The sequence below is a fragment of the Sneathiella sp. genome (assembly GCF_041689005.1).
Lineage (GTDB): Bacteria > Pseudomonadota > Alphaproteobacteria > Sneathiellales > Sneathiellaceae > Sneathiella.
Genome location: NZ_JBDNHC010000139.1, coordinates 1 through 57,477, shown reverse-complemented (window position 1 = coordinate 57,477; position 57,477 = coordinate 1). Strand labels below are relative to the sequence as shown.

At 59.2% G+C, this 57,477-nt stretch carries 51 protein-coding genes, 1 tRNA gene and 1 riboswitch (1 of these 53 only partly in view); of the genes, 27 read left to right on the top strand and 25 right to left on the bottom strand.

Annotated elements, in window-relative coordinates; translation table 11 throughout:
* Window positions 1-168: the 3' portion of an adenosylcobalamin-dependent ribonucleoside-diphosphate reductase gene (locus ACESNI_RS15685; protein WP_373088673.1), read on the top strand. It extends 2,145 nt beyond the left edge of the window; the window shows 168 of its 2,313 coding nt (coding positions 2,146-2,313); its start codon lies off the left edge, out of view; the stop codon is at window positions 166-168.
* Between the two features lie 8 nt (window positions 169-176).
* On the opposite strand, the gene ACESNI_RS15680 is transcribed toward ACESNI_RS15685, so the two are convergent.
* Together ACESNI_RS15680 and ACESNI_RS15675 are read right to left on the bottom strand one after the other, a co-directional pair.
* A complete protein-coding gene (locus ACESNI_RS15680; protein ID WP_373088671.1) occupies window positions 177-779 on the bottom strand; it encodes a gamma-glutamylcyclotransferase in 603 nt (200 codons plus the stop codon).
* Window positions 776-1,684 (bottom strand): DMT family transporter, encoded by a 909-nt coding sequence (locus ACESNI_RS15675; RefSeq protein WP_373088669.1) that lies wholly within the window; start codon window positions 1,682-1,684, stop codon window positions 776-778. Before ACESNI_RS15675 ends, ACESNI_RS15680 begins: the two co-directional genes overlap by 4 nt.
* A gap of 102 nt (window positions 1,685-1,786) precedes the next feature.
* Here ACESNI_RS15675 and ACESNI_RS15670 point away from each other — a divergent pair, with 102 nt between their 5' ends.
* The gene (locus tag ACESNI_RS15670; protein ID WP_373088667.1) at window positions 1,787-2,830 is read left to right on the top strand and encodes a DUF2125 domain-containing protein; all 1,044 of its coding nucleotides are present in this window, start codon (window positions 1,787-1,789) and stop codon (window positions 2,828-2,830) included.
* Window positions 2,831-2,840: 10 nt separating this feature from the next.
* On the opposite strand, the gene ACESNI_RS15665 is transcribed toward ACESNI_RS15670, so the two are convergent.
* From ACESNI_RS15665 to ACESNI_RS15655, 3 genes are read right to left on the bottom strand one after another with little or no spacing between them, the layout of a single operon-like run.
* Window positions 2,841-3,782 carry a prephenate/arogenate dehydrogenase family protein gene (locus tag ACESNI_RS15665; protein ID WP_373088664.1) on the bottom strand — a complete coding sequence of 314 codons (942 nt, stop codon included), beginning with the start codon at window positions 3,780-3,782 and terminating at the stop codon, window positions 2,841-2,843.
* Between the two features lies 1 nt (window position 3,783).
* On the bottom strand, window positions 3,784-4,872 hold the full coding sequence (hisC, locus tag ACESNI_RS15660) for a histidinol-phosphate transaminase (protein WP_373088662.1): 1,089 nt from the start codon (window positions 4,870-4,872) through the stop codon (window positions 3,784-3,786).
* 31 nt (window positions 4,873-4,903) lie between these two features.
* Window positions 4,904-5,758 carry a chorismate mutase gene (locus ACESNI_RS15655; RefSeq protein ID WP_373088659.1) on the bottom strand — a complete coding sequence of 285 codons (855 nt, stop codon included), beginning with the start codon at window positions 5,756-5,758 and terminating at the stop codon, window positions 4,904-4,906.
* Between the two features lie 163 nt (window positions 5,759-5,921).
* Here ACESNI_RS15655 and ACESNI_RS15650 point away from each other — a divergent pair, with 163 nt between their 5' ends.
* Complete coding sequence (locus ACESNI_RS15650) at window positions 5,922-7,070, top strand: homoserine O-acetyltransferase (protein WP_373088656.1); 1,149 nt, start codon at window positions 5,922-5,924, stop codon at window positions 7,068-7,070.
* Window positions 7,063-7,704, top strand: coding sequence for a methionine biosynthesis protein MetW (gene metW / locus ACESNI_RS15645; RefSeq protein WP_373088654.1), 642 nt, complete (start codon window positions 7,063-7,065; stop codon window positions 7,702-7,704). The genes ACESNI_RS15650 and metW overlap by 8 nt, the downstream gene beginning before the upstream one ends.
* A gap of 10 nt (window positions 7,705-7,714) precedes the next feature.
* Here metW and ACESNI_RS15640 read toward each other — a convergent pair whose 3' ends face one another.
* Window positions 7,715-8,674, bottom strand: coding sequence for a zinc ABC transporter substrate-binding protein (locus tag ACESNI_RS15640; RefSeq protein WP_373088652.1), 960 nt, complete (start codon window positions 8,672-8,674; stop codon window positions 7,715-7,717).
* 98 nt (window positions 8,675-8,772) lie between these two features.
* Here ACESNI_RS15640 and ACESNI_RS15635 point away from each other — a divergent pair, with 98 nt between their 5' ends.
* The 6 genes from ACESNI_RS15635 to ACESNI_RS15610 all read left to right on the top strand — a co-directional run bounded on the left by ACESNI_RS15635 (window position 8,773) and on the right by ACESNI_RS15610 (window position 14,528).
* Window positions 8,773-9,237 carry a Fur family transcriptional regulator gene (locus ACESNI_RS15635; protein WP_373088649.1) on the top strand — a complete coding sequence of 155 codons (465 nt, stop codon included), beginning with the start codon at window positions 8,773-8,775 and terminating at the stop codon, window positions 9,235-9,237.
* A 3-nt stretch (window positions 9,238-9,240) separates the two neighbouring features.
* On the top strand, window positions 9,241-10,065 hold the full coding sequence (locus ACESNI_RS15630) for an ATP-binding cassette domain-containing protein (RefSeq protein ID WP_373088647.1): 825 nt from the start codon (window positions 9,241-9,243) through the stop codon (window positions 10,063-10,065).
* A complete protein-coding gene (locus ACESNI_RS15625; RefSeq protein WP_373088644.1) occupies window positions 10,058-10,867 on the top strand; it encodes an iron chelate uptake ABC transporter family permease subunit in 810 nt (269 codons plus the stop codon). The genes ACESNI_RS15630 and ACESNI_RS15625 overlap by 8 nt, the downstream gene beginning before the upstream one ends.
* Before the next feature lie 81 nt (window positions 10,868-10,948).
* Window positions 10,949-12,637 carry a thiamine pyrophosphate-binding protein gene (locus tag ACESNI_RS15620; RefSeq protein ID WP_373088642.1) on the top strand — a complete coding sequence of 563 codons (1,689 nt, stop codon included), beginning with the start codon at window positions 10,949-10,951 and terminating at the stop codon, window positions 12,635-12,637.
* 38 nt (window positions 12,638-12,675) lie between these two features.
* Window positions 12,676-13,311 (top strand): glutathione S-transferase family protein, encoded by a 636-nt coding sequence (locus tag ACESNI_RS15615; RefSeq protein ID WP_373088639.1) that lies wholly within the window; start codon window positions 12,676-12,678, stop codon window positions 13,309-13,311.
* A gap of 134 nt (window positions 13,312-13,445) precedes the next feature.
* Complete coding sequence (locus tag ACESNI_RS15610; protein ID WP_373088637.1) at window positions 13,446-14,528, top strand: formyltransferase family protein; 1,083 nt, start codon at window positions 13,446-13,448, stop codon at window positions 14,526-14,528.
* Here the strand turns inward: ACESNI_RS15610 and ACESNI_RS15605 are convergent.
* Window positions 14,487-14,870: a hypothetical protein gene (locus tag ACESNI_RS15605; protein ID WP_373088635.1), complete on the bottom strand. Its 384-nt coding sequence runs from the start codon at window positions 14,868-14,870 to the stop codon at window positions 14,487-14,489. The two genes, ACESNI_RS15610 and ACESNI_RS15605, sit on opposite strands and share 42 nt — an antisense overlap.
* Before the next feature lie 33 nt (window positions 14,871-14,903).
* Between ACESNI_RS15605 and ACESNI_RS15600 the strand changes: the two genes are divergently transcribed.
* Entirely contained in the window at window positions 14,904-17,948 is a 3,045-nt protein-coding gene (locus ACESNI_RS15600; protein ID WP_373088633.1) for a MupA/Atu3671 family FMN-dependent luciferase-like monooxygenase, read from the top strand.
* A 73-nt stretch (window positions 17,949-18,021) separates the two neighbouring features.
* Window positions 18,022-24,207 (top strand): SDR family NAD(P)-dependent oxidoreductase, encoded by a 6,186-nt coding sequence (locus ACESNI_RS15595; RefSeq protein WP_373088630.1) that lies wholly within the window; start codon window positions 18,022-18,024, stop codon window positions 24,205-24,207.
* Between the two features lie 14 nt (window positions 24,208-24,221).
* Here ACESNI_RS15595 and ACESNI_RS15590 read toward each other — a convergent pair whose 3' ends face one another.
* From ACESNI_RS15590 to ACESNI_RS15580, 3 genes are all read right to left on the bottom strand, one after another.
* Window positions 24,222-25,064 carry an alpha/beta hydrolase gene (locus tag ACESNI_RS15590; RefSeq protein ID WP_373088627.1) on the bottom strand — a complete coding sequence of 281 codons (843 nt, stop codon included), beginning with the start codon at window positions 25,062-25,064 and terminating at the stop codon, window positions 24,222-24,224.
* A gap of 205 nt (window positions 25,065-25,269) precedes the next feature.
* Complete coding sequence (locus ACESNI_RS15585; protein ID WP_373088624.1) at window positions 25,270-26,382, bottom strand: TRAP transporter substrate-binding protein; 1,113 nt, start codon at window positions 26,380-26,382, stop codon at window positions 25,270-25,272.
* Window positions 26,383-26,408: 26 nt separating this feature from the next.
* A complete protein-coding gene (locus ACESNI_RS15580; protein WP_373088622.1) occupies window positions 26,409-27,131 on the bottom strand; it encodes a hydroxyethylthiazole kinase in 723 nt (240 codons plus the stop codon).
* 52 nt (window positions 27,132-27,183) lie between these two features.
* Window positions 27,184-27,288: riboswitch (TPP riboswitch) on the bottom strand.
* A 149-nt stretch (window positions 27,289-27,437) separates the two neighbouring features.
* On the opposite strand from ACESNI_RS15580, the gene ACESNI_RS15575 reads away from it, so the two are divergent.
* From ACESNI_RS15575 to ACESNI_RS15565, 3 genes are all read left to right on the top strand, one after another.
* Complete coding sequence (locus ACESNI_RS15575) at window positions 27,438-28,655, top strand: MFS transporter (RefSeq protein WP_373088621.1); 1,218 nt, start codon at window positions 27,438-27,440, stop codon at window positions 28,653-28,655.
* 67 nt (window positions 28,656-28,722) lie between these two features.
* Window positions 28,723-29,685 (top strand): hypothetical protein, encoded by a 963-nt coding sequence (locus ACESNI_RS15570; RefSeq protein ID WP_373088620.1) that lies wholly within the window; start codon window positions 28,723-28,725, stop codon window positions 29,683-29,685.
* Entirely contained in the window at window positions 29,682-30,032 is a 351-nt protein-coding gene (locus ACESNI_RS15565; protein WP_373088618.1) for a VOC family protein, read from the top strand. Before ACESNI_RS15570 ends, ACESNI_RS15565 begins: the two co-directional genes overlap by 4 nt.
* 90 nt (window positions 30,033-30,122) lie before the next feature.
* Here ACESNI_RS15565 and ACESNI_RS15560 read toward each other — a convergent pair whose 3' ends face one another.
* Window positions 30,123-30,905, bottom strand: a complete 783-nt coding sequence (locus ACESNI_RS15560) for a hypothetical protein (RefSeq protein WP_373088617.1) — start codon at window positions 30,903-30,905, stop codon at window positions 30,123-30,125.
* Window positions 30,906-31,258: 353 nt separating this feature from the next.
* Here ACESNI_RS15560 and ACESNI_RS15555 point away from each other — a divergent pair, with 353 nt between their 5' ends.
* Window positions 31,259-33,844 carry a CHASE2 domain-containing protein gene (locus tag ACESNI_RS15555; RefSeq protein ID WP_373088616.1) on the top strand — a complete coding sequence of 862 codons (2,586 nt, stop codon included), beginning with the start codon at window positions 31,259-31,261 and terminating at the stop codon, window positions 33,842-33,844.
* Between the two features lie 155 nt (window positions 33,845-33,999).
* On the opposite strand, the gene ACESNI_RS15550 is transcribed toward ACESNI_RS15555, so the two are convergent.
* Window positions 34,000-35,022 (bottom strand): fumarylacetoacetate hydrolase family protein, encoded by a 1,023-nt coding sequence (locus tag ACESNI_RS15550; protein WP_373088614.1) that lies wholly within the window; start codon window positions 35,020-35,022, stop codon window positions 34,000-34,002.
* A complete protein-coding gene (gene hmgA, locus ACESNI_RS15545) occupies window positions 35,019-36,344 on the bottom strand; it encodes a homogentisate 1,2-dioxygenase (RefSeq protein ID WP_373088613.1) in 1,326 nt (441 codons plus the stop codon). Before hmgA ends, ACESNI_RS15550 begins: the two co-directional genes overlap by 4 nt.
* Before the next feature lie 79 nt (window positions 36,345-36,423).
* Between hmgA and ACESNI_RS15540 the strand changes: the two genes are divergently transcribed.
* Complete coding sequence (locus tag ACESNI_RS15540; RefSeq protein ID WP_373088612.1) at window positions 36,424-36,912, top strand: MarR family transcriptional regulator; 489 nt, start codon at window positions 36,424-36,426, stop codon at window positions 36,910-36,912.
* Here the strand turns inward: ACESNI_RS15540 and ACESNI_RS15535 are convergent.
* Window positions 36,886-37,698 (bottom strand): phytanoyl-CoA dioxygenase family protein, encoded by an 813-nt coding sequence (locus tag ACESNI_RS15535; RefSeq protein WP_373088611.1) that lies wholly within the window; start codon window positions 37,696-37,698, stop codon window positions 36,886-36,888. The genes ACESNI_RS15540 and ACESNI_RS15535 overlap by 27 nt on opposite strands.
* 90 nt (window positions 37,699-37,788) lie before the next feature.
* On the opposite strand from ACESNI_RS15535, the gene ACESNI_RS15530 reads away from it, so the two are divergent.
* Window positions 37,789-38,424 carry a hypothetical protein gene (locus ACESNI_RS15530; RefSeq protein WP_373088609.1) on the top strand — a complete coding sequence of 212 codons (636 nt, stop codon included), beginning with the start codon at window positions 37,789-37,791 and terminating at the stop codon, window positions 38,422-38,424.
* Here ACESNI_RS15530 and ACESNI_RS15525 read toward each other — a convergent pair.
* Window positions 38,415-39,020, bottom strand: a complete 606-nt coding sequence (locus ACESNI_RS15525) for a carboxymuconolactone decarboxylase family protein (protein WP_373088607.1) — start codon at window positions 39,018-39,020, stop codon at window positions 38,415-38,417. The two genes, ACESNI_RS15530 and ACESNI_RS15525, sit on opposite strands and share 10 nt — an antisense overlap.
* Window positions 39,021-39,227: 207 nt before the next feature.
* Between ACESNI_RS15525 and nthA the strand changes: the two genes are divergently transcribed.
* From nthA to ACESNI_RS15505, 4 genes are all read left to right on the top strand, one after another.
* Window positions 39,228-39,848, top strand: coding sequence for a nitrile hydratase subunit alpha (nthA, locus tag ACESNI_RS15520; protein WP_373088606.1), 621 nt, complete (start codon window positions 39,228-39,230; stop codon window positions 39,846-39,848).
* A 1-nt stretch (window position 39,849) separates the two neighbouring features.
* Complete coding sequence (nthB, locus tag ACESNI_RS15515) at window positions 39,850-40,506, top strand: nitrile hydratase subunit beta (protein ID WP_373088603.1); 657 nt, start codon at window positions 39,850-39,852, stop codon at window positions 40,504-40,506.
* Window positions 40,503-40,871 (top strand): nitrile hydratase accessory protein, encoded by a 369-nt coding sequence (locus ACESNI_RS15510; RefSeq protein WP_373088602.1) that lies wholly within the window; start codon window positions 40,503-40,505, stop codon window positions 40,869-40,871. Before nthB ends, ACESNI_RS15510 begins: the two co-directional genes overlap by 4 nt.
* A gap of 66 nt (window positions 40,872-40,937) precedes the next feature.
* Window positions 40,938-41,201: a hypothetical protein gene (locus ACESNI_RS15505; RefSeq protein WP_373088601.1), complete on the top strand. Its 264-nt coding sequence runs from the start codon at window positions 40,938-40,940 to the stop codon at window positions 41,199-41,201.
* A gap of 23 nt (window positions 41,202-41,224) precedes the next feature.
* On the opposite strand, the gene ACESNI_RS15500 is transcribed toward ACESNI_RS15505, so the two are convergent.
* Window positions 41,225-42,739, bottom strand: a complete 1,515-nt coding sequence (locus ACESNI_RS15500) for a 3-hydroxyacyl-CoA dehydrogenase (RefSeq protein ID WP_373088599.1) — start codon at window positions 42,737-42,739, stop codon at window positions 41,225-41,227.
* A gap of 189 nt (window positions 42,740-42,928) precedes the next feature.
* Between ACESNI_RS15500 and ACESNI_RS15495 the strand changes: the two genes are divergently transcribed.
* Window positions 42,929-43,387: an Hsp20 family protein gene (locus tag ACESNI_RS15495; RefSeq protein ID WP_373088597.1), complete on the top strand. Its 459-nt coding sequence runs from the start codon at window positions 42,929-42,931 to the stop codon at window positions 43,385-43,387.
* Between the two features lie 30 nt (window positions 43,388-43,417).
* Complete coding sequence (locus tag ACESNI_RS15490) at window positions 43,418-43,636, top strand: hypothetical protein (protein WP_373088594.1); 219 nt, start codon at window positions 43,418-43,420, stop codon at window positions 43,634-43,636.
* A gap of 46 nt (window positions 43,637-43,682) precedes the next feature.
* Here ACESNI_RS15490 and ptsN read toward each other — a convergent pair whose 3' ends face one another.
* The 9 genes from ptsN to ACESNI_RS15445 form a co-directional block, all read right to left on the bottom strand.
* The gene (gene ptsN, locus ACESNI_RS15485) at window positions 43,683-44,147 is read right to left on the bottom strand and encodes a PTS IIA-like nitrogen regulatory protein PtsN (protein ID WP_373088592.1); all 465 of its coding nucleotides are present in this window, start codon (window positions 44,145-44,147) and stop codon (window positions 43,683-43,685) included.
* 45 nt (window positions 44,148-44,192) lie between these two features.
* The gene (gene hpf / locus ACESNI_RS15480) at window positions 44,193-44,798 is read right to left on the bottom strand and encodes a ribosome hibernation-promoting factor, HPF/YfiA family (RefSeq protein WP_373088591.1); all 606 of its coding nucleotides are present in this window, start codon (window positions 44,796-44,798) and stop codon (window positions 44,193-44,195) included.
* Window positions 44,799-44,957: 159 nt separating this feature from the next.
* Window positions 44,958-46,514: an RNA polymerase factor sigma-54 gene (rpoN, locus tag ACESNI_RS15475; protein WP_373088590.1), complete on the bottom strand. Its 1,557-nt coding sequence runs from the start codon at window positions 46,512-46,514 to the stop codon at window positions 44,958-44,960.
* Window positions 46,515-46,540: 26 nt separating this feature from the next.
* Window positions 46,541-47,302 (bottom strand): LPS export ABC transporter ATP-binding protein, encoded by a 762-nt coding sequence (gene lptB, locus ACESNI_RS15470; protein WP_373088587.1) that lies wholly within the window; start codon window positions 47,300-47,302, stop codon window positions 46,541-46,543.
* A gap of 24 nt (window positions 47,303-47,326) precedes the next feature.
* Entirely contained in the window at window positions 47,327-47,884 is a 558-nt protein-coding gene (gene lptA, locus ACESNI_RS15465; protein ID WP_373088585.1) for a lipopolysaccharide transport periplasmic protein LptA, read from the bottom strand.
* Window positions 47,885-47,911: 27 nt separating this feature from the next.
* Window positions 47,912-48,589: an LPS export ABC transporter periplasmic protein LptC gene (lptC, locus tag ACESNI_RS15460; RefSeq protein WP_373088583.1), complete on the bottom strand. Its 678-nt coding sequence runs from the start codon at window positions 48,587-48,589 to the stop codon at window positions 47,912-47,914.
* Between the two features lie 3 nt (window positions 48,590-48,592).
* Window positions 48,593-49,594 carry a KpsF/GutQ family sugar-phosphate isomerase gene (locus ACESNI_RS15455; protein WP_373088580.1) on the bottom strand — a complete coding sequence of 334 codons (1,002 nt, stop codon included), beginning with the start codon at window positions 49,592-49,594 and terminating at the stop codon, window positions 48,593-48,595.
* Between the two features lie 136 nt (window positions 49,595-49,730).
* The gene (locus tag ACESNI_RS15450; protein WP_373088578.1) at window positions 49,731-50,345 is read right to left on the bottom strand and encodes a ribonuclease D; all 615 of its coding nucleotides are present in this window, start codon (window positions 50,343-50,345) and stop codon (window positions 49,731-49,733) included.
* A 71-nt stretch (window positions 50,346-50,416) separates the two neighbouring features.
* Window positions 50,417-50,503, bottom strand: a tRNA-Leu gene (locus ACESNI_RS15445).
* Between the two features lie 175 nt (window positions 50,504-50,678).
* Here ACESNI_RS15445 and ACESNI_RS15440 point away from each other — a divergent pair.
* From ACESNI_RS15440 to gltB, 3 genes are all read left to right on the top strand, one after another.
* Entirely contained in the window at window positions 50,679-51,638 is a 960-nt protein-coding gene (locus ACESNI_RS15440; protein ID WP_373088576.1) for a complex I NDUFA9 subunit family protein, read from the top strand.
* Window positions 51,639-51,971: 333 nt separating this feature from the next.
* Complete coding sequence (locus ACESNI_RS15435) at window positions 51,972-53,414, top strand: NAD(P)-dependent oxidoreductase (RefSeq protein WP_373088574.1); 1,443 nt, start codon at window positions 51,972-51,974, stop codon at window positions 53,412-53,414.
* Window positions 53,415-53,432: 18 nt separating this feature from the next.
* Window positions 53,433-57,477, top strand: a 4,045-nt coding sequence (gene gltB / locus ACESNI_RS15430; protein ID WP_373088572.1) for a glutamate synthase large subunit, incomplete at its 3' end; no start/stop codon positions are given.

The following is a 57,477-nucleotide window of genomic DNA, read 5'->3' as shown; positions in this document are numbered from 1 at the left end:
CCGCCCGCAACGCGCCCGGGAGGGGCGGCGGCAAAGGCGGATATCGGCGCGCAGCCCGGCCCTGGACACGGGCAATTCCGGCAATGCCCGCAATGCGGCGAAGCCGGGCTTCTGCGGCTGGAGGATTGCGATACCTGCACGTCCTGCGGTTATTCGAAATGCAGCTAGAGGCTTGCTCAAGCCCCGTTTTCAATTAACTTCATAATCTGGTGGAGCGGCCCGTCACTGATGCCGAAGGTATCCAGATGGTCGATGGTGCTTTGCAGGTACTCGCGGTTCGGGCCGCCGCGGCCATGGGCGCGGGCAATGACCCGGGCGGCGGCCTCCAGCGTCGGTTTGCCGCAATATTGTTCATGCGCGGGATCGGCGACGAATGTCAGGGCAGAGGCCATACTACCCGATTTTGCCAGTTGTATGCGCACCATTTTCGGCCGGTATACGCTTGTCACCATTTCACGCCGGTAAAGATAATCGATCACCGGTTCCCGGATTGCGGCGGGACAGAGAATGCCCTTTCCCCGGCAGGAGCCTCCGCGGTCAAGGCCCAGCACAAGACCCGGCGTTTCCGGAGTGCCGCGATGCACAATGGAAGTCACACAAAAAGCGCGGTGATACCCGAAAAGCCGCGCGTCCTCTATCCCGAGATGATCAAATCCCGGTCGCCACATCAGCGAGCCATAGCCGAAAATCCATAAATCCTCATTCGCGGGCAACTCCGGCAACGGATAGTCGACGGGCGGCAGGTCAGGTTCTAGCGTCAGGTCGTATTTCTGTGTCATATTCTTTTCGGTTTCACGGGTTTGTAGTTGACCAGCGCCACGCCGACGACGGCAATCGCCATCCCGAGCAGCGAAAGCGGGCCAAGCTCTTCATCAAACAGGAAATAGGCAACAATGGCCGTACAGGGGGGCGTCAGGTAGAAAAGGCTGGACACATTCGCCGCGGCGCCATTACGGAGTAGAATATAAAGCAGCGTCATTGCCCCGAGCGAGAGCACGATCACCAGCCAGCCAAGAGCAAAGACAAGCTCGCCGGACCAGACAACCTTCCCCGATTCAAACAGGAAGGATGTCGCGGTAAAATACAGTCCAGCAACCGTGAACTGGATCAGATTGCCACTTTTCAGGTTCATGTTAGAAGAAAATTTCTTCTGATACAGCGTGCCGCCGGCAATACTGAAAAGTGCGATGAAGGACAGCCCCATGCCAAACAATGTCCCCTCGCCTACCGACAGCTTGTTCGCCACGACCAGAAACACACCGGCAAGCCCCAGCAGCAGCCCGGCCCATTGGCGCCATGACACCTTTTCCCCAAGCAGCACCCCCACGAGCGCCGCAACGATTAATGGCTGAATTCCGACGATAAGCGCCGATATCCCGGCGGGCGTGCCATGATCAATGGACATAAAGACAACCCCGAGATAGCCGCCATGCATCAGCAGCCCGCCGATGGCAATATGGCCGTAATCCTGCCAGCGGGCGGGCCAGTAGGTTCGGGTGAACAGGACCACGGGGATCATAATGACGACACAAATTCCAAAGCGGAAGGCAAGAAATGTCAACGGTTCGATATAGGGGAGGCCGAGCTTCGCCCCGATAAACCCGGTGCTCCATAAAAAGACGAACACCGCCGGCATCACGGTCAGATAAAACCCTTTCGGTGGCGAAGATGGCGAAACGCTCATGCAATTGGACAGTCTTGAAACTCGGGAAAAATCAGTGACAGCTCTGGTTCTTTCTATATAGAGTGCAGGCCTATTTCACAAGCAAACTGCCACGGATAAAAAATGCGTATTCTTTACACGAGTATCCTCGCCCTCGTTGTTGTTATTGTCGGATATGTCCTCTGGTGGCAGCATGTCTCCGATACGATGATCACACTCGCAACCAACTGGGAGAAGCAGCGGACCGCCGAGGGATATGAAATTTCCCATACTCCCTTCGTCACCGGCGGCTTTCCCTACCGGGTCAAATTGAACGCCGACAACCTGTTCATCTCTAATCCAACGCATTATCAGCAGCCGAAAATTTTCATATCGCGCTTTGGCGCGGTTATTCAGCCCTGGCAGTTAACCCATGTCATATTTGATGTCGAGGGGGAGACCATTGCCTCCTGGCGGAACCAGGAAGAGGAGAGGAACGTCAAGATCACGACTTCCTCCGCACTTGCCAGCGGCACTTTCAATACGCAAGGACGCCTTGAAACCATGGCCATGGACCTGAAAGACGTCCACGCCGTCCCATCATGGCGCCCGCCTCTGAGCGCCGACAGGCTCCAGCTCCATAGCCGACCAGAGCCAAAGGCTGACCCCACCGGCGTCATAGACGCCACCACGGAAAACCGGCAGCAGATTGCCCTCCGCGGTGACAATATAACGATTGAGGGGCTGGATGACTTCCCGCTTGGCACCAACCTCTCTGAGGTTGCGCTGGCTACAGTCGTTCACGGGACCATCGAGAAACTCCCAACCCGGGAAACCATCGCAAAATGGAGCGATAATGGCGGCTTTCTGCAGATACAGGCCCTGAAGGTCCGGTGGGGCGGGAGTGCGCTGGACGGCGAGGGGAAACTCGCGCTCGACCCGGAATTCCGTCTGCTCGGCAATCTCGACAGCCGCATTTCCGGCTATGACAATATCCTGAAGGCCCTGACCGCGTCCGGGAAAATCAAGCCCGATGCCGCGCGCACCATTGGCTTTGGCCTGAACCTGCTGGCGAAAGAGGCAGACGACGGCACCCGGTATCTTACCGTTCCGCTATCGGCAGAGGAGGGGGGGCTTTATCTCGGCCCCATGTTCCTGATGCGCCTGTCGCCATTATTCAAGGATTAGCAAGACGGGCTTACGGCTTGCCCGCGGAATCGTCTCCGGGATGAACGCGGCCGAAATCCGGCGCGGCGGTTTCCTGTCCGGCATCGATGATCTGCCGCCGGAACGCCCGTGTCCGCGAGAAGGTTTTGAAGAGCATATCGCCATCTTCCCAGCGAATGGCCCGCTGCAACTGTGCCAGATCCTCGGTGAACCGCCCGAGCATTTCAAGCACCGCGTCCTTGTTATACAGGAAAACGTCCCGCCACATGGTCGGATCAGAGGCGGCAATCCGTGTAAAATCGCGAAAGCCACCAGCTGAATATTTGATAACCTCCGACTGGGTAACGTCTTCGAGGTCATCCGCCGTACCAACAATGTTATAGGCAATCAGATGCGGGATATGTGAGGTGATGGCGAGTACGAGATCATGATGTTCCGCATCCATGGTGTCGACCTTGCTGCCCATCGCCGTCCAGAAGGCAGAGAGCCGCGCAATGGCGCCCTCGCCCGCGTCCTTCGTCGGCGTCAGAATACACCAGCGCCCGATGAACAATTCAGCAAAGCCCGCAGCCGGCCCCGAGTTTTCCGTACCCGCAACCGGATGACCCGGGATAAAATCGATATGATCGGGCATATGCGGGCCAATAGCCTTGATCACGGCGCCCTTGACCGAGCCGACGTCGGTGACAATCGCGCCCTTGGCAAGCGCCGGGGCAATGGCCTTCGCAATTGTTTCATAGGTACCAACCGGCGTGCAGAAAATCACCAGATCCGCACCCCGGACCGCATCAACCGGGTTTTCATAGGCAGCATCCACGATTTTGAGGTCCAGCGCAACGCGGCGCGTCTCGTCCGTGCGCGCGGCGCAGACGATCTCATCGGCCAGTCCGTGCTGGCGTGCCGCCCGCGCAATCGAGGACCCGATAAGGCCAATCCCGATAAGGGCGAGCCGCTTGAACTTTACATCCGTCATTCTATTTACCCAGAAGCTGCCGCAACGCTTCTATAACTGCGTGGTTTTCCGTCTCCAGCCCGATGGTCATGCGCAGGCAGGTTGGCAATCCATACCCCGCAACCGCCCGCAATAACAACCCCTTCGCCGATAAATACTGTTCGGCCTCCGCCGCTGTTTTCCCGCTGTCCCTGAAATCGATCAGCAGGAAATTACCGACGCTGGGCGTTACCTCCAGTCCCATGCCGCGCAGGCTCTGCGTGAGGATCGGCAACCATTTATCGTTATGCTCCCGTGCCTTCTCGATAAACGCCTGATCGCGGACAGCTTCGACCCCCGCTGCCTGAGCCAGCGCATTGACGTTGAAGGGCCCGCGCACCCGGTGCAGCACATCCGTCACCGCCGCCGGACAATAGGCCCAGCCAAGCCGCAGCGCCGACAGCCCGTATATCTTCGAGAAAGTCCGGGTCATCACCACATTGTCATGGGCCTCGACCAGTTCCTTGCCCGGCCGGTAGTCATCCTTGGTGACATATTCCGCGTAAGCCGCGTCCAGAACCAGCAGCACATCATCCCGCAGGCCCGCACGGAGGCGGCGGACCTCCTGATCGGAAATATAGGTGCCCGTCGGGTTGTTCGGGTTGGCGAGGAAAACGATCCGGGTGCGGTCGGTCACCGCCGCCAGCAGCGCGTCCACATCCGCGGTGCGGTTCATTTCGGCGGCCCTTACCGGTGTCGCCCCCGCCGCCGAGGCGGAAATCGCGTACATCAGGAAGCCATGCTCCGTGAACAGGACCTCATCGCCGACACCGACATAGGCGGAGTTGAGCAGGGTGATAATCTCGTCGGAGCCATTCCCGCAGATAATCCGCGCCGGATCCAGGCCATGAACCTCGGCAATGGCCGCCGTCAATGCCGCCGCGCCGCCATCGGGATAGCGGTGTAACTGCCCAATCATTGCCTCGATCGCCGCGACCGCCTTGGGGCTTGGCCCGAGCGGGGACTCGTTTGACGACAGCTTGGCAACAACGGGGGCATCGCCCGCCTTGGACTTGCCGCCAACATAGGGGGTGATATTCAAAATGCCAGGTTGTGGGACCGGGATAGACATAGGGCAACTCTCAACTTGAGGGATCGACACATTATTTGATGGGAACGGCGTAGGCTCCGAGAATGACGGTTTTAATGAAGCTTTCACCGATCGTTTCGCCAAGGGTGACCAGCCGCGGGTCTGACTTGGAAATGAATTCCCCGATTTCAATAAGATGTAGCCAGTCACCGTCCTTGGTATCAGGGGGCCGGGAATCGGAGCAGAACCCGGGAAGGCCGGCCTTTGTCAGCTGTTCGTTCAGGCGCGCGCGGCTTGGCTCGGATGTTGTCATCACCGCCAGCAGGGTCACATCGTCGCCGGACGCCTCGGGTTCCGCCTGCCCGATGACAAGCGAACTCAAATCCTCAAACCCACCGGCCGGATTGTCGATGAAGGGTAGCGCCGCCAGAATTTTCGGCACATTGTCGCCGCCTTGCGCCAGATGCTGCCACCAGGTGTCCCGCTCCCGGCTCAGCCATGGCAGGACGCCCAGCGTCGCCGGGTTTTCGGAAACCTCGCGCAGGACCACCGACGGCAACTGATGCAGTTTCATCGGGGTGGCGGAGCCAAAATGAAACCGCGCCAGATCCCAGTATCCAACTGATTTATCCGGCGCGGTGATTGAGACGCTATAGGGCCGCTGCATGCCGCCAACGGCGGAAATAAGTTCTCGCCAGATGGCCGCTACGACAGCGGCCGGCAACTTGCTGGAATGAAGACTGAGAATATTGCGAAGGACCGAAGCCTCCCGCCCCGGCCGAAAGGCGAGCGCCTTGCCGTCGCTGCTTTTGGCCGCCGCAATATGTTCAACTATTGCAATTCGCTTTTCCAGAACAGATAACAGCTCGGCATCAAGCCGATCAATTTCCAGTCGTAGCGTGTCCAGTTCATTATTTGTTGTTGTCACGATATTTACCTGAATTACCGGCCCCGTTATTCAAAACAAGGCCATAAAACCCGCCATTTGGCAAAGAATATATTGACAGACCTTGCCCCTCGGCACTAGCTAACAGCAAAGTCATGCAAAACAAAGATTTTTCTATTCCATTTGTACGAAAAGAGTTTCCGTCGTGTCCGTATATCCTCCACATTCAGGTAGTCAGTCCGTTATCCTGGCGGAGGATAAAGCCATGCCGCTCGATTGTGGGACCTCGATCCGCGACGTCAAAATGGCCTATTGCACCTATGGCACGTTGAACGCCGACAAGTCGAATGCGATTCTCGTCTGCCACGCCCTGACCGGAGACCAGTTCGCCGCGAGCAAACAGCCGATCACCGGCAAAAACGGGTGGTGGGACCAGATGATCGGGCCCGGCAAGGTTCTCGATACCGACAAATATTTCATCGTCTCCAGCAATGTTCTCGGCGGCTGCATGGGCACCACCGGCCCGAAAGACATCAACCCGGAAACCGGCAGCCCCTACGGGCTGAATTTTCCGATCATTACCATCGGTGACATGGTGCGCGCGCAGGCCCTGCTTCAGGATTATCTGGGAATTGACAGCTGGTTCAGCCTCATTGGCGGATCTATGGGCGGCATGCAGGTCCTGCAATGGGCCAGCGCCTATCCAGAACGCTGCTTCAGTGCGATTCCCATCGCCTGTGCGGCCCGGCATTCGGCCCAGAATATTGCCTTTCACGAGGTCGGCAGACAGGCCGTCATGGCGGATCCAAGCTGGCAGGGCGGGGATTACTATGACAGCGAGACGAAACCGACCGCTGGCCTCGCCGTCGCCCGCATGGCCGCGCATGTGACCTACCTGTCAGAGGCCGCGCTTCATCGCAAGTTCGGGCGCAACCTCCAGGATCGCGACCGGCTGACCTATGGCTTCGACGCGGATTTTCAGGTTGAGAGCTACCTGCGCTATCAAGGGATCAATTTTGTCGACCGCTTCGATGCGAACTCCTATCTCTATATCACACGCGCCATGGATTATTTTGATCTGGTCGAGGATCACGGCGGATCGCTCGCCAATGCCTTCCAAAAGACGCCAACGCGCTTTTGCGTTGTCTCCTTTTCCAGCGACTGGCTGTTCCCAACTTCGGAAAACCGGGAGATCGTTCATGCGCTCATCGCCGCCGCGGCGAATGTGAGCTTTGTCGAAGTGGAAACCGACAAGGGCCATGATGCCTTCCTTCTCGACACCCCGGAAATGTTCAAGACCATTCAGGGCTTCCTGCAATCAAGCGCGAAAAGCCGGGGGTTGACCGATGAATGAGCAGGAAAAATTTATTCCAAAGCGGGACATTCGTGTTGATTGGCAGCTGATCGCCGAAATGATCAAGCCGGGCAGTCGGGTACTCGACGTTGGCTGTGATGACGGGCAGCTGCTCGCCCATCTAACGGAGACGAAAAATGTCGACGGGCGCGGCCTTGAGCTGAGTCAGGCCGGCGTAAATATCTGCGTCGCCAACGGCCTGTCCGTCGTTCAGGGAAATGCCGATACCGATCTCGGCTTCTATCCCGACGGCGGGTTCGATTATGCGATCCTCAGCAAGACCCTGCAGGCCACCCATCAGCCGCATGTCGTCCTTGAGCAACTCCTTCGGATCGGGCAGCGGGCCATCGTCTCTTTTCCCAACTTCGCCAATTGGCGGTGCCGCAGCTATCTGGCGTTCAAGGGCCGGATGCCCATGACCCATTCGCTCGATACCCCGTGGTATGAGACGCCCAACATTCATTTCTGCACGCTGAAGGATTTCACTGCTCTCTGCGGCAAAATGGGCGTCACCATCGAGCAGACGGTCATTGTCGATGCGTCGGGGAAGGTCATGACCCGCACAAACTACGGGGCCTTTGCTAATTTATTCGGTGCCGATTGTATTTTTATGCTGTCCAAGAAAAAGGCCTAGGGTCCAGCCCTCAACCCTTTTGCGCTAGACATTCAACCAGATCACTCGCGAGATTGGTCATAAGTGTCCCATAAAGCGCCGGACCCGCTTGCAGGCCTATTCCGAGCGGATCGAGAGTCCCAAGCCTGATCGGCAGCCCCTCGGCCACGGTGCGCACCAGCTTGTCATCGAACTGCGGCTCACGGAAGAGGCAGACGGCACCTGCGGCGGTGATTTTTTCGCGAATCTCCTGCAGACGGCGGGCGGAGGGCGGCTGATCCGGGTCGATTGTGATTGAGCCAACAGCGGTCAGCCCATAGGCCCGCTCGAAATACGCATAGGCATCGTGAAAGACGACAAAGGGCCGCGCCCTGACCGGTGCAAGTTTCTGTTCAAGCGCCGCATCCAGCTTTACGAGCCGGGCCTCAAACGCGGCCGCGTTGGCCGCGTAGATCGCCTTGTTTTCCGGATGGATTTGGGTGAGTTCCGCCGCGATGGCCGCGACCATTTTCTGCGCATTGCCGATGGCGAGCCAGACATGCAGGTTATCCTCCCCATGCGCATGGTCTTGTTCTTCACCATTATGGTGGTCTGCCCCATGATGGTGGACATCCTCATGGTGGTGCGCATCCCACGCGCCGCCCTCGCGAAGCGGCAGGATATCAATGCCCGCCTTTTCCGCGAACGCATATCTGCGCACTCGTGGCGGCAGTGCTGCCAACGCATTATCCAGAAAGGTTTCCATCGCCTCATCGACATAAAAAACCACCGATGCCTTCTGCAGTGCCCGGATCTGCGAGGGCTTCAGGGAAAATCCATGTGGTGAGGCGATGCCGTTTACCAGCAGGACCGCCTCTCCCGTATCGCCCATCACGCCCTGAACGAGTGAATGGAGGGGTTTCAAGGTCACGACCACATCACCCGTTTCCGCGGCGGCGGCCGGCCCCGAAGCCAGGAAGAGGGTAAGAAGGGCAGCGAAAAGACGGCGCATTGTCGGGTCCTTATCGGGTTGTGTGATAGAATTGGCTTGCGAAAGACCGCGAATGTTATATTATAACATAACGTTGTCAATTACTGATTTGAGCCTTCATGCATAACTGCGATCAACATAGCGACTGTGTCGAGGAGGCCCTCAGGCGCGCGGACAATATCTGCGCCGAGCGCGGCCTGCGTTTCACCCAGCAGCGCCGAAAGGTTCTGGAACTTGTCTGGGAAAGCCACGGCCCGGTCAAGGCTTATGACATCCTTGATCGGCTAGACAGCCGCATCGCCGCCATCAAGCCGCCGACCGTCTACCGGGCACTTGATTTTCTTGCCGAAAACGGCCTCGTGCACCGGCTCGACAGCCTCAAGGCCTTCATCGGCTGCAGCCACCCGCTGAAACATCGCGAATGTTATTTCTTGATCTGCACCGATTGCGGCGAGGCGAAAGAATGCTGTAACAGCGAGCTGGCCGACGTGATCAACGAAACCAGTCATAACAACGGCTTTCGGGCCGAGCATACCACTCTTGAAATTACCGGCGAATGCCGCGACTGCCGGGATACGCATTAGACGATGACCGATCTTTTATCCGCCCGCCATATCGGGGTTGTCCGCGAAGGCCGGTCAATCCTTACCGATGTCTCGCTGAGCGTCGGAAAGAGCGATTTCATCACTATCATCGGCCCCAATGGCGCTGGAAAATCCATGCTGCTCAAATGCATGATGGGATTTTACCGGCCCGATGAGGGCGAGATTATCCGCCGTAAAGGCCTCAAAATCGGCTATGTCCCGCAACAGCTCGTCGCCGATCATACCATTCCGATCCTGACCCGCCGGTTTCTGACCCTGCGCAAGAAAGCCTCGAAATCCGCGGTGGCAGAAGTTGCCGGGGAAACCGCCATTACCGATATTCTTGACAAGCCGTTGCATGTACTTTCGGGCGGGGAACTGCAACGGGTGCTGCTCGCGCGGGCGCTGCTGGACGATCCGGAGTTGCTGGTCCTTGATGAGCCGGCGCAGAATCTCGATGTCACCGGCCAACTCGCCTTTTACAAACTGCTCGATCGTATCTATGCCGATCGCAAGGTCAGCATCCTGATGGTGTCTCACGATCTGCATCTGGTGATGTCAAGCACGCGGGAGGTTGTCTGCCTCTATCATCATGTCTGCTGCTCGGGCAAGCCGCATATGGTGGCGCGCGACCCGGAGTTCATCTCATTGTTCGGCGAAGATATGGCGCGCCTGATGGCCGTCTATAACCACAGCCACGATCACAACCATACTCATGATCATAATCTGGGCGACGGGCACAGCGACAGCGACGGGCATTCCCATGATCACGGGCACGACCAGTCGCACGGCCATGCCCATAATTCTGCGGGAGAGCCCCATGCTTGACGAATTCGTCCTTCGCGCCCTCGCCGCCGGGATCGGCGTCGCCCTTATTGCCGGGCCGCTCGGCTGTTTCGTCGTCTGGCGCCGGATGGCCTATTTCGGCGATTCCCTTGCCCATAGCGCGCTGCTCGGGATCGCGCTCGGCCTGCTGTATGGTCTTAACATCAACCTTGCAACCATTATCATCTGTGCCACTTTTGCCATGCTGCTGGTCTGGATGCAGCAACGAAGAGTGCTGGCGACCGATACCTTGCTTGGCATTCTCGCCCATGCGGCGCTGTCAATCGGCATGGTCGCGCTCAGCTTCCTCGATAATGCCCGGTTTGATCTCTACAGCTATCTTTTCGGCGATATCCTGACGGTGCGGATCAGCGATCTTTACTGGATTTACGGCGGCGGCGTGATCGTCATCGCCCTGCTCGTGTTCAACTGGTCGTCCCTCACCCTGATGACCATCCATGAGGACCTGGCGCGCGCCGAGGGCGTCAATTCCGTCTGGAGCAATATCCTCCTGATGCTGCTGATGACTATTGTTGTCGCCGTCTCCATCCGCATTGTCGGCATCCTGCTGATCACCTCGATGCTGATAATCCCGGCCGCAACCGCACGCCAGCTTGTCACCTCCCCGGAGGGCATGGCAATCTGGGCAGCAATTCTCGGTTTGCTGGCTGTTTTTGGCGGCATTTTCGGCTCGATCGAGTTTGACACCCCGTCCGGGCCCAGCATCGTCACCACCGCCGCCGCTCTCTTTGCCCTCGTTTCGCTCGTGGTGGCGACCCGCCGGAGTTCCGCCGCGATAAAATAACCGGGTCCAGATATGGACATTGCCCTTTTTTTGGGGTTTGTTAGGTCTTCCAAAAACAGCAGCCAGCTTGACGAGGGTTAAATGACGGCATCACAAAAAACGCGGACCGGCGGCGACATTCTCGCCGATCAACTCGCCCTGCAGGGGGTGGATACGGTTTTCTGCGTACCCGGCGAAAGCTATCTCGCGGTCATTGACGGGCTCTATAACCACGCCAACGCCATCCGTATGATCAACACCCGCCATGAGGGCGGCGCGTCCAACATGGCGGAGGCCTACGGCAAGCTGACCGGCAAGCCGGGCATCTGCATGGTCACCCGCGGCCCCGGCGCGACCAACGCCGCCATTGGCCTGCATACGGCCTTTCAGGACAGCACACCGATGATCCTGTTTGTCGGGCAGGTCGCCCGCGATGCCCTTGACCGCGAGGCGTTTCAGGAAATGGATTACCGCAAGGTCTTTGGTGAGATGGCGAAATGGGTGGCGCAGATTGACGATGCCCGCCGTATTCCCGAATATATCAGCCGCGCCTTCCACACCGCGCTCTCGGGACGGCCGGGGCCGGTGGTGCTGGCGCTGCCCGAAGACATGCTGACCGACGATGTCGTCACCGCTGATATCAGCCGCGCCGCCAAGGCCCCTTCCATCGCCCCGGCCACCGACGATATGGCAGATCTGGAAGCCCGCCTCAAGGCCGCGAAGCGCCCCTTCATGATTGTTGGCGGGGCAACCTGGACGCAATCCGCTGTTCTCGATATTCAGGCTTTCGCGGAAAACTGGGGCATTCCGACAGGGGCCTCGCTCCGTTCGCAGGACTGCTTCGATAACCGCCATCCCAATTACGCCGGGGATGTCGGCATTGCTCTCAACCCCAAGCTGGCGGCGCGCATCCGCGAGAGCGATTTATTGCTGGTCGTCGGCCCGCGCCTCGGTGAAATGACAACTCAGGGCTATACCCTGCTGGGCCTGCCGGAGCCGGAGCAGGATTTTGTCCATGTCCATCCGGGCGTCGGCGAGCTTGGCCGCGTTTATCTGCCCGATCTTGCGATCAACGCCCGGATGCCGGAATTCGCGCGCGCCGCCCGCGCTCTTGGCGCCGATAAAAGCGCCGAGCGGGAAGAGCGGGTCAAGAGCGCCCATGCCGATTACCTCGCCCGTATCCAGCCGACCGAGGTGCCGGGACCGGTCAATATGGGCCGAATCGTCGCCTGGCTGAATGAAACCCTGCCCGAGGATGCCATTGTGACGGCGGGCGCGGGCAATTACGCCGTCTGGGCGCATCGCTTCTTTCAACATAAAATGTACCGCAGCCAGCTGGCGCCGACCAGTGGCGCCATGGGCTATAGTGTGCCCGCGGCGATCAGCGCCAAGATCACCGAGCCCGGGCGCACCGTGGTCAGTTTCAACGGCGACGGCTGTTTCATGATGCTCGGGCAGGAACTCGCCACCGCCATGCAGTTCAATGCCGCCGTGATCTTCCTTGTCGTCAATAACGGCATGCTCGGCACCATCCGCATGCATCAGGAACGGCACTATCCCGCCCGCACCTATGCGACCAATCTCGCCAATCCAGATTTTGCCGCCCTCGCCCGTGCCTATGGCGCGTTCGGCGAAACCGTGCGCCGGACCGAGGATTTCGAAAGCGTGTTCGCCGATGCGGTGAGCAGCGGAAAGGCAGCGGTGATTGAGATCATTGTCGATCCGGACGCCCTGACGCCGGATCAGACCCTGACCGCTGCCCGGGCGCAGGGGGAGGCAACGCAGACGTGACCAACAACAATTCAGCCTGAATAAAGGGAGGCAGCGGCATGATCGATCTTTACACTTGGGGCACGCCGAACGGGCGGAAAATTTCTATCCTGCTGGAAGAACTTGGACTTGAATATACGGTGAAACCCGTCGACATCACGTCGGGAGACCAGAAATCCGATGCTTTCACCGCGATTTCCCCAAACGGGCGCATCCCGGCGATTTTCGATCAGGATACCGGCATCCGGATGATGGAATCTGGTGCCATCATGCTGTATCTGTCCAAAAAGGCGGGCGGCAAACTTGTTCCGACGGACGAAACCGCCTACTGGCAGATGATGGAATGGCTGATGTGGCAGATGGGCGGCCTCGGGCCGATGTGCGGACAGGTCCATCATTTTGTCCGCTTTAACCCCGGCAAAGCGCCCTATGCGGAGGAGCGTTTCCTGAATGAGGCAAAACGTCTTTATGCGGTCCTCAATGACTGGCTCGGCGAACGCGATTATATCGCCGGTGAGTATAGTCTTGCCGATATCGCGATCTGGCCCTGGATTTCCCGCTTTGAATGGCAGACAATTGACTTGAACAGCTATCCGCGCATTAAATCGTGGTATGAACGGATTGCAGCGCGGCCGACGGTGCAAAAAGGATATCATATTCCCAAATTTATTCAGGATATTCCGCGCGCCGATTGATGATATATAATCACCGTGAATTCCGGAACGAGCCTCTTGCCATTAAGACATAATAAATTTCCGGAATTTATATTGTTTGTGAAGTTTGCCAGCGTATTTAATTTATATCCTGAATAAGAGAGCAGAATTTACCCATGGATGGATTATTTGTCGGCGAAGGCACTCTTCTTGTCCAATGCGCAGAAGAGTTCGCCCAAACTGGTGGAAAGATTGCTGGTATCCTCAGTCATGAGCCGCGCGTCCGCGCCTGGGCCCAGGCGGAGGGATTTGCCCTGTTTGAACACCCGGAAGATCCCGGCCTCGCAGATCTATCCTTTGACTATCTTTTCAGTATTGTCAACCTGACAATTTTCCCCCATCACCTTCCAGTCCAGCCAACACGGATGGCTATTAATTTCTTCGATGGACCGCTGCCAAAATACACTGGGATCAACGTCACCTCATGGGCAATCCTGCAGGGGGAAACGGAGCATGCGGTCACCTGGCATGAAATGACCGACAAGGCCGATACCGGTCGCATTGTCAAAACACGGTCCGTACCCGTCGCCGCCGATGAAACCTCCATGACCCTTAATGCCAAATGCTACGAGGCCGGGCTCGCGTCCTTCGCTGAGCTGGTCGCGGAGCTGAAAGAAGATCGGATATCACCGGTCGCCCAAGGGACGGAGCGGCACTGGTATGACCGTGACAAGCGGCCGGAAAATCTCGGGACGCTGGACTTTACCGCCCGCGCGGAGAGCTTGTCGCGGCTGGTCCGCGCCCTTGATTTCGGCACCTATGCCAATCCGCTCGCCCGGGCGAAGCTCTGGACCGGGCGCGACATGGCGCTCATTGGCAGTCTGAGCATTGAGACCCAACCGGCCAGTGGCCCCTCGGGGCAAGTTGTTGCCCTCGGCCCCGATAGCCTCACGATAGCCGCCAACGACGCCGACGTGACATTGGGAAATTTGCAGGACCTTACGGGCGCCCCGCTTGCGCCAGAGGGTCTCGGCCTGACAGTCGGCATGCAGCTGCCGTCGTTGCCGCCCATGCCAGAGCAACTGGCAGAAGCCGCGGCGCGGGCTGAGGATTATTGGCGGCAGATGCTCTCTCAGGTACAGCCACCGCAATCCCCCTATCCGGTCAATCGCGATGTTGGCGACGGGGCCATGACAGCACCCGTCGCCGTCGACCAGTCACTCACCGCCGATCAGGCAGCCGCCGGATTGCTCACTTAGTTCGCGCTTCTGACCGGCGCAGAGACCGTCTCCGTCGCTTATGATGCGACGGAAGCGCTCCATCCGCTGGTTGCGGGCCGCCAACTCATCACCCTTTCCCTGAACCCGGCGGATAGTGCCGATGCGGTTCAATCGCAGTTTGACCAGATAAAAGCCGCGGGCATCGCCGCCGGGCCGCGCAGCGTCGATCTCATCTCGCGCCTGCCCGATCCGGCGGACCGTGACGTCGCGATCCGGGCACTGGAAATCGCCGTTAGCGACCACAGTGGCACGGATATTGACCTGCTCGGTCGCCGCAAACTTGTCCTTGCGCTGTCCCCCGCACCCCGCCTGATTGCCCAAAAAGGGCTTTATAATGAAGATATTCTGGCCGCGATGGGCGAGGATCTTGCGCTATTTCTGGATGCGTTCAGCACTGAGGGCACGACGCCGGTAAAATCCCTGCCGCTCGCCCGCGAGACGGGTAACGAGACCGGCATGTCCTGCATGGGTATCGATTATCCACGCGACAGCCGGATGCATGAGGTGATCGCCGAGCAGATTGCCAAAACACCGGACGCCGCCGCCCTTGAGGCCGACGGCGAGATTTTAAGCTATGCCGACCTCGACCGCCGCACCGATGCGCTGGCGGCGGCACTCGCGGCCCGCGGCGCGGGTCCCGGGACTGTCGTCGGGCTGTGCCTTGGCCGGTCTGCCAACCTTATTATTTCAATGTTGGCGATCCTGAAAACCGGGGCCGCCTATCTTCCGCTCGATCCGTCCTACCCGGCGGAGCGGGTCAGCTTCATGATTGAGGACAGCGCCGCCCCGCTGATCGTCGCCAGCCCGGAGACAGAGAATAAGTTCCGTCTCGATCGCATCAAGGTCATCTATCCCGAGGCAACCAACGGCCCGTTCACGGCGCCCGCGGGAACGCCCGCCGATCTTGCCTATCTCATGTATACCTCGGGCTCGACCGGCATTCCCAAGGGCGTGATGCTGACCCATCGCAATATCGTCAATTTCTTTACTGGAACCGACCTCACCGTGCCCCATGACGGCAAGGTACGGCTGCTGGCCATTACCTCGGTCTCTTTCGATATCTCGGTGCTGGAAATATTCTGGACCCTTGCGCGGGGGCATACGATCGTCCTGCAGACGGATGGCGCGGCCTCGACGCCGGTACCCGGGTTCAGCCTGTTCTATTTTGCCTCAGAAGTTGCCGGCAGCGGCCCCGAAGCCTATCGCCTGTTGCTTCAGGGCGCGAAATTCGCCGATGAAAACGGGTTTGAGGCGGTCTGGACACCGGAGCGGCATTTCCACGCCTTTGGCGGCCTCTACCCGAACCCGGCGGTCAGTTCCGCGGCAGTAGCCTCGATGACGAAAAATATCGACATCCGCGCCGGATCCTGCGTTCTGCCGCTGCATAACCCGATCCGGGTGGCGGAGGACTGGGCGTTGGTCGACAACATTTCGGGTGGGCGCGCCGGAATCGCTATCGCCAGTGGCTGGCAGCCCAATGACTTCGTCCTGCAACCGGAGAATTTCGAGAATCGTAAGGATATCATGCTCGACGGTATCGACATGCTGCGCAGGCTATGGGCGGGCGAGAGTGTGCCCTTTCCCAACCACAAGGGCGAACAGATTGAGGTTTCCACCCTTCCGCATCCTGTCCGGGGTGAGATTCCGCTTTGGATCACAGCGGCGGGTAATCCTGAAACTTTCGCCGTCGCAGCCGAGAAGGGCTGTTATGTGCTGACCCATCTGCTGGGCCAGAAATTCGAAGATGTCGCTGAGAAAATCCGCGCCTACCGCACCACCTGGCGCGACGCCGGACATCCGGGCAGCGGCAAGGTCTCGCTGATGCTGCATACCTTCGTCGGGACGGACGAGGATACGGTGCGCGAAATCGTGCGCGCGCCAATGAAGGAATATTTGAAAAGCTCCGTCGATCTGCTGCGCCGCGCTTCCTGGAGTTCGCCGACCTTCATGCAGAAGGCCGAGACAACCGGCCTCACCCCGCAGGAAGTGTTCGAGAAGCAGGAACTGACCGTGGAAGAGACCGAGGCCCTGCTCGACCACGCCTTTGAGCGCTATTACCAGAGCAGCGGCCTGTTCGGCACGCCGGAAAGCTGTCAGGAGATTGTCCGCAACATCACCCGCATGGGGGTTGATGAAATCGCCTGCCTGATCGATTTCGGGGTCGATACCGATCTGGTGCTGGAGCATCTGAGCTATATCAACGAGTTGAAGAATAACCTGCTAGCCGAGGGCGGCGTCGCCCGTCAGGCGTCGGTTGCGGAGCAGATCAGGACTCATGATATCACCCATTTTCAGTGCACCCCGTCGATGGCATCCTTCCTTGTTGCCGAAGCGGCCGGACGCGAGGCACTCGGCAAGCTGGAGGTGATGATGGTTGGTGGCGAGGGCTTCCCCCCCGATCTCGCCCGCAGCCTGCGCCAGAATCTCAAGGGCGTGCTTCTGAATATGTATGGCACGACGGAAACCGCTGTCTGGTCGTCCGTTGCCCGGCTCGACACTGTGGGCGAAACCATCCCGCTGGGTGACGCGATTGCCAATACTATCTATTCCGTGCGCAATGCCCACGGACAGGCGCTGCCGAGCGGCGTCGCGGGCGAACTCTGGATTGGCGGCGACGGGGTCGCAGACGGCTACTGGAACCGCCCCGAACTGACCGCCGAGCGGTTCCTTGATACATCCGAAGGCCGGTTCTATCGCACTGGTGATCTCGTTCGCCATATGCCGGGCGGCGCCCTTGAATTCCACGGGCGGCTGGATAACCAGGTCAAGATTCGTGGCCACCGGATCGAGCTTGGCGAGATCGAGGCGGCCCTCGGCTCCCTGCCGGAGGTCAAGGATGCCGCTGTCACGGTGTTCGAAAGCGGCGCCAGTGACAAACGACTCGTCGCCTTTGCAACGGCGGCACCGGGCCAGCGCATTGATCCCGCGGCCATCCGCAAACAACTGGGCACGCTATTGCCCGAATTCATGACCCCGTCGCAGGTTGTCGTCCTCGATGTGATGCCGCAGACCCCGAACGGCAAGATTGACCGCAAGGCCCTGCCGCAACCGCATGCGCAAGCTGCTGCGACCGTGCAGACGCCGGAAAGCGGGACAGAGACAGAAATCTCGAAAATCTGGTGCGAGGCCCTCGGGCTGGCTGAGGTCGGGGTTACAGATAATTTCTTTGACCTCGGCGGTCATTCCCTGCTGGTCGTCCAGGTTCAGCGGCGGCTGAAGGAATTATTTGGCAAGGAGATCGCCATCACCGATATGTTCAGATTCTCGACCATTCAGGCGCTTGCCCGCCATCTTGACGGCGATAAGTCCGGGAGTTCGTCGGCAGCGGCCCAGCGCGGCGCCGACCGGGCAGCGGCACGGCGGACACGTATTGCGCGGCGAACCGGGACTCCTGTATAATGGCCGGACACATGCCGAAATGGCAATCTGGCAGAAATGGAATAATTGCTATCCCAAGACATGAACAGAAAATATGACCGAGAACGGTGACGGAATACAATCCTCTGAACGGATCGCCATCATTGGCATGGCCGGGCGCTTTCCGGCGGCGCGCAATGTTGGCCAGTTCTGGCGAATGCTCGCGGGTGAGCGCCTCGGGACGCGCTGGTTCACGGATGAGGAACTCCTGAAAGAGGGCGTCAGCCGCAGCGCGATTGCCGACCCGAACTACGTGCCGGCGGCCAATTTCCTGCTCGACATGGAATGTTTCGACGCCGGGTTCTTCGGCTTTTCCCCGCGCGAGGCATCGATCCTCGATCCACAGCACCGACATTTCCTGGAATGCTCGTGGGAGGCGCTTGAGGATGCCGGTCATATGCCGGAGAATTTCGACGGCCGCGTCGGGGTGTTCGCCGGATCGGGAATGCAGGCCTATCTGCCTTTCAATCTTCTGTCCAATCCCGACCTGGTCGAGGAAATCGGCCTGTTCCTGCTCCGCCATACGGGCAATGATAAGGACTTTCTGACCACCCGGCTATCCTATCTGCTGAATCTGCAGGGACCATCGATCAACATTCAGACTGCCTGCTCCACCTCGCTCGTCGCCATGCATCAGGCCGCCGCGAGCCTGCTGTCGATGGAATGCGACATGGCGATTGCGGGCGGCGTCACCGTTGAATTACCACACCGCCACGGCTATCATTTTTCAGCAGGCGAAATCCAGTCACCGGATGGCCTTTGCCGCCCGTTTGACGATGAAAGTCAGGGCACTGTCTTTGGCTCGGGCGCCGCCATTGTCATTCTCCGGCGGCTGGAGGATGCGCTGGCCGACGGCGACGACATTCGCGCGGTCCTGATCGGCTCGGCGGTCAATAACGACGGATCGGCAAAGGCGGGCTATCTCGCGCCGAGTGTCGATGGCCAGGCGGAAGCCGCGGCCGAGGCGCTGGCCATAGCGGGAATTGCGCCCGAAAGCGTTTCCTATATCGAAGCCCACGGCACCGGCACCCCCGTCGGCGACCCGATCGAGCTGGCCGCGCTGTCACAGGTGTATGGACCCGGCGGCACTGGTTTTTGCGGGATTGGCTCGGTCAAGAGCAACGTCGGCCATCTCGATACAGCGGCAGGTACTACCAGCCTGATCAAGGTGATAGAGGCCTTGCGCCACGAAACCCTGCCCGCAACATTGCATTATAAAACCCCAAACAGCCGTTTCGATATTGCTGCCAGCCCGTTTTATGTTGTCGATACCACCCGCCCCTGGCCGCGCGGTGCCGTTCCGCGCCGGGCGGCAGTCAATTCACTTGGCGTCGGCGGCACCAATGCGCATGCGATCATTGAGGAGGCCCCGGCCCGCCCACAAACTCAGGCGGACACCAACTGGCGGATATTCCCCTTCTCCGCCCGCACCCCGACGGCCCTTGACGGGCTACAGGATAAATGGCGAAGATTTCTGGGTCGGGAGGAGGCCCCGCCCGCCCTGGCGGATGCCGCCTATACGCTCAGTCATGGGCGCCGTGAATTTTCCGAGCGCCGCGTCATTATCGCCCGTGACAAGAACGGACTGACCAGCGGCTTGTGGCAGGAGGCAGCAGAACGCACCGCGCGCGGCAGCGCTGGCACCACACCCGAAATCACCTTCATGTTCCCGGGCGGCGGCGCGCAATATCCGGGCGCCGGCGCCGGACTGCTGACAAGCTCTCCTGCCTTCAAGGCGGCGGTGGACGACTGTTTCAATCAGCTTCCCAAGGACGCCCCGTCGGACCTGCGCGTGATGATGTTCGATCGGGCGCTTGACGATGTTGACGCCCGCGCCAGACTGGAAAGGTCCGGATATGCCATTCCAGCCCTGTTCATCCTTGAATATGCCTACGCACGGATGTGGCAGGACTGGGGCGTGCAGCCGACCGCCATTCTCGGTCATAGCGCCGGGGAATACGCGGGCGCGGTTATCGCCGGCGTCATGTCCCTTGCCGATGCCCTCAAGATTGTGACCTGGCGCGGCAAGGTGATGGATGCCGCTGCCGCCGGTGCCATGAGCGTTATTCCCGCGCCTGCCGACAAGGTTGCCGAGCTTATCGGCGACAGCCTCGATATCGCCGCCCGCAATGCGCCCGACCTCTGCGTGGTGTCCGGCGAAATTGCCAAGATTGAGGCGCTGGAAACGGAGCTGAAAGGCACAGAGTACGAGGCCACCCGCGTCCGTATCAATGTCGCCGCCCATAGCCGCATTCTTGATAACCAGCTTGATAATTTCAGGAACGGGATTGCCGGTGTCACCCTGAAAGCGCCGGAAATCCCATTTGTATCGAGTTTGCGCGGAGACTGGGCGGAACCCGGAGATTTCTCGACCATCGATTACTGGGTGAAACATCTGCGGCATACGGTTCTATTCGCCGATGCCATCGAAACCATCTTGCGAAAGCCCAACCAGATCCTGCTTGAGATGGGACCGGGCAAAACGCTGGCACCGCTTGCGGAAATGAGCGCGGGCGCGCATCGGCCGCTTGCGGTTCTGGCCTCGGGCCGTGCCCCGAAGGTCGATGAGGATGACATGGCCATGGCCCTGACCGCGGCCGGGGCCCTCTGGACCCGGGGCGTTGCACTCGACTGGCAGCGCCTGCCCGGCGGCGATACCGGCCAGCGCGTGTCCCTTCCCACCTACGCCTTTGCGCGTGACCGCCACTGGGTTGAGCCCGGTAAGGGAAGTCCCGCTGCCAGCAATGAGGACGATGCACCCGCCGTCCGGCTGGAACGAATTGCCAATCCGGATAACTGGTACCAGACCCCGACATGGATCCCCGCGCCGATCCCCCCTGCGGAGCCCGGACAGAACCGGAGCTGGATGCTGTTTCATGGCGGCGACCCGATATCGGAAGCAGTGCTGCACGAAATCAGGGCACGGCGGCAACCCTGCTACATCGTCCGCCCCGGAGAGACTTTCGCGCAGTCGGGGAACGGCTTCCAGATTGCCGCCGACAGGACGGAGGATTATGACGCGCTGCTGGCAGCCCTGCCCCGGCTGCCGACAAATATCATTCACGGCTGGCCGCTCGGCACGGAGCCGGGCGCTGACCAGCGTGAAATCTTCGACAGCGCCTTCTGCCTCTGCCGGGCGATACAGTCGGCAGACCCGGCCGAGGATATTCATCTTTCCTTTGTTGGCAGCGGCGCCTTTTCTGTGGCCGGCGAGCCGGTGACACATCCGGAGCTTGGAACCCTTCTCGGTCCGGCGCGCGTCTCACCGCGGGAAATTCCCAGCCTGACGACGCAATATCTTGACATTGATCCCGGTGCCAGTGCGGACGAGACGGCAGCCCGCGTGCTCGAAGAACATGACAGCAATACCCTCAAAAGCCGTGTTGCTTTTCGCGGGAATGCGCGCTTCACTTGGGATCTGGCCCGCCTTGAGGCATCCGCCCCGGATGGCCTGCCCGTCAGGCTGACGGAAAACGGCGTTTATGTGATCACCGGCGGCACCGGTGGCATCGGGCTCGCGCTTGCAAGCTATCTCGGCACAGTGGCAAGAGCCCGGGTGGCCCTGATCGGGCGCCGGAAAATGCCAGCGGAGGCAGAGTGGGCCAAAATCCTGAAAACGGCCCCGGACGGAGCGCAGTCACAGGTGATCCGCACCGCACAACACATAAAGGCCGCAGGTGGAGACGTCACCTTCCTCGGTGTTGATGTTGCCGACGCCGGGGCACTGTCAGAGGCGCTGGCGACAGTTCGGGCAAAATTTGGGGACATTAACGGGGTGTTTCACGGCGCCGGTATCATGGATGACGCCCCAATGATGATGAAAACCCTGGATGATACCCACCGGGTCATGGCCGCCAAGGTTACCGGCGGGCAAAATCTTGCGGTTCTGCTCCCCGATGGGACCCTTGATTTCTTCGCCGTCTTTTCATCGACCTCGGTCGTGACCGCACCGCCCGGACAGGTTGATTACGTCGCCGCGAATGGCTATCTCGAGGCGCTTGCCGCCTCCCGGGGCGACGGTCTCGCCATTTCCTTCGGCGTCTGGTGCGATATCGGCATGGCGTCCCGTAGTTATGATGATGGTGCAGCAACGGGCGTAACGGTTCATCCGCTGCTGGGGGTCGCGAGCCACGCAAAAGACGGCACTTTCATTTTCACAGCGCAGTATGATCCGGCGGCTCTCTGGGTTTTGAATGAACATATTGTGGGCGGCGTTCCGGTTCTGCCGGGAACCGCGTATATCGAAATTGCGCGAGCGGCAATGGAACAGCTTACTCATACTCGGAGCTGGGAAATACAAGCGCTGTCGCTGGTCAACCCGATGGTTTTTCCTGAAGGCATGCGCGCCCGCGTCGTCGTCACCCTGACCCCTGACGACAAGGGCTACGAATTTTGCGTCGAGAGCCGTATGTCACCGGAGGCCCCAATGGTGGAGCATTGCCGTGGACAGGTCCGTCTCAGACTGTTCAACGACCGGAAAATCCCGCGGGCCCTGAATCATCAGCTGAAAGGACTGCGCCCATCCGATAGCAGCGGTCATGATTCGCAGGAAGACCTGATCGATTTCGGACCGCGCTGGAATAATATTGGTGAGATCCGCAAGGGAATAGACGAAATCGAGGCTGATTTTACCCTTGCCGACGCCTTCGCCGACGATCTGAAGGTGTTTGCCACCCATCCGGGCCTGATGGATACGGCGGCGACCATCGGCCTGAACCTGCTGTCCGATGTTGGCCGCGAGGGAGCGTTTTACGCGCCGATGTCGATCGACCGCCTCCGTATTCTAAAACCATTGCCCCAGCGCTTCACCGCGCGGGCAAAACTGATGGCACAAACGCCTGGTCGCTATGCCAGTTTTGATGTCGTCTTCGTCGACCAGAACGACATGCCATTAGTGATACTGGAGGGATTTGCTCTCCGCCGGGTTGAAGGCGCCAGCTTCGACTGGCACAGCTCGCCAGACCTGCTGGTCGATATGATGATTGCGCAGGGCATTCGCGCGAAGGAGGCGCCGGCAGTGTTCAGCCGGATGCTGAACATCCCCGCCGCACAGATAATCGTCTCCCCGACCCCGATCGCCGACCTCAGCCGGGAAATGGCCCGCCTTGCCGAACCCCGGGGCAAAAAATCCACCGGGGCAGAAATATCAGGCAGTCTCGCCGATGCAACGCTGTATGCCAATCCCGTCGAACAACGGATCGCCGGGTTCTGGACAGAATTGCTGGGGGTTGACCAGCCGGCGCCCGAGGCCGACTTTTTCTATCTCGGCGGCCATTCCCTGGCCGCCGTCCGGCTGTTTGCCAAAATCCGCAAGGAATACCAGATTGACCTGCCCCTCGCGACCCTGTTCCAGGCGCCAACATTACGGGCCCTGTCAAATATCGTTGTCACAAAGGCCGGGCTTGAATTCAAGGATCAGGGGACGACCATGACGGACACCGCGGATCAGGAATGGTCACCCCTCGTCGCCATCAAGGAAGGCGATCTGTCGATAAAGCCGTTTTATCTGGTGCATGGGGCAGGCGGAAATGTGCTGAATTTTCGCTCTCTTTCCGGATATCTCGATCCCAGGCTGCCGTTTTACGCTCTGCGAGCGCTCGGCTCCGACGGCGGGGCTGACATCCACGAAACCATCGAGGAGATGGCCAAATGTTATGTCGCCGCAATCCTGAAACACCAGCCGGAAGGCCCGTTTCATATCGGCGGGTATTCCGGCGGCGGGGTTGTCGGTCTGGAAATGGCACGGCAACTGACAGAGGCGGGCCATGATGTCGACAACCTGGTCATGTTCGACACCCTCGCACCGGAGCGCAATCCGCAAAAGATCGGCCTCCTTCAGAAACTCTGGACGGCCCGCCACTGGAGCCTGGGCTTTGCCCTGAAATGGCCGCAGAGACGGTGGAAGCGCCGTTTCGCCGCCTCGGAAAGAGCACTTATCCAGCAATATCTGGAACGCGGGGAACAGCTACCGGACGAGCTGACCGGCCAACGTATGACGGAGGCCTATATCGCCGCCGAGAACCGCTACCGTCCGGAAACCTATGATGGCGATATGTTATTGTTTAAGGGCCGGGATGCCAGCATTGAGTTCCTGCGGGCCGGTCTGTCCCTCGGCTGGGATGACTGGATTACCGGCACAATCAGGGTCATGACGTTCAATTGCGATCATTTCAACATGATGATCGACCCGACAATCGGCGAAATCGGCGAAATACTGAACGAGTTGCTGGTTGACGATTGAAATAAAATCGGTCCTTACGGTTTGGACCAATCCCCCGGCACGACTTGCCCGTAGAATACCAGAGTATCGGCAACGAGTCCGCTCCGTCCGAGATTAACATGAGTGCCGTCCTTGTAGGCGATGAAGCGCTTGGGCTCCTTCGCCGCGGCAAACAACTCTCTTGCCGAGTCAATATTAAGGGTTGTGTCTTTCTCGCCATGCAGCATCAGCAGGGCGGCGTTGATATTCGCGATCCGGTCGATCGAGTCATAGCGTTCCCTGTACATAATGTAGCAGAAGGGCAGATTGAAGAAATGATCGGTAAAATAGCGGCAAAATCGCGGATAGGCCGCCTCCAGCACCAACGCCGCTACAGCGCGGTCAGCGGCGAGATGGGTGGCAACGCCCGTCCCGAGGCTATAGCCGTGAACAACACGGCGCGCAGGCGGTATATCTTCGCCCATCATCGCATCCAGTTGATCATAGACCGCGCGGGCATCGGCGGCAAAGGCATCTTCCGACGGCGTGCCGCCCGCTCCACTTGATCCCCGATAGACCAGAGCGGCCATGCCAAGACCCTTGTCAAGAAATGGCGTGAGGCGTTCCGCCGAGGGTCCGATTGAGGTATCGCTGCCCATAAAATACAGAATAACGGGCGCGCCCTTTTCGGGGCGTTTGATCCAGACATCGATCGGCGCGCCATCCTCAGAGATGATATGAGCGACCCCTACCCCCGGCAATCCAAGTTGTGCCGGTGTTTCGGTGTTCTGATTGAAATGGTAGATGGCTCTGTAAAACACGAAACCGCTGAGCAAGTATACGCAGCCCGCCGCGACCAGCAACCCGCCGATGACAATCATCACCTTGGAAAAAGACATGAATCGCTCCAGATTAAACTTTAATATCTAGCGGAGATAGGCGGCAACAGAAGCGAGGTCAAGCAAAGGTTTTTGACCATAAAAGGGCGTATAAACACCATAATGGTATCGTTTGTGGCGATCGCCCGCAAATTCAATCCCATAATGGTGCGGGATTACATCGGGTCGGGCACCATTATGGTTTACAGGCTTCGCGATAATTAAATCAGTCTTTTGACTCTGCCTGTCCGTCCCGGGCATTGAGGAAGGCCTGACGGCCGACACGGGACCAGCTGGCCGACAAGGTGAGCGCCGCGCGATAGGAGCTTAATATCTCGGTCGCGGGCGCATCTCCCTCGACAAAATTATCAAGCAGCGCCGGGGTCAATTCCTTCGCCCGGGCAATAAGGTCCGCCGGAAATTCCTTCACCTTGACATTTTTCTCGACTATCAGGCTATTGAGGGCGCGGCCGTTTTCCCAGTCGGATTCCGACAGCGCGAAGGCATTTTCCGCCTGACAGGCGTTCTCGACAATTGCCTTGAGGGCCGGGCTCAAGGCCGCGAAGGCCTCCGCGTTGACCAGACATTCGGCGCTGCCGTTGGGTTTGTTGAAGGACGGCCAGTAATAATAGGGCGCCGCCTTGTAAAAACCGAAGGCCCTGTCACTCCACGGCCCCAGAAATTCGGCCGCATCAATCAGGCCGCTTTGCAGACCTGGATAAATATCGCCGGGCGGCAGCAGGACCGCCGTCGCCCCCAGCTTCTTGAATAACTCACCGCCAAGGCCGCCGCTCCTGATCTTGATGCCGTTCATGTCCGCAAGCGAGTTGATTTCCCGCTTGAACCAGCCGCCCATCTGGATGCCCGTATTGCCCGCCATAAAGGGTTTTATATTAAATGGCGCATAGAGCTTGTCCCAGAGCGCCTGCCCGCCGCCGTGGTTTATCCAGGCCATATGCTCAAGCGCCGTCAACCCAAAGGGAATGGTCGTGAAGAAGACGCTGGCCCGCGCCTTGCCCTGCCAGAAGAAGGAAGCCGTATGCCCGAGTTCGGCATATCCGTCACCTACCGCGCCGAAGACCTCCAGCGGTGGCACCAACTCACCGGCCGCATAGAGTTTGACCGTCAGCTTGCCGTCGCTCATCTGCGTGATCCGGTCGGCGAGACGCTGGGCCGTCATGCCAACGCCGGGGGAGCCTTTGGGCCAGGACGTGACCATCTTCCAGGTCTGCGCCCCGCTCGCCAGCGCGGGCGCGGGCAGAGCCGCCGTCGCCGCGGCGGTGGCAGAAACCCCGGCAGCGCTCAGAAAATGGCGGCGGGTCAGGGATTTTTCACTCATGTCGTTCCTTTCGGTAGTCAGCTTCCTCAGCCGAGGCTGGACTGGCTTGATTGATAGATCTGATCGAGAATGGCAGCGGCGAACCCGCCGGGACCGGCGTTACTAATCGCGGCGCGTTCTCCGGCAGAACCGAGAAGCGTGAGACCCTCGGTCACTGCCGTAAACATCGCATCGGGCCGCGAAACGGCGCAGAAAGCAGCAATCAATGCGGTCCCGGCGCAACCGATGCCGGTCACCCGGCTCATCAGCGAATGCCCGCCCTCCAGTGTCAACTCGCGCGCGCCGTCGGTAATGAAGTCCGTCGCCCCGGTCACGGCGACGACTGCCCCGCTGCTCTGGGCAAGTGATGTGGCGTCGGGACCGAGCGCCGCGATCTCGCCCTTGTTGCCGCGAATAACGGTGGGACCGAGGGCAAGCAACTCTCGTGCATAGCCAAGCCGTGCTGGGGCCCGGTCAACAAGGACCGGATCGAGAATCCAGGGAATGGATTTCGCCTGTGCCTGTTCAATTGCCCGCTCGATGGCTTGTTTTCGCACGGGATCTAGAGTGCCGAGATTAACAAGCAAGGCATCGGCGCCGCGGACAAAATCTACAACCTCCGAGATATCCGCTGACATCGATGGGATGGCCCCGAGAGCGAGCAGCATATTTGCCGTGATGCCCTGGACAACCGTATTGGTCAGGCAATGCACAGCCGGACGCCGATCCTGTATCGCCCGCAAAGGCAGTTCTGGCAATTGATCACGCATGACGCTCCCCCTTTTTGTATCGGTGGAGAGTGACGCTGATATTCCTGAGTTAAGATTACCGAGCCTCAATTCCCTCCGCCGGTTCTAACCGGATCAGGTTCTGCGGGTCGACGGAACTTCGTCTCTCAGCCTTCAAAAGGCACCCCGATGAGTACGGTTGCCAGTGTAGGAATTATCAGGGATTTTGCAACGGAAAATGTAAGGACCGACTATTTGTTGGAGACAGCCAGGCTTTTTCTATGATATTTTATGTAAATATAAAGTTCGGATCCGGCGTGAGCCCTCCGCCCAGACGAGTATCAGCCCATGACCGCCCAGCAGCTTCGCTTCACCTTTCTCAATGTCGGTCATTTTACAGACCATCTTTTCATGCTGATTTTTGCGAAGGCCGCCTTTAGCGCAGGTCTCGCCTTCGGGCTTGCCGAGGGCGGCGCCTATGCCGAGATGATCCCTTACGGCATCCCGTCGCTGGTCCTGTTCGGGGCCGGGGCGCCGCTTGCCGCCTATCTCGCCGACAAATGGAACCGCACCGGTATGCTCACGGTGTTCTTTGTTGGCATCGGGCTCTCGGCCATCGCCACCGGGTTCGCACAATCGCCCCTGCAAATCGCTTTTGGTCTTGCCGCCATCGGCCTGTTCGCCTCGATCTATCATCCCGTCGGCATTGCCATGGTCGTGCAGGGCGGCGGCAAGGTCGGCTGGCGCGTCGGCGTGAATGGTGTCTGGGGCAATATGGGAGTGGCGGCGGCACCGCTGATTACCGGCTTCATCCTCGCCGGCTATAACTGGCAGCTCGCTTTTATCCTGCCCGGTATTATCGCCATTGCCATGGGCATCGGGTTTCTTGTTTTCGTGCGCCGGGGCGGCGCGCGCACGCCCCTTCCCGCCGCCGGGGAGAAAGATATCGTCGGCTTCATGCCGGGCTGGCGCCGCGCCCTTCTGGCCATTGCTCTGGTGACCTCGGCCGGGGGGTTCGTGTTTGGCACCATGACTTTTATCATTCCCCGCATGTTCGAGGTCAGCCTGCCCGATGTGACGATTGATGTCGCCACCACCGGCCTGCTGGCGGCGCTCGTCTATGCCATTGCCGCCTTTGCCCAGTTGATTGTCGGACGGATGATTGACCGCTACCGCGTCAAGCCGGTCCTGTTCACCATGGCACTGGCGCAGCCGATCCTGATCGGCTTTATGGCAACGCAGAGCAACTACATGCTGTTTTTTGCAACCCTCGCCGCGATGGCCTTCGTTTTTGGCCAGATTCCTATCACTGACACGGTCATTTCCCGCTATGTCCCTGATGCGTGGCGGGCAAAGGTCCTGTCCGTCAAGCTGATGCTCAATCTCGTCATCGGGGCGATGGCCCTGATGGCGGCGCGCTACATCCTGGAGCAGGGTGGCGGTTTCTCTGGCGTGATCACGGTTGTTGCCATCGTCGCCGCGCTGATCGTACTGGCGGCACTCGTCCTGCCGGGCCGCCTTCGCGAACCGCGTGACGCGCCCGCCGTCGTCTCACCCGCGGAGTAACCGGGATCCGGCGGCAATTGACCGGGGCGGAGGTCTTTGACATACTCAGCCGACAAAGGAGACGCCCATGACTGTCGCGCTGACGATCCGGCCAAAAAACCTTCTTGCTCCGCCTGTCCGGCTTGATCCCGCCTTCGACGACCCGGAAGCAGTCGTCCGCCTCATTGCCAAGGGCAGCCCCTATAAAACTCTCTCGGCGGTCCATCGCAATATTGGCGAAACCTCCGGTGGCTGGTTCCGTAATTTCTGGGCGCTTGGCGGCAAGGTCGTGTTCGACGGGGCTGAGCCGTTCTTTCACAATCCCCGCTTCATCGCCGCGGCAAAGCAGTCGTTCAAGGCGGGGGTGATCCGCCCGGTCGCCATGATGACAAATCTCAACCTGCCCGCCGCAGGTCTCCCCCATCATCAGGATCTGCCGTTTTTCCGCGGCGCCCAGAACCGCGAGGTCCCAAGCTGGATGCTGGCGCCGATGGGATATTCGGGGTTGTTTCACGACTGGGCGATCCCGGTTGCCTCGGCGATCACCTGGTTTTATGACGGTGAGGGCGGGGAGTTTGAATATTGGCCGGACGGCCTCGATGCTCCGTCCCGAACCGAGCGCCCGCCCTACGACAATTGCTGCGTGCTGGCCGACAACGAATATATGTATCACCGCGTCGGCCCCGTCGGCCCGGAGGCGGAGCATTCCCGCTATACGGACCTCGGCCATGATGCCCGGCTGGAATTAATGCCCGACACCCACTGGCAGGTGACAGACGCGGGGAAACCCTTTGCCCAGCTTGACTATGGCGCGGTCCGGATGTCGGTTCTGTGGAAGGGATATTGCTTCCGCGATGAGGCGGAGGCTGCCGCCTATGACGATCACAGCCATGACCTCACCGCCAGCCTGATTGCCGATATTTTCTGCGAGGACCTCACCGCGCGCGGGCTTGACGTCCGTAAACCGGATGATTTTTCATCAGATCCCGCCTGGAAGGAGGTCATCACCCGCGTCTACACGCCGCCCCCGGCGGGAGAGAAGGCTCAATGACCGTCAAACGCATCGTCGCCAATATCGCCACGCAGGAGGGGGACAAGGCCCGCGCTTTCTACGGTGACATTCTCGGCCTTGAGGTCGCCATGGATATGGGATGGATAAAGACCTATGTCGATACCGGGCATTCCGCCGCCCAAATCAGTTTCATGAGTGAGGGCGGCTCCGGCACGGCGGTGCCCGATCTCTCCATTGAGGTTGATAACCTTGACGAGGTGCTGGCGCGGGCAAAAGCAGCCGGGATCCCCATCGAATATGGCCCCACCGAGGAGCCCTGGGGCGTCCGCCGCTTCTATCTCCGCGATCCGTTTGGCAAACTGGTCAATATCCTCGCCCATGTATGAGCAGCCTATGCAATTTCCTGCAGTCGGTTTCCCTCGTTTTACACAGTGAATGAGACGTCACGGCGCCCATATCCAGACTGTTCGGGACCGTTACGCAACACCGTAAAGACGAAATTCAACGCCGCAACAGTCGAAACTGCTGTCACTGACCGCAAGGCCTGCCTTTTCCGCCGCGCGCAGCATTTGCCGCCGGTCGATAACAGTCAGGTCGATGGCGCGGAGCAACTCCGCCGGGGTATTATCGGTCTGGCGGAAGGTGATCGTTCCGTAATCGAGCCTTATTTCGGCGATGCCCGGCTCGCCGACACTCACCGGCCGGTCACAAAGCCCCGCCCAGAGCGCCGCCCGCAAGCCCGCCTTCGGGCTGCTGATCTCAATCCCGAGAATATCGCGCGTGGTGCCGGTGTCGATAAAATCCTGCCAATCCTCCCCGGCCCAGCCGTAGGCACCGAAAAGGTCATCGCCCCCATAATGGTGGTCAAATTCCATCATGGTGGCACCGGTCTGCCGCGGATTAAGCTGCAGCAACTCAGCTTTTTCGCCTTTCCGCTCGAATATTGCGTCAATTCCAGCGGCGGTGGCCAGCGCCCGATGTTTCGCGACATCGGCGCAATCGAAAATCGCCATATAACCGCCGCGCCCATGGTTGCGGGTGAGAAACCGGTCAACGGCGGTGCCTGCCTCGACCGGTGCGACAATTTCAAGGAAAACGCTGTTTACCGCGAACATGATATTTTCAAGCCCGAACTGCGGCAGGCGCGCCCTGTGGCAGACCTTCAGCCCGAGAATAGTCGACAGGGTTGCCTCGGCCTTCCTGATATTTGATGTCGCCAGGCAAATCTGCCTGAGGCGGACGTAATCCGTCGCGGCCATGATATCCTCCGTTTCCCGGAATTCCGGGGTTGGCCAGCTGTTCTCGATTATTGGTTGATCGACGCGGCCAGTATTTCAAATTATTCCGGCAGCGTAAAGGTCGTTGCCTCCCCCGGCGCAAAATGGCGTCACGACGCCAAACAAAAAATCAGTAGTAAAATTATTCGATGCTGATAGGCTGCAAAGCAGATAGAATCCGCCATCATCCATTGATAGGCCTAACGGATTGACCTTGTCTGGATTAGCGCAATTGAGCAAAAACATGAACTCTAACCCCCTTGTCAGAATCGGGGCCGGATATCCCGGGATTTCGCCACGTCCCAGCCTGGCCGCCTATGGGCGGTCATAACCGGATGTCCGCGAACCTGCCCTCCCCGATCACGAGAATGACCCAGGCGATGCTGGTGCTCGGCCTTTGCGCAGCCCTTGTCGTTGTTTTTGTCAACCTCAGGGAAAGCCGACCAATGCAACTGATCGAAAGTCAGTTACTTGACTGGCGATTCCTGCTGCGGGGACCGATCCCGGCCGACCGCAATATTCAACTGGTAATCGTCGACAATCGTCGTAACCCGGCCGTTGAAAGTCCGACGGACCTGTTCAGGATTGCCGATACCGTGTCTTTTCTGACTGCCAACGGGGCGCGGACCATTGTTCTTGATCCGGCACTTCTGCCAATTGAGTCAATCGCCGCAGAGCGGGACCACGGAGGCGCCGAAGCGGCACTGGCGAAATCCCTGCAACGCGCCGCCAACGTGGTAATCCCGTATGTCTTCAGCTTCGCCCCGTCGACCGCTGAGCGGACGCCCCTGCCGGAAACCGTCCGGAAAACCGCGTCGACCATCCAACGGGCCCAGGACAAGGCCTCGCTCATCGTCCCCTTTCAGCCGACGGGCTTCCAAGTGCCGGTCGGACAGCTTCTTGCCGCCACAACACCGGGGCATGTCATATCGATCGATGAAGACAGCCGCAGCCGCCGGTACGCCTATCCGGTGCTTGCTTATCGCAATGCCTTTTATCCCTCGCTCGCCCTTCAGGCCGCCCGGCTTTATTTCGGCATGGAACCGGCGTCAATTGCCGTCAGTCTCCCCGGCGGGCTGCAACTGGGCAGCAATTATATTCCAACCGATAGCCGTCTTCGGCTCGCCGTTAATTATCGCGGCCCCGAAGGGACCTACATCCGGCATTCCCTCAAGGACCTGCTTGCCGGGAAATCTCCTGGAAGCACCTTCAAGGATAAGTTGGTTGTGATCGGTCTCGCGCCCGTAGACGGCAGCGAAAAGCTGGCAGTGCCGTTCGGCGCCGGGCTCTCGACGGCCGAGTTCCAGGCCACTGTCATCGATAATCTTCTCCATGCTGATCCGCTTGACCGGTCACAGCAAGTGGTTGTCCTCGATATCCTGCTTCTCGGGCTAATCGGGCTGGCGTTCGGGTTGGTGGCGGTTGCAAAGCGCGTTGCCATCGTTGTCACCCTCGCCATTATCGGCGGCGCGCTTGTCTCGGCCGTCAACATCGGCGCCTTTATTCTGCTCAATCTGTGGCTCAACCTGACATTTCCGCTGCTGGCGATTATCCTCTGCACCCTAGTCCTGCTGATGACGAAGAAAGTGTCAGCACGGCGGCTGAAGGCTATTCAAGCGGCCGCCAAGTCCGACGATGCCAACCAGTTTTCCATTCCCTGGACGTTTGATCGCGTGGCGAAAGCCCGTATTTTCGGCTCCGACCCTGATGAAGATACGGAGGAGGTGGAAAACGACTCTTCGCCCCTCGATGATGTCGATACAGCAGATACCGAAAACGCCCGCCCGCCTGAGGCCAAGCCGGTCCCAACAGCCAACGAGTCCAAGACAACAGACGCGAAAGAGGCGGTAAAGCCCGAAATTACAGTCACGCCAGAAGAAGCAGAACCACCAAAGGAGCTGGAAGACGATAACGCCGCCGCCAAGGCGGATGCGGATGCGACGCCGGACCTCACGCTTCCTGTTGGCGCCGCGGGTGATGACACGGTCGATGCGGAAAACGAAGACCACAAGGACGTCGACGACGACAAGGAAGCGGAGGATGAGCCGATCTTCTTCCTGCCGCCCGCGTCGGAAGTAATGCCCGAACCACCAAAGCCCGAACAGGCGCCCGCTGAACAGACACATTCTGAACCGCTCCTGTTGCCTGTACGTCAGGGGAAAAAGCCAAGCCCGCAATTTCCCATGACTGACACTGTACCGAAACAGAAAAAGAGCCCGAAATTATCACTTACCGAGGCGGTGGAGACCCCACCGGAGAAACCGGCCATGGCGGAAAACGAACCCGAAACAGCAGGGAAAGCCCCGGACGAAGCGGCGCGCACCAACAATATCTTTCCTGTCGCCGTGCTCTATATCAACATGAACCGGTTGCGCACCCTCGGCAACGGCTTGGGCCCGACACGCGCGGCGCAGTTCCTGCACGCGGTCAATCAACTTGTCGACAAAACCGTCACGAAGCATCACGGTTTCCTTGAAAAATTTGGGGAATCTGGCGTCATGGCGCTGTTCGGCCTTCCCGATGCCACGGCACAGGATGCGGAAAACGCCCTGAAATGCGGCCGCGAACTCGCCATCTCGCTCTCGGAATGGAGCAACCATCAGGCGCCGCCGAATGACGGCGAGGTGAAATTCTGTATCGGACTTCATTATGGTCCGGTTATAATCGAGCCCTCGGGCAGTGCGGACGCCCCGGAGTTGAGCCTAGACGGTGAGGCCATCCGGCTCGCGAGCCGCCTTGAAAAATCAACCGCCGCTGCCGGCGCGGCCGTGGTTGCCTCCGCCGCCCTGATCGATGAGGTCAAGCGGCTGGAGGATACGGGCGCCGCGCTTGAAGACCTGCTGGAAATGCCCGGCCAGAGAATCCCGGGCAGGCCAGAGCCAATGACGCTGTGGCGCTGGCCCGGCCTGACGGACGACTAGCATTTCTGCAATAAAAGCCTGCCTAACGCCCTGATCAGCAGCGCGTAAACGTCATCGCTGCGGCCTTGGCAGGCGGGAGAAACGCTCGAACTCGCTATCCCGGTCCTCCTGCCCGCGCGGTGAATGCTATGGCTCAGAAACCTGTTCCTTAGCTGCTACGCGTTTGTTGCCCTGAATTTTTCGACCCGCTGGTCAATCGCCCCGAAGATCGAGGCCCCGGTTGCATCCTTCATTTCAATGCGGACCTGATCACCGAACTTCATGAACGGTGTTTTTGCCGTTCCCGTCTCGATGGTTTCGATCATGCGCAGCTCGGCGATGCAGGAGAAGCCCGCACCGCCCTCCGATATCGCCTTGCCGGGACCCTCACCCAACTTATTTGAGACGGTGCCGGAGCCGATTATCGTGCCGGCGGAGAGCGGCCGCGTCTTCGCAGCATGAACAATTAACTCGGCAAAATCAAATGTCATGTCGATCCCGGCATTGGCCTTGCCGAAAGCGGCGCCGTTATACTCCACCAGCAACGGCAGGTGCAGTTTCGCGCCGTCCCAGGCATCACCTAGGGCACCCGGAGTCACGGCGACCGGTGAGAAGGCGCTCGACGGCTTGGCATGGAAGAAGCCGAAGCCCTTGCCAAGTTCCGCCGGGATCAGGCCGCGCAGCGAAACATCATTGACCAGCATCACAAGGCGGATGGCGTCGCGGGCCGCGTGCTCGTCGGCGCCCATCGGCACATCTCCGACGATGACCGCCACTTCCCCCTCCATATCGATGCCATAGGCCTCGTCCGCCATCCGGATCGGCGCGCGCGGATCGAGAAAACTGTCGGAGCCGCCCTGATACATCAACGGATCGGTCCAGAAGGACGGCGGCATCTCGGCATTCCTCGCTTTACGCACCAGTTCGACATGATTGACATAGGCCGAGCCGTCCGCCCATTGATAGGCACGCGGCAGTGGCGATCGGGCGCGGGCCTCGTCGAACGGCTCACCAAGGCTGGCATCCGTCTCCAGCCGCGCGGCGACCTGTTCCAGTTTTGGCGCAACCTTCATCCAGTCATCCAGCGCCGATTGCAGGGTTGCCGCAATGTCCGGTACGGGCAGGCAACGGCCAAGGTCCTTGGAGACCACCACCAGCTGGCCGTCCCGGTCGCCATTGTTCAGGGTTGCCAGTTTCATTTCTTTCCCTCTATCGTGCCGTCGAAGCGTTTTTCCAGCCCGTCCCAGCAATTGATATAATCCGTCTGCAGCCCTCCCAGTCCGGCGGCATAGCCCGTCACCTGCTGCGGCAGGCGGGTTTCAAACATGAAGGCCATGGTGTCATCGAGCTTTTGCGGGGCGAGGGTGGCGGTGCTGGCCTTGTCAAATCCGGCGGTATCCGGGCCATGCGGCAGCATCATGTTATGCAGGCTCATCCCGCCGGGCAGGAAACCCTGCTCCTTGGCGTCATACTGGCCCTCGATAAGCCCCATGAACTCGCTCATGATATTGCGGTGGTACCAGGGCGGGCGGAAGGTCTCTTCGGCCACCAGCCAGCGCGGCGGAAAAATCGCGAAATCGACATTGGCGGTCCCTGCTTCCGGCGTCGGCGCGGTCAGAACTATAAATATTGACGGATCGGGATGGTCATAGAGGATCGCCCCCATGGGGCAGAACCGCCTAAGATCATATTTAACCGGCGCATAATTCCCATGCCAGGCAACCACATCAAGCGGCGAATGGCCGATTTCCGTGTGATAGAACTGCCCGCCCCATTTCATCTCCACCCGGCAGGGCGTTTCTTTGTCCTCATAGGCAGCAATGGGGGTTTTGAAATCGCGGGCATTGGCGAGGCCATTGGCGCCGATGGGGCCACGCTCCGGCAGGGTAAAACGGGCGCCGTAATTCTCGCAGATATAGCCACGCGCCGCGCCATCAGGACATTCAACGCGGAACATCATCCCGCGCGGGAGCAAACAAATCTCCTGCGGTTCGACCTCCAGAACCCCGAGCTCGGTCGCGACCCGAAGCCGCCCAAGCTCAGGCACCAGCAGCATTTCCGCATCGGCATTGACGAAATAGTCATCGGTCATATCAGCGTTGAAGGCATATATATGAGCCGCCATGCCGACCTGCATCCGGACATCCCCGGCGGTGGTGATGGTGGCGACACCCGCGGGGAAAGCTGTTTCCGCCGTCGGCAGCGGCACCGGGTCCCAGCGATAGGGGCCGAGGGCCAGCGCTGCACCCGTCGTCGCCTCGCCCGCCGTCGCCGGGGCCGATAGCCAGTATGGACGGTCGAGCGGCGAGAAACGGCGGCTGTGCAGGACGGAGGGGCGCATCCGGTACAGCCAGCTGCGCGCGGACGTCGCCCGGGGGGCCGTGAAGGGCGTGCCGGAGAACTGCTCCGCATAGAGGCCGTAGGCGCATTTTTGCGGATTGTTCCGACCCTTGGGAAGGGCGCCCGGTAACGCCTCGGTTTCAAACTCGTTGCCAAATCCGGATAAATAGGTAAGCGCCATCCTGCATTCCTTGTAGATTTTTGCACCGAAATTAGTATCATTTGTAATAGTTGAAATTGTAACTATCAAGACGGTTTTTATGTCCCTTATCCTCGAAGAATTCCTCCCTTACCGCTTCAACCGGCTGGCCGAAGCCCTGAGCCGGAACGCCAGCCAGGCCTATCGCTCGGAATATGGGTTGACCCGTCCGGAATGGCGGGCCTTTGCCCTGCTCGGCCACAAAGGCATGATGACGGCAACGGAAATTGCGTATTTTTCGACCATGCACAAGACCAAGGTCAGCCGCGCCCTGTTCAAACTGGAACAGAAACGCTGGCTGCGGCGCACGGCGGACGAGAATGACCGGCGGCTGGAGCAAATCACCCTGACAGAGCGGGGACGGGCCGCCTATGACCGGCTGGTGCCGATGATGATGACGGTGGAGACAGAAATACTGGCTAAACTCGGTCCGAAAAACGCCGCCGCCCTGCAACAGGGACTGGCGGCGCTTGAGGCGCTGTATCTCGATCCGGCGGACAGGCGTAACGCCGGAGAGTCGCCGCTAGCGTGGCAGGACGCGGGGGAATAAATCCGAATCGAGCGGGCCCCCAGCGGGGATCATCGGATCGCGCAGCATTTTCTGTAAATTCGGCCGCGGATTATAGGTCACATCATCTCCGGTCCAGCGCTGGATATAGGCGCGGCGGCGCACGTCGCGTAACTTGTTCGGCTGTGCCCCATGCAGGGTGAGCGCGTGATGCAGCGAACAGTCGCCGGGCTCCAGCTCGAACGAGACAATATCATAGGCGTCCCGGTTGCTCTCCACATCCGGGACTTCGGGCAGGTCCTCCTCATATTTCTGGTCCGGATCGAAGCTGATGGCGAGGAATTTCTGGCCCCAGCGATGGGAGCCGCGTAAATACTCCACGGCACCGCTGTCGAAAGTCACCGGATCGAGCGCCAACCACAGCGTTGCCACCTGATCCCCGGCCACCGGCCAGTAGGTATAGTCCTGATGCCAAGCTGTCGGGGTCGAGGTATCGGGCTCCTTCACCAATATCTGGTCGAACAGCAGGTTGACCTTCTCCGTTTGCAGGACAGAGGCCGCAATCTCCGGCGCCGGGGAGTTGAAGACCGCATCCCGGAACCCGTTGTGATGGTGGCAGACGAAGGTGTCACCGAAGAAAAACCCGGTCGCCCCCTTGCCGTCGATGCTTTTAACCATACCCGAGGGGTTGGCGATATCTTCCTCGATCAGGTCGCGCAGGCGCTCCACCCAGTCCATGTTGAAAAAGCCGCGAAGGCAGACAACCCCGTCCTCCTGAAATGTCCTGATCTCCTCCGCTGTCACGCTGCGGGTCATATGTGCCGTCATTTCATCCTCCTGAACTTGTCGCGCCGCCTTTATTGTCGTTATATACATATAACGACGTCAAATCATTTATGCACATCAACTCAAGAGGACGTGAAATTGACCGTTGAGGCGCCCCTTTCCGCCGCCGAGGCCTATTTTCGCAGTCATGTCCTCTGGCCAGAGGAGAAAATCCTCTGGACGGGGCGACCGGGACTGCGGCGTTCGCTGGTCTTTAACTGGTGGTTCTGCCCTGTCGGCCTGATTATGGTGCTGTTTTTGGCAATGCTGTACGTGACAACGCCGGAAATCACCGATATCCGCCTGCCTGAATTGCTCATCATCGCCGGGGCGCTCTGGTTGCTGCTCAGCCCGCTGCGTTACGCCTGGCGCGCGCGCCGCACTGCCTATTTCGTCACGGACCAACGCGCCGCTATCCTCCGGAAGGGGCTGTGGCGCGTTCAGGAAACGGTTTTCTTCGCCCCCGACATCACCGATTTCAAGGTGATCCGCGGGCGCGGCGGGCGCGGCGATATTCGCCTCCGTGTCAGCAAGTCAAGACTGCGCAATGCCTATCAGGAGGACAAGGAAAAACTCCTGCCGGGGGCCGGGGGCGGCCTTTCCTCCTTCGCCGGGGTCGGCCCGTTCGTAATGTATACCGATGGCTTCTGGGGGGCGGAAAACATAGCTCTTGCGGCCACTGCCCTTAAAAACCTGCCGCCCGCCGACGTGAAATCCGGCTATCGATGAGCCCAGATGTTGGCGTCCTCTGATGCCTCGGGGGAGAGGCCGAGAACATCACCCTCGGTATTGATGCCAAGACCAAGAACCGTGCGGTTGGCGTAGGAGAAATAAGCGACGACCTGGTTGATCTCGAGAATATCACCGTCCTCCAGCCCCGACTTGCGCAATTCGTCAATCATGTTCCTGGTAACCTGGTTGGGGCGCGTCGTCAGCAGATTGGCATAGAGCATCATGGCGAGATCGGGCCCGGCAAACACCCGCTCCGGCTCACCGGCTTCCAGCGCAGCCCGCATTGCCTCCGCGCCCGCATCATCGTTCAGCAACCGCCGTAATCCACTGAAATGATGCTCGACGCAATAGTCACAGCCGTTAAGCAGGCTGACATATACGCCGATTGCCTCAAGCTTCCACACCGGCAGCTTGTTGGCGCTGTTATGCAGCACATGCTTGTAGAGGCTCATATGCCCCTCCATCGTATGCGGGCGGAGCGAATGCGCCTCCATGATGTTATCAACCGCGCCGTCCGGGCCCTTGATCCTCTCATACATGGTTTTGAGCCGCCCGTCCGCCTCGTGCGGCGGGATCGTCCTGATCCAGGTCATAGGTTCCACCTCGTCTTGCAAATCATCCATATCCCCGCGTAACAGACGAACGGGCGGCAGGAAACCCCCTGCCTGACTTTATGCCCGGCCTTTTTTCGCCAGCGCGCCGGATTTGCTTTTGAACTTCAATTTATTCAGGCCTATAGTCGCAGGAAACGCCTTAATGAAATATGAAGAAAACTGCTTAACGCGGAGGGAGAGACGATCATGGCAGGCGACCATAAGCATAACGACCCCTTACCGGAAACCGTTCTGCGGGTGAAAAGCCTTGAATCCCTGTTGATTGAAAAGGGTCTGGTGGAGGCAGCGGCGCTGGATGCCCTTGTCGACCGCTATGAGACAAAAGTCGGGCCGAAAAATGGTGCCAAGGTCATCGCCCGCGCATGGGCCGATGTCGATTTCAAGCAGCGCCTGCTGACCGACGGCAGCGCCGCCATCGCCGAGTTCGGCTTTTCCGGCGGACAGGGCGAGGAACTTGTTGCCGTCGAAAACACCGAGGCCATTCATAACGTCGTCGTCTGCACGCTCTGTTCCTGCTACCCCTGGCCGGTGCTTGGCCTGCCGCCGGTCTGGTATAAATCCGCGCCCTACCGCTCCCGCGTGGTACGCGAGCCGCGCAAGGTCCTCGCGGAATTCGGCACCACCCTGCCCGAAACCACCGAGGTCCGGGTCTGGGACAGTACCGCCGAAACCCGCTATCTGGTGGTACCAAGACGGCCGCCCGGAACCGATGGCATGACCGAGGATGATCTCGCGCTCCTCGTCACCCGCGACAGCATGATCGGGGTCAGCGTCGCCCTCACTCCAGCGCAGGCACGGGAGATCTGATATGGACGGTATACATGACATGGGCGGAATGCACGGCATGGGCCCGGTTGAGGCCGAGGAGAACGAACCGGTCTTCCATGCCGATTGGGAAAAGCGCGTTTTTGCCATGAATAATGCCATTTCGGCGCTTGGCGTCAGGAATATTGACGAATCCCGCCATGCCCGCGAGCGTATGGACCCGGCGCAATATCTCGCCAGCAGCTATTATGAGATCTGGCTCGACGGTCTCGTCCGGATTTTGTCAGAGAAAGGGCTTATCTCGACGCAGGAGCTGTCGGGCGTCATGGCGCCCCGGCCGGTCAGCACCCCGCGCCCGGCCCTCGCCGCCCCGGATGTCGATGCGGTCATGGACAAGGGCAGCAATTACGTTGCGCCCCGGGGCAAGGCGCCCAGCTTTACCGCCGGGCAAACGGTGCGGGCGCGCAACATTCACCCCGCCAGTCATACCCGCCTGCCCCGCTATGCGCGCGGCCATGAAGGCATTATCGAGACCGATTACGGCCTTCATGTCTTTGCCGACGCCAGCGCCGCGGGACGGAGCGATCCGCAGCATCTCTATAACGTGAAATTCACCTCAACCGAGCTTTGGGGGCCCGACGGCCATGCCGGAGACAATATATATCTTGATCTCTGGGATGATCATCTGGAGGCCGTATGACCGCCCTCCACCCTCTCGATCCGGCGCTTTTGAGCCTTGCGATCCCTCGCGATGACGACGGACCGGTGTTCGATGAACCCTGGCAGGCGCAGGCCTTTGCGCTCACTGTCCGGCTCCATGAGCAGGGGCAGTTCAGCTGGCCCGAATGGGCGGAGATGCTAAGTGCCGAGATCGCCGCTGCCACAATAAACGGGACTGACGCCGGCAATGAGGGCTATTATCTCTGCTGGCTGACGGCGCTTGAAAAAATCGTGACGGCGAAAAATCTGTTGACGGCGGCGGAGCTCACCACGCGCAAGCGCGCCTGGCAAACCGCCAGCGAACATACCCCGCACGGCCAACCGATAGAACTTACGCAGAAATAAATTTGCGATTACCCGGCAGAAGTCTTATGTCTGCCCCGACGGATAACTTGATGAACTGGAAATGCTGTGCCCGACAACACGCCCTATACCCTCCCCGATCTCGAAACCAAGGAAAAGCTGGATAAAGCCGCGGAAATCATCACCGGCTACATGGACAAGGCCCTGCAGGATTGCCTTGCCGCCGGTCTGGAACGCGAGCATTTCACCGCCGGGACCATCGCCACCATGATGCAGGCGGTCGAAACCAGCCTCGGCGGCAATGCTGCCAGCGCCTTTCAGGAACTGGCCCAAATGGCGGTCGCCCGCGAGAACGACACGCCGGTTCAGTAAGTCACACGTTTCAGCCGGGCGCCTCAGTCCGGTGTATGAATCGGCAAGTCGAGCAGGGCCCGGCGCCGCAGCCACTGGCTCGGCCGGTAGCGATCCTCCCCGGTGATCGCCTGCAACTGCTCAAGGATTTGCAGGCAGTTCCGGCGGCCCATGTTTTCCGCCAGTTCAACCGATCCCAGCGGGTAGTTGAGCCCGAGTTTCATGCCCTTGTCGATATCTTCGGGCGTCGCGATGCCAATCTGCGCCATTTCGCAACCGAGATTGGCGATCATGGCGCGAATCCGCTGGGCGACGAAACCCGGATTGTCCTTGATGCGGGTGACACCGCCGGAAATCTCCTTCAGCATCGCCATAACCGAGAGCACAATCGCGTCATCAGCACCAGGTGCCGCCATCACGGTCGCGCGCGAATAGACGCCGGTATGGGTATCGATGGCGACGAGACGGCGGGAATCGAGCCCGAGGCGAGCGGCAAGCGCCGTACAATCTTCCCCGATCGGGTCAGCAAGGATTGGCGCAACCCCGTCATCCTCTTTCAGGACACTGACGCCGAGATCGCGCAGGATCGCATCCAGCGCGCCGGAATGCTCCGTCAGCACCACGCGCCGCGCCGGGGCCACGGTAATCGGTCGATCGACCTCGGGGCGGATGATCGTGCCGTCCTCTTCATAGCTGTAGAATCCGGCCTTGGTCTTGCGGCCGAGACGGCCTGCCTCCATCATGCTTTCATGAAGGGGATAGGTGGACAGCCGCTTGTCCTGGAAATAGCCGTTATAGATGATCTGGCTGACCGGGAAATTGACGTCGATGCCGGTCAGGTCGAGCAGCTCGAACGGGCCCATGCGAAAGCCGCAGGCATCGCGCATAATCGCATCCACCTCGAACGGTGTCGCCACCCCTTCGGAGACAATCCGGAGCGCTTCCGTTGAATAGGCGCGCCCGCCAAGATTAACGAGGAAACCCGGCGCATCCTTGACCACAACCGGCACCCGGCCCATGCGCTTGCCAATGACTTCAAGGGCGGCGGTCACTTCCGGGCTGGTATCGGTACCGTTGATCACCTCGACCAGCTTCATCAGCGGAACCGGGTTGAAGAAATGCAGGCCCGCGATCCGGCCGCGATGCTGGCAGGCGGACGCGATCGAGGAAATGCGGATACTTGAGGTGTTGGAGGCGATAATCGTCTCGGGGCGGACAACTGCTTCCAACTGCTGGAAGACTTTCTGCTTGATGTCGATATTCTCAACGATGGCCTCGACCACAAGATCGCAATCGCTGAGATCTTCAAGGCGGGAGGCGACCTGCAGGCGGCCAATTGCGGCGGCGCCCTCGTCCTGTTCCATCCGGCCCTTATCGACGGACCGGTTAATCATCGAGGCGATGAAGTCTTTCGCCTTGTCCGCGGCGCCGTCCGCGGCGTCGAAAATACAGACCGGCATGCCGCCAGTGACCGATACCTGGGCAATCCCGCGGCCCATCGCGCCCGCGCCGACAATCCCAATTTTAAAATCCTGCTTCTTCGGATCGATGTTCATCATTATTTCCAGTGTTGTTATTATTGAACCTAATCCTGTCTTATACCCTGCCAACGATTTTTGTGAACCACAACCTTGATGAAATCGAGCAAAATCCCTACATATCATTTGGAGTGGTGCCACAATTGGGCCACTCACAGGTGCCGATAAGGACCGAAGTCTGATTGCTCGCTCATAGGAGGAGAGGATTTTATGCCACGCATTACGACATTTAATAATCCGCATATGCTGGGTTTCGACCATTTCGAACAGATGCTGCAACAGCTGTCGAAATCTGGCGGCGACGGATATCCCCCCTATAATATCGAGCAGACCGGCAAAGTGAGCTTGCGAATATCCCTCGCGGTCGCCGGATTTGTTGAAGATGATTTGAAGATAACGCTGGAACAGAACCAGCTTATCATTCATGGTAAGCAACAGGATGAAACGGACCGGATTTTTCTGCACAGAGGCATCGCCTCCCGGCAGTTCCAGCGGAAATTTGTACTTGCCGAAGGAATTGAGGTCTCGGGGGCGGAAATGAATAACGGGCTTTTGCACATCGACTTGCTGTTGCCGGAGCCGAAAACGGACCGCCGACAGATCGAGATTCGTAAGAAAAGCCACAAGAAAGAAATGAAAACCGTTAATCCGGCAGAGTTAATTGAGTAAGCCCATTATTGCCGCGTAAGGAATATTAAAATGCAGTACCAGGAAACCACCCTACGCCAGCTGAGCCCGTCGGCATTCGGAATGCTCGGGTCCATGGACATGGCATATATTCGCGCCATTGAAGAAGACGGGAAGACGGTTTACGGCATCTTCGCCGCAAACGGACAAAAGCTGGGCCAGGAAACATCCCCGGAAACAGCGCTTGTTGTTGCCCGCCAGAATGACTTCGAAGGCTTTCTCGTCAATTAATATCGACAGATGGTTGCCCGCTCCGACGCCCTGATGCCTTAACGGCTCAGGCGGCGGACTGGGCGCTCTCTTCTGTGAGGACCGCATACAAGGCATCGGCATCGTGACTGCCGCGCAACTTCTCACACCGCCCTTTGTCGCGCAGCGTGCGGGACACCCGGGCCAGCGCTTTCAGGTGATCCGCCCCCGCCGTTTCCGGCGCCAATAGCAGGAACAACAGATCGACCGGCAGGTCATCCATCGCATCAAAATCGATGCCATTGTTCAGCTTGGCGAAAAATCCGTACACACGATCGATCCCGGCAAGTTTCCCATGCGGGATGGCAATTCCCTTGCCTATCCCGGTGGTGCCGAGCCGCTCGCGTTCAAGAAGGACGTCCAGAATGGCACGTTCGGGGCAGCCGGTGATGACCGCCGCCCGACGCGCCAGTTCCTGCAGAGCCTGTTTCTTGCTGGTTGCTTTCAAGCCAGAAAAAACCGTCTTCGGACTGATGAGCTCTCTTATTTCCATGATACCTATTCTAGCTGGTAATTGCGGGGCGCAATGCAAGGGCGCCTAAGCGGAATTTTCAGACGAGGCAATTTTCGGGTCGATCCAGCCGATATTGCCATCGGACCGCCGATAGACAACATTCAGGCCCCGGGTTGATGAATTGTGGAACATCATCGCCGGCAGGTTGGCAAGATCCATCCTCATTACCGCCTCACCGACCGAACAATCGGGAATATCGGCGCTGCTTTCGGCAATGATCAATGGCTGCCAATCTTCCTCGCTGACCTCGGTCTCCGGCTGCTCGTCCTCTGGTTCCTGCGCCAGGATATAGCTTTGCGCGGCAAAGCGCATCTTGGCGTTATGGCGCTCCTTGCCGTGATGATCCTTCAACCGTCGTTTATAGCGCCGGAGCTGTTTCTCGATCCGAGCCGCCGTGGCATCGAAGCTGCTGTAGGCGTCGACATGATCGGCAGAGGCGGTTACGTCGATGCCCGATCCGATATGGACGCTGCATTCCGTGTGAAAATTATGATTATCGCGGCTGACGATCACCTGGGCGTCGATGGCGTTGTCAAAATATTTCGAAACGCCGGCCTCCAGGTTTGCCTCTATATGCTCGCGAAGGGCATCGCCGACATCAATATTCTTACCTTTAACAATCACTTGCATTTCAAAGATCCAATTCTAGAAGTGAACAGATTTCCGCCTGAATATTACGTCCGTTTCCATTCGCGGGCGGGACCATAGTTTTTGCGCGTGGCAATGTCAACACACAGTCATGGAAACGGGAAATTGGTGTGAAGGTGGTAATATTTTTTCATCCTCCGATTATGAAGCGATCAACTGCTTCTTTTGCCTTCGACGTTGGACGGAAGAGGGTATCTTCATCGCATCACGATACTTCGCAACCGTGCGCCGTGCAATATCAATCCCCTGAAGTCTCATCAATTCGACGATTTTGTCGTCAGAAAGAATTTTGTTTGGCAGTTCCTCGTCAATGAGCTGCTTCAATTTATGACGAACGGAGACCGCCGAATGGGAATCGCCCCCCTCCGACGAGTTGATGGCCGAGGTGAAAAAATACTTGAGTTCAAAAACGCCACGCGATGTTGCCATATATTTATTTGACATGACGCGGCTGACGGTACTCTCGTGCATGGAAATCGCCTCGGCGATGGTTTTCAAATTCAATGGCCGCAGGAATTCAATCCCTTGCGTGAAAAACATTTCTTGCTCCTCGACCAGCGCGGTGGCGACCTTCAAGATGGTATGGGCTCTCTGGTCCAGGGATTTCACCAGCCAGTTCGCCGTATTCAGGCAGTCGGAGATATACTCCTTCTCGTCCTTTTTCCGCGCCCTGCCATTAAGGATAGTGTGATATTGGTTGTTGACCAGTACTTTCGGTAAAGTTTCGCTATTCAGCTCAATATGCCAGCCGCCATCAGGGCGGCGGCGGACGAAAACATCGGGCACCACCGTCTGCGCGATATCGGTGCCGAATTGCAGGCCCGGCTTGGGGTCCAGCGCCCTAATCTCACTGATCATCTCGGCGAGATCCTCCTGATCGACCGCGCAAACCGCCAGCAACCCCTTCAAGTCCCGCGCTGCCAGCATGTCGAGATTGTCAAGCAACGCGGCGATCGCGGGATCGTAGCGGTTCTGGTCCTTCAGCTGCAACGCCAGGCAGTCGCCCAGATCGCGGGCGAACACGCCGACCGGTTCAAGCCCGCGCAGCTGGTCCAGCACCTCGGTCACCATATCGACGGAACAGCCGAGGGTTGCTGCCACCTCGCCGAGATCATCGGCGAGGTATCCTGCCTCGCTCACCAGATCGATGAGATAGGCGCCAATCAGCTTGCGCGCATGCGACAGTGGCAGCAGGCTCAGCTGCTGCGAAAGATGATCGCGGAGCGAGATATCCTCACTAAGGGTCTGTTCAAGATTGACGTCGCTGCCAGAGAAGGAACTGCTGCCGCTGCTGGCCGCGAGGAACCCGGTATCGGCGGCATCGGCGCGCGGACCATCGGCGGGGATATCCCCGGCGGCATCGCTGGTATAGACGTTATCGTAATCGGTATCGAGGGCGCTCTCTTTGGCGTCCGCCGCGTCGCTATCATTTGACAGGCTAAGCTCGTCCAGCGCCCCGGAATCATCGCTGTCGCCACTTAAATCCCGGTCGGGCTCAACCTCCCGGTCACTCCCGTGTTCTTCCTCAACGGCAAGATTATCGGCGCGTTCGAGCAGCGGGTTTTTCTCCAGTTCCTGCTCGACATAGGCGGCAAGATCGAGATTGGATAGTTGCAGCAGCTTGATCGCCTGTTGCAACTGAGGCGTCATAACAAGCTGTTGGCTTTGTCGTAAATCCAGTCTAGGCGTTAGCGCCATCGTTACTCCTGATCGCCGCCAATCTGCTAGAGATTGAAGCGATCCCCCAAATAAACGCGTCTTACTCCCTCATCCGATACAATCTCGGCAGGGTTACCCTCCTTTATGACACGACCTTGGTTAAGAATATATGCACGATCAATGATGTCGAGCGTTTCGCGGACGTTATGTTCGGTGATCAGGACGCCGATCCCGCGGTCCTTGAGATGGGAGACGAGATCGCGGATATCAGAGACCGCGATCGGGTCGATACCAGCCAGCGGCTCATCGAGCATGATATAGTTCGGCTTGCCTGCCAGTGCCCGCGCAATCTCGACCCGCCGCCGCTCGCCGCCGGAAAGGGCAACGGCCGGGGTCCGGCGCAAATGAGAAATGGAAAACTCGGCGAGCAGCCCTTCGAGGTCCCGCTCACGCTTTTCGGCCACCGGCTCGATCAGTTCAAGCACCGCGCGAATATTCTGTTCGACATTCATGCCGCGAAAGATTGAGGCTTCCTGAGGCAGGTAGCCAATGCCAAGGCGGGCACGCCGGTACATGGGCAGGTCCGTCACATCGCGACCGTCAAGGAAAACCGTGCCATAATCCGGATTGAGCAAACCTGACATAATGTAGAAGCTGGTGGTTTTGCCAGCGCCGTTCGGGCCCAGAAGGCCAACGGCCTCGCCGCGATTGACAGTAATATCGACGCCGCGCAGGATTGGTCGCTTCTTGAATGACTTACCGATATTCTGTGCCCGCAATCCGGTGTTTTCGGCTACCAGTCGCGGTCGCGGGCCCGTCTCATCCATATCCGTCCTCATTACGCTTGTACCCTACTTATCCGCTTTTTTCTCCGGAACGAAAATTCCCTTCACCCGGCCCTTTTCACCGCCGCTCGTCCCGCCGCCTTCAACCCGGCTCTTTCCAGTGATCAGGTTGAGGGTCATCTTATCCCCGCGCAGCACGTTATTCCCTTGGGTTAATACCACATTTCCCTTTAAATCAATGCGTTTATTCGTCACGTCATAAACCCCGGTGTCGCCCTCGGCGGTTTCACGCGGACTGGAGAGGAAGACCTTGCCGCTGGCGTCAATCCGGCTGATGTTCGTGGGGCCGCCGCTGTCGCCGGATTTCTTGTCGGAATAATGAACCACCAGCTTATTCGCGCGCATGCGGATTTCGCCTTGCACCACCTGGACATTACCCTCGAAAACCGCGGTCTGTTTGGCCTGTTGGACTTCAAGACTATCGGCGGTGATCTCCAGCGGTCGGCTGGTATCAAAAGCGCCGCCGGTAAGGACGGATTGCGCCATGCCTGCCGGCGCGACCCCAAGACAGAGGGCGGTGGCGGCGAGGACGGGGATGATGGTTTTCTTGATGAGCCTCTGCATACCGAATTCTGTCCATGGTCAAGCGGGTTAGGGATTGATTGTTACTTTAACGTTGCCTTCAAACCGGATGGTTCCTGTTTTCTGATTGCCGGCAAGACTGTCCGCCTCGATGGCGCCGAGTGGCCCATGTCCCGTCAGGGGATGGGAGCTTTCAATGGTGCCCTTCTTCAGGTCGACATCCGCCGATTGTGCTATCAGCTGGTTACCGTTGTTCGAGAAAATATCGATTTTGCCATAAAGATGAAGCAGTCCGGTCTTGGTGTTCAGGTCCCCGTCCGGCGCCGAGACCGAGATCCAGTCCCCGGATTTCAGGCTCATATCCGCCTGCAGGTTCTTCAGTGTCACCTCAGAGGCTGACGCCGTCTTCTGGCTTGCCGTATCCGCGGTCACCACATACTGCCGGTCGCTCAGGTCACTGGCGACATATTGCGGGTTTTTCATGGTCAGGCCGTCGTCGGACAGGGTGACATCCGCATAGTTGAGCGTAAAGCCTTCCTCGCGGTCAAGGTTGGGCAGCACGAAGGCGAGACCGACCAGCAGAATGGCAAGGCCGAGCAGGATGAACTTGATGATCGCCACAAAATGGCTGTAGCGCGAGTTGAATTTCATCTCGGCAAAGCTCGTTGTGCCGATGAAGTCACGGGCACCGGACAGGGTTTCGCCGGTGATTTTATCGTCTGTGGACAGGATATCAGCGCGTTTCATCCCCTATACGACCCCGCTGCGCAGGCAGTCATGTACGCTGATGATGCCGAGAGCGCGGTTGTTCTCGGTCACAAACAGGCAGGTGATGCCATTGAACCCGGTCGAGTTCATCTGTGCCAGCGCCTCCCCTGCAAGGGCGTACGGCGAAATCGTCTGCGGCCTGCGGGTCATGACATCGCGCGCCCGCATCTCCAGAAGGGTGGCGCCCATATGACGGCGAAGGTCGCCATCGGTGATGATGCCGATCAGCTCTTCCGCGTCATCGAGAATACCAACACACCCGAAGCTTTTCGCTGAAATCTCGATCAGGGCCTCGCTCATCAGGGTATTTTCGCGCAGGAGCGGCATGGCATCGCCGCTGTGCATCAGGTCCTCGACCTTGATCAGCGCCCCGCCAAGCTTGCCGCCCGGATGGAAAACCTTGAACTGCTCGGAATTAAACCCCTTCCGCTTCAGGAGCGCGACCGCAAGCGCATCCCCGAGTGCCAGCGCCAGCGTCGTCGAGGTTGTCGGCGCAAGGCCCATCGGGCAGGCCTCGGGCGCGTCCGGCAACAACAACACCGCATCCGCCCGACGGCCCAGCGTGCTGTCCGCCTTGCCGACGATGGCAATGAGGGGAATATTAAACCGCCTTGTATAGGCAATGATATCGCTGAGTTCACGTGTCCCACCGGAATTGGACAAACAGAGCACGACATCGTTGCGGGTGATCATGCCAAGGTCGCCGTGACTTGCTTCCGCCGGATGGACGAATTGCGCCGGGGTCCCGGTTGAGGCAAGGGTGGAGGCAATCTTGTTGCCAATATGGCCGTTCTTTCCCATACCGCTGACAATGACCCGTCCGCTGGCCTGGGAAATATAATCAAGCGCCTTGATAAACTCGCCGTCGAGCTGTTGATGGAGTTGGAGAAGGGCGTCCGCCTCAATTTTCAGGACAGTCCGGGCAACCTCAAGGTCAGGGTCGTTCTCCGCCCTGTCTGTCATTGCCTGAGGTGAAACCGTCATCCATAAATCCCGTTGTCTACTTAGCTTTACTCCGCCCGCGCGATCATCAGATCAATCAGGCTCTTTCACGTTATGAGAATATATAAGAAAACATGCCTTTTTAACAAGGTTAATAGCAGGGCAGCCGCCGAAAGGTTCAGCTATGGGCGAAGATATCCGTCTCCGGCCAGCCTTCGAGGTCGAGATCGGCGCGCACGGGAAGAAATCGGAAGCAGGCGGCGGCAAGGTCCATCCGTCCCTCGCGGGTCAGCATCCGGTCCAGTTCGACCTTCAGTTGATGCAGGTACAACACATCCGAGGCGGCATATTCCATTTGCGCCTCGCTCAATTCCACAGACCCCCAGTCGGAGCTTTGCTGCTGTTTCGAGATGTCGACGCCGAGCAGTTCCTGACACAGGTTCTTGAGGCCATGGCGGTCGGTATAGGTGCGGACCAGCCGCGAGGCGATCTTGGTGCAATAGACCGGCGCGCAAGTGATGCCGAGGTAATGCTTGAGCACTGCAATGTCAAAGCGCCCGAAATGGAACAGCTTGAGCCGCTCCGGGTCGTTGAGCTGACGGGCGAGATTGGGGGCATCATAGGTCTTGCCGTCGAATTTCACCAGATGGGCATCGCCGTCACCGGCGGAAAGCTGCACAAGGCAAAGCCGGTCGCGCTGCGGCAGCAGGCCCATGGTCTCGCTATCGATCGCGATGGCGGCGCCGAGGTCGACGTCGGCGGGAAGATCCCCGTGATGCAGAAATATCGCCATGTCACCCTCCGCTGACGGCCCGCATACCGACCGGGACAGAGGCAGGACCGTATTTATCGAAACTGAACCGTTGGTGCCCAGGAGAAGACTCGAACTTCCACTTCCATTCGGAAACTAGCACCTGAAGCTAGCGCGTCTACCAATTCCGCCACCTGGGCATTCAGTGACGCCTCTGATATAAAGCGGATCGCGCGATGTCAACAAACTTCGTCAAAACAAACCAAGTATTTTACGTTTAGGCTTGGCGGCGGCGCTATATGTCGGTAGATAATGACCTGTAATCCGGGGCAAGGACTTGGTGGCCTGCCCCCGCGTGAACAGAAGGACAGAAAAATGGCGAACGGCTTAATTACCATTTTCGGCGGCTCCGGCTTTATCGGCCGTCACCTGATGCGCCGGCTCACGGCCAAGGGTTACCGGATCCGGCTGGCGTCGCGCGACCCCGAAGACGCGACTGACCTGATGACCCAGGGAAGTGTCGGCCAGATTGTCGGGCTCAAAACCAATGTCCGCAATCAGGCGTCGGTCGAACGGGCGGTGCGCGGGTCCGATATCGTCATCAACCTCGTTGGTATCCTGTATGAAAGCGGCGCCCAGACTTTCGGCGCCGTGCATGTCGACGCGGCGGAGCGGATCGCCAAGGCATCAAAACAGGCCGGTGTGCGCCACCTCATCCATATGTCGGCCCTCGGCGCCGATCGGGCGCATGAGGCCGGATACGCCCGCAGCAAGGCGGTCGGCGAGGAACTGGCGGCCACGGAATTCCCGGGCGCCACCATTCTCCGCCCTGCCGTCGTTTTCGGCCGTGACGATGACTTTTTCAATCGTTTCGCCAGGATATTGGCGCTGTCGCCGGCCTTTCCGCTGGTGGATGGCGGCAAGATGAAGATGCAGCCGGTCTGGGTGCAGGACCTCGCCGAAGCCATTTTGCGTATCATCGAGACCCCGGACCAGCAGGGAAAAACATGGGAGTTCACCGGCCCCGATATTTACAGCCTGCGCGACCTCATGAGCAAGATACTGGACGCGACCGGGCGCAAATGCCTGCTGCTGCCGGTCCCGGCGGGCGTGATGTCCGTCATGGCATTTTTCATGGGACTGATACCCGGCCGCCCCCCGCTGACGACCGATCAGGTCAAACTGCTGAAAGTCGATAACGTCGCCAGCGGCCAGTATCCCAACCTCGCCGATCTCGGGATCACCGCCGGGCGCATTGATGCCATCGTACCGCAATATCTACAGCGCTACAAAAAAGGCGGCGGCTACCAATCTGCACTCCCTGATCAACCGTAACGCCTCGGGTGTCTTCTCCCGATTCTGCATTTAGGACCGTAACGGTCCTAATAATGGGTAAAATTGCCGTATTATTGCGCAAAAGACCTCTCGTATGGCCCTCTTAACTATATTAAGTCACCCATACTGACATAAAATATCGTTTTTGCTGGTAATTCCATTTGATTTCGGGTATTCAGAATATCTGCCCGTGGGGTTGATCAAAGGCGAGCAAGCGTCCGGTCGATGGTGCCACTTTATACCCGACCCGAAATCCGCCCTCCACTGCAGACATTGTAACAGTGATCGTTGTCAATTAACTCCGGGTTTCCGGAGGCGGAACAGGAACGCCTGATGTCACAGAAAATGCTGAAATTCGTCACGCTTGAAAAGCAGATGCCGACCAAACGTAGCGCCGATTCCCGGCGCGAGGATTTCAACGAGATCTATGGCGAGTTCGTGACCGAAGGCGCCGCTGAACAGGCCGCGCGCTGCTCGCAATGCGGCATTCCCTACTGCCAGATTCACTGCCCGGTCCAGAATAATATCCCCGACTGGTTGATGCTGACCGCGAACGGGCGGCTGGAAGAGGCTTATGAAGTCAGTCAGTCGACCAACAATTTCCCCGAGATTTGTGGCCGTATCTGCCCGCAGGACCGGCTCTGCGAAGGCGCCTGCGTGATTGAAAAGGGCTTTGAATCAGTCACCATTGGCGCGGTCGAGAAATATATCACCGATACCGCGTGGGAGAAGGGCTGGGTCAAGCCGACGGTGCCGGTGCGCGAGCTGGATCAGTCGATCGGCATTATCGGTGCCGGTCCGGGCGGCCTCGCTGCCGCCGACGAGCTCCGCAAAAAGGGCTATCAGGTGCATGTCTATGACCGCTACGACCGTATCGGCGGGCTGATGATTTACGGCATCCCGTCGTTCAAGCTGGAAAAGGAAGTCGTCGAGCGGCGCGCGCAACTGCTGCGCGACAGCGGCGTCACGTTTCATCTGAATTTCGAGGTTGGCCGCGACGCGACCCTGACCGAGCTTCGCCAGAAGCATGACGGCATCATCATCGCCACCGGCGTCTATAAATCCCGCGATATCGCCCTTGCCGGCAGCGACACGGCCGGCATTGTCCCGGCGCTTGATTTCCTGACCGCCTCCAACCGCAAGGGGCTCGGCGATAACGTGCCGGAGTTTGAAGACGGCACCCTGAATGCGGCGGGCAAGAATGTCGTTGTCATCGGTGGCGGCGATACGGCCATGGACTGTGTCCGCACGGCCGTCCGTCAGGGCGCGACATCGGTCAAATGCCTGTACCGGCGCGACCGCAAGAATATGCCGGGCTCGCTCCGCGAGGTTGGGAATGCCGAAGAGGAGGGCGTCGATTTCGTCTGGCTCTCGGCCCCGAAGGCCTTTCTCGGCGACGACAAGGTGACGGCAGTCAAGGCCGTCAACATGCATCTGGGCATTGCCGATTCCACCGGGCGTCAGGTGCCGGTGGAGATTGAAGGCTCTGACCATGATATCCCCTGCGATCTTGCCATTAAGGCCCTCGGTTTCGATGCCGAGGATATCCCGAAGTTATTTGGGGAGCCGGGCCTTGAAGTGTCGCGCTGGGGCACGATTTTGGTGAATTTCGCCACCGGCATGACCAGTCTTGAAGGCGTCTATGCGGTCGGTGATATCGTCCGCGGCGCCTCGCTGGTGGTCTGGGCCATTCGCGATGGCCGCGATGTCTCGCAGGCATTACATACATTTCTTACGAACAAGCGCGCCGCCGATGACGTCGCGCAGGCGTCATGATGAAACGGGATGATCAAGATGAAAAATGAAACTGAAAATCAGCTAATCCCGCTTTCCGCGGGCGAAGAGTTCGTCAGGTCCTGGACAAAAAATGCCGCGCATCTGCAGGCCAATGGCCTCTATGATCCGGCCGAGGAGAAGGATAACTGCGGCGTCGGTTTGGTTGCTGCCATCGACGGCAAGGCCTCGCGCGCCGTTGTCGCCGCCGGTATCGATGCCCTGAAAGCCGTCTGGCACCGTGGCGCCGTTGACGCCGACGGCAAGACCGGCGACGGTTGCGGTATCCATGTGCAGATCCCGCAGGATTTCTTCAAAGAACATATCGCCCGCACCGGCCATGAGCCGATCGATGGCAAGCTGGCCGTCGGCATGGTGTTCCTGCCAAAAACCAATTTCGAGGCACAGGAGACCTGCCGGACCATCGTCGAAAGCGAAGTCCTGCATTTCGGCTATTATATCTACGGCTGGCGGCAGGTGCCGGTTGATGCCAGCATCATCGGCGAGAAGGCCAACGCGACCCGCCCCGAGATCGAGCAGATCATGATCGCCAACACCCGCGGCGTCGATGACAGCGAGTTCGAGCGCGACCTCTATATCATCCGCCGCCGGATCGAGAAGAAGGTCCTCGCCGCGCATATCAGTGGCTTTTACATCTGTACGCTGTCCTGCCGCTCGATCATCTACAAGGGCATGTTCCTCGCCGAGCAGCTGTCGAGCTTTTACCCCGACCTGCTCGATGAGCGGTTCATCTCGACCTTTGCCATTTATCATCAGCGCTATTCGACCAACACCTTCCCGACCTGGAATCTGGCGCAGCCGTTCCGCATGCTTGCCCATAACGGCGAGATCAATACGCTGCGCGGCAACGTCAACTGGATGAAAAGCCATGAAATCCGCATGGTCTCCAACACCTTTGGCGATAAGTCCGATGACCTGAAACCGATTATTCAGGCCGGCAGTTCCGACAGTGCCGCCCTTGATGCGGTGTTCGAGGTACTGGTCCGTGCCGGACGCAGCGCGCCAATGGCGAAAACCCTGCTGATCCCGGAAAGCTGGGGCAACAAGGAAAACATGCCGCCCAAGCACAAAGCGCTCTATGCCTATTGCAACTCGGTGATGGAGCCCTGGGATGGCCCGGCGGCGATCTGCGCCACCGATGGCCGCTGGGTTATTGCGGGCATGGATCGCAACGGTCTACGGCCACTGCGCTATACCATTACCGGCGACAATTTACTGCTCGTCGGCTCCGAAACCGGCATGGTCCCGGTCAACGAATCGAAGATTATCCGTAAAGGCCGCGTTGGCCCCGGCCAGATGATCGGTGTCGATCTGAAAAAGGGCCAGTTCTATTTCGACGGCGACCTCAAGGACAAGCTCGCCAATTCCCAGCCGTTCGACAAATGGATCGAGAACACGGTCGACCTTGGTGAAAAGGTTGGCGGCGCCGAGGAGATCCAGCGCTTCGACCGCAAGCAACTGCGCCAGCGCCAGCTGTGCTCGGGCTGGACGCTTGAGGACCTTGAGCTGATCCTGCAACCGATGGTCGAGGACGGCAAGGAGGCCGTCGGCTCCATGGGCGACGACACGCCCCTCGCCATCCTGTCCAAGCAGTACCGCGGCCTGCATCATTATTTCCGCCAGCGCTTCAGCCAGGTGACGAACCCACCGATCGACAGCCTGCGGGAACGCCGGGTGATGACGCTCAAAACCCGGCTTGGCAACCTCAACAACATCCTCGACGAGGACAAGAGCCAGGCTGAAATCCTGTCGCTGGACAGCCCGATCCTGACCAATGGCGAGTTTGAGGCCATGCAGGCCTATATGGGCGACGGGGCGCAGGTTATCGACTGCACCTTCAACGTTGCCGACGGCCCGGAAGGCCTGACCAAGGCCCTGCGCGCCATGCGGACAGAGGCGGAGAACGCCGTGCGCGGCGGCTGCGCCCATCTTATCCTGAGCGATATGAACACCGGCGCCGACCGGGCGCCGATTCCGTCCATTCTCGCCGCCGCCGGGGTCCATACCCATCTCGTCAACGAAGGGCTCAGGACCTTCACCTCGATCAATGTGCGTTCCGGCGAATGTCTTGATGTGCAGTATTTCGCCGTCCTCATCGGCGTTGGGGCGACGACGATCAATGCCTATCTGCTGCAGGAAGCGATCATGGATCGTCATGGCCGTGGCCTGTTCCCGGGCCTCGATATCCACAGCTGTCTCGCGCGGGCAAAGGACGCCATCGATCAGGGCCTGCTGAAGGTAATGTCGAAAATGGGCATCTCGGTTATCAGCTCCTATCGGGGCGGCTATAATTTCGAGGCGGTCGGCCTGTCGCGGGCGCTGGTTGCGGAGTTTTTTCCGGGCATGCCGTCGCGCATTTCCGGCATCGGCCTGCCCGGCATTCAGCTTAAAGTTCTTGAACAGCACCACAAGGCCTATCTGGAGGATGTGATCAGCCTGCCCGTCGGCGGTCTTTACCGCTTCCGCGCGTCCGGCGAGACTCATTCCTTCGACGGCGAACTGGTGCATCTTCTGCAATCCGCAGTCGAGAAGGACAGCTATTCGCTCTACAAGAAATACAGCGACGGCATGAGCCGGATGGCGCCGGTCAACCTGCGCGACCTGCTCGATTTCAAGTCACCGCGCAAACCCATCTCGATCGATGAGGTCGAGAGTATCACCGAAATCCGCAAGCGTTTCGTCACCGGCGCCATGAGCCTTGGCGCCCTCGGCAAGGAGGCCCATGAAACCCTTGCCATCGCCATGAACCGGATCGGTGGCAAGTCTGACTGCGGTGAGGGCGGCGAGGATGTCAATCGCTTCAAGCCGCGGGCCAATGGCGACAATGCCAATTCCGCGATCAAGCAGATTGCCTCCGGCCGCTTCGGCGTAACAGCGGAATACCTGACCAACTGCGAAGAAATCGAGATCAAGATCGCGCAAGGGGCAAAACCCGGCGAGGGTGGCCAGCTTCCCGGTTTCAAGGTCTCGGAAATGATCGCCAAGCTCCGCAATGCAACACCCGGCGTGACCCTGATCTCACCGCCGCCGCATCATGACATCTACTCGATCGAGGATCTGGCCCAGCTTATCTACGACCTCAAGCAGATCAACCCGGAAGCCCGGGTCTGCGTGAAACTGGTGGCCGAGGCCGGTATCGGCACGGTCGCCGCCGGGGTCGCCAAGGCCAAGGCCGATGTCATCATGATTTCCGGCAATTCCGGCGGCACCGGCGCCAGCCCGCAGACCTCGATCAAATATGCCGGGGTGCCGTGGGAAATGGGCCTGCCCGAAGTAAATCAGGTGCTGACCCTGAACAAGCTGCGCCACGGCGTCCTGCTCCGCGTTGACGGCGGCATGAAAACCGGCCGCGATATCGTGATCAGCGCCCTCATGGGCGGCGAGGAATACGGCCTCGGCACCGGCGCACTGGTCGCCATGGGGTGTATCCTGGTCCGCCAGTGCCATTCCAACACCTGCCCGGTCGGCATCTGTACCCAGGATGAAGATCTGCGCAAGAAATTCGAGGGCAATGCCGACAAGGTCGTCAACCTGTTCAGTTTCCTCGCCGAGGAAGTGCGTGAGATCCTGGCGCGGCTCGGGTATCGGACGCTGCAGGAAATCATCGGCCGCAGCAACCTGCTCAGCCAGGTCAGCCGTGGCTCCGCCCATCTCGACGATCTCGACCTTAACCCGCTGCTGGCCGAGGCCGACGCGGGCAACAATCCGCGCTATTGCACCAACAAGGGGCCGGTCCCGGTCCCTGAAACCCTTGATGCGCAGATGATTATGGATGTGGCCAGTGTCTTCAGCAAGGGCGGCGAGCGCAAGCAGCTTGCCTACAGCATCCGCAACACCCATCGCGCCATCGGCACCAAATTGTCGTCGCATATCGTCCGCAACTTCGGGATGACCGGGCTGGAACCGGGCTATATCACCGTCCGCCTGCGCGGGTCCGCCGGGCAGTCGCTCGGTGCGTTCTCGGTGCAGGGGCTGAAGCTGGAAGTGCTCGGCGATGCCAATGACTACTGCGGCAAGGGCCTGTCAGGGGGCACCATTGTGGTGC

Excerpts from the sequence above, each read along its gene's own strand:
- ACESNI_RS15680 (WP_373088671.1), bottom strand. The coding sequence starts at position 779 with ATGACACAGAAATACGACCTGACGCTAGAACCTGACCTGCCGCCCGTC.
- ACESNI_RS15675 (WP_373088669.1), bottom strand. The coding sequence starts at position 1,684 with ATGAGCGTTTCGCCATCTTCGCCACCGAAAGGGTTTTATCTGACCGTG.
- ACESNI_RS15670 (WP_373088667.1), top strand. The coding sequence starts at position 1,787 with ATGCGTATTCTTTACACGAGTATCCTCGCCCTCGTTGTTGTTATTGTC.
- ACESNI_RS15665 (WP_373088664.1), bottom strand. The coding sequence starts at position 3,782 with ATGACGGATGTAAAGTTCAAGCGGCTCGCCCTTATCGGGATTGGCCTT.
- hisC (WP_373088662.1), bottom strand. The coding sequence starts at position 4,872 with ATGTCTATCCCGGTCCCACAACCTGGCATTTTGAATATCACCCCCTAT.
- metW (WP_373088654.1), top strand. The coding sequence starts at position 7,063 with ATGAATGAGCAGGAAAAATTTATTCCAAAGCGGGACATTCGTGTTGAT.
- ACESNI_RS15640 (WP_373088652.1), bottom strand. The coding sequence starts at position 8,674 with ATGCGCCGTCTTTTCGCTGCCCTTCTTACCCTCTTCCTGGCTTCGGGG.
- ACESNI_RS15635 (WP_373088649.1), top strand. The coding sequence starts at position 8,773 with ATGCATAACTGCGATCAACATAGCGACTGTGTCGAGGAGGCCCTCAGG.
- ACESNI_RS15630 (WP_373088647.1), top strand. The coding sequence starts at position 9,241 with ATGACCGATCTTTTATCCGCCCGCCATATCGGGGTTGTCCGCGAAGGC.
- ACESNI_RS15625 (WP_373088644.1), top strand. The coding sequence starts at position 10,058 with ATGCTTGACGAATTCGTCCTTCGCGCCCTCGCCGCCGGGATCGGCGTC.
- ACESNI_RS15620 (WP_373088642.1), top strand. The coding sequence starts at position 10,949 with ATGACGGCATCACAAAAAACGCGGACCGGCGGCGACATTCTCGCCGAT.
- ACESNI_RS15615 (WP_373088639.1), top strand. The coding sequence starts at position 12,676 with ATGATCGATCTTTACACTTGGGGCACGCCGAACGGGCGGAAAATTTCT.
- ACESNI_RS15610 (WP_373088637.1), top strand. The coding sequence starts at position 13,446 with ATGGATGGATTATTTGTCGGCGAAGGCACTCTTCTTGTCCAATGCGCA.
- ACESNI_RS15600 (WP_373088633.1), top strand. The coding sequence starts at position 14,904 with ATGGGCGAGGATCTTGCGCTATTTCTGGATGCGTTCAGCACTGAGGGC.
- ACESNI_RS15595 (WP_373088630.1), top strand. The coding sequence starts at position 18,022 with ATGACCGAGAACGGTGACGGAATACAATCCTCTGAACGGATCGCCATC.
- ACESNI_RS15590 (WP_373088627.1), bottom strand. The coding sequence starts at position 25,064 with ATGTCTTTTTCCAAGGTGATGATTGTCATCGGCGGGTTGCTGGTCGCG.
- ACESNI_RS15585 (WP_373088624.1), bottom strand. The coding sequence starts at position 26,382 with ATGAGTGAAAAATCCCTGACCCGCCGCCATTTTCTGAGCGCTGCCGGG.
- ACESNI_RS15580 (WP_373088622.1), bottom strand. The coding sequence starts at position 27,131 with ATGCGTGATCAATTGCCAGAACTGCCTTTGCGGGCGATACAGGATCGG.
- ACESNI_RS15575 (WP_373088621.1), top strand. The coding sequence starts at position 27,438 with ATGACCGCCCAGCAGCTTCGCTTCACCTTTCTCAATGTCGGTCATTTT.
- ACESNI_RS15570 (WP_373088620.1), top strand. The coding sequence starts at position 28,723 with ATGACTGTCGCGCTGACGATCCGGCCAAAAAACCTTCTTGCTCCGCCT.
- ACESNI_RS15565 (WP_373088618.1), top strand. The coding sequence starts at position 29,682 with ATGACCGTCAAACGCATCGTCGCCAATATCGCCACGCAGGAGGGGGAC.
- ACESNI_RS15560 (WP_373088617.1), bottom strand. The coding sequence starts at position 30,905 with ATGGCCGCGACGGATTACGTCCGCCTCAGGCAGATTTGCCTGGCGACA.
- ACESNI_RS15555 (WP_373088616.1), top strand. The coding sequence starts at position 31,259 with ATGTCCGCGAACCTGCCCTCCCCGATCACGAGAATGACCCAGGCGATG.
- ACESNI_RS15550 (WP_373088614.1), bottom strand. The coding sequence starts at position 35,022 with ATGAAACTGGCAACCCTGAACAATGGCGACCGGGACGGCCAGCTGGTG.
- hmgA (WP_373088613.1), bottom strand. The coding sequence starts at position 36,344 with ATGGCGCTTACCTATTTATCCGGATTTGGCAACGAGTTTGAAACCGAG.
- ACESNI_RS15540 (WP_373088612.1), top strand. The coding sequence starts at position 36,424 with ATGTCCCTTATCCTCGAAGAATTCCTCCCTTACCGCTTCAACCGGCTG.
- ACESNI_RS15535 (WP_373088611.1), bottom strand. The coding sequence starts at position 37,698 with ATGACGGCACATATGACCCGCAGCGTGACAGCGGAGGAGATCAGGACA.
- ACESNI_RS15525 (WP_373088607.1), bottom strand. The coding sequence starts at position 39,020 with ATGACCTGGATCAGGACGATCCCGCCGCACGAGGCGGACGGGCGGCTC.
- nthA (WP_373088606.1), top strand. The coding sequence starts at position 39,228 with ATGGCAGGCGACCATAAGCATAACGACCCCTTACCGGAAACCGTTCTG.
- nthB (WP_373088603.1), top strand. The coding sequence starts at position 39,850 with ATGGACGGTATACATGACATGGGCGGAATGCACGGCATGGGCCCGGTT.
- ACESNI_RS15510 (WP_373088602.1), top strand. The coding sequence starts at position 40,503 with ATGACCGCCCTCCACCCTCTCGATCCGGCGCTTTTGAGCCTTGCGATC.
- ACESNI_RS15500 (WP_373088599.1), bottom strand. The coding sequence starts at position 42,739 with ATGATGAACATCGATCCGAAGAAGCAGGATTTTAAAATTGGGATTGTC.
- ACESNI_RS15495 (WP_373088597.1), top strand. The coding sequence starts at position 42,929 with ATGCCACGCATTACGACATTTAATAATCCGCATATGCTGGGTTTCGAC.
- ACESNI_RS15490 (WP_373088594.1), top strand. The coding sequence starts at position 43,418 with ATGCAGTACCAGGAAACCACCCTACGCCAGCTGAGCCCGTCGGCATTC.
- ptsN (WP_373088592.1), bottom strand. The coding sequence starts at position 44,147 with ATGGAAATAAGAGAGCTCATCAGTCCGAAGACGGTTTTTTCTGGCTTG.
- hpf (WP_373088591.1), bottom strand. The coding sequence starts at position 44,798 with ATGCAAGTGATTGTTAAAGGTAAGAATATTGATGTCGGCGATGCCCTT.
- rpoN (WP_373088590.1), bottom strand. The coding sequence starts at position 46,514 with ATGGCGCTAACGCCTAGACTGGATTTACGACAAAGCCAACAGCTTGTT.
- lptB (WP_373088587.1), bottom strand. The coding sequence starts at position 47,302 with ATGGATGAGACGGGCCCGCGACCGCGACTGGTAGCCGAAAACACCGGA.
- lptA (WP_373088585.1), bottom strand. The coding sequence starts at position 47,884 with ATGCAGAGGCTCATCAAGAAAACCATCATCCCCGTCCTCGCCGCCACC.
- lptC (WP_373088583.1), bottom strand. The coding sequence starts at position 48,589 with ATGAAACGCGCTGATATCCTGTCCACAGACGATAAAATCACCGGCGAA.
- ACESNI_RS15455 (WP_373088580.1), bottom strand. The coding sequence starts at position 49,594 with ATGACGGTTTCACCTCAGGCAATGACAGACAGGGCGGAGAACGACCCT.
- ACESNI_RS15450 (WP_373088578.1), bottom strand. The coding sequence starts at position 50,345 with ATGGCGATATTTCTGCATCACGGGGATCTTCCCGCCGACGTCGACCTC.
- ACESNI_RS15440 (WP_373088576.1), top strand. The coding sequence starts at position 50,679 with ATGGCGAACGGCTTAATTACCATTTTCGGCGGCTCCGGCTTTATCGGC.
- ACESNI_RS15435 (WP_373088574.1), top strand. The coding sequence starts at position 51,972 with ATGTCACAGAAAATGCTGAAATTCGTCACGCTTGAAAAGCAGATGCCG.